At 70.8% G+C, this 57,239-nt stretch carries 49 protein-coding genes (2 of these 49 cut by a window edge); 18 read left to right on the top strand and 31 right to left on the bottom strand.

Going from position 1 to position 57,239, the window contains the following annotated elements; genetic code table 11:
- Window positions 1–565, top strand: partial view of a LysR family transcriptional regulator gene (locus AQI94_RS33695; protein ID WP_031055719.1) — the 3' portion only. The gene continues 335 nt to the left of window position 1, outside the view; 565 of the gene's 900 nt are visible here — the last part of the coding sequence; its start codon lies beyond the left edge, outside the window; it ends in the stop codon at window positions 563–565.
- A 9-nt stretch (window positions 566–574) separates the two neighbouring features.
- Here the strand turns inward: AQI94_RS33695 and AQI94_RS33700 are convergent, their stop codons facing one another.
- Window positions 575–1,183, bottom strand: coding sequence for an NAD(P)-dependent oxidoreductase (locus tag AQI94_RS33700; RefSeq protein WP_031055721.1), 609 nt, complete (start codon window positions 1,181–1,183; stop codon window positions 575–577).
- Window positions 1,184–1,293: 110 nt separating this feature from the next.
- On the bottom strand, window positions 1,294–2,184 hold the full coding sequence (locus AQI94_RS33705) for an alpha/beta fold hydrolase (protein ID WP_031055724.1): 891 nt from the start codon (window positions 2,182–2,184) through the stop codon (window positions 1,294–1,296).
- A gap of 281 nt (window positions 2,185–2,465) precedes the next feature.
- Between AQI94_RS33705 and AQI94_RS33710 the strand changes: the two genes are divergently transcribed.
- Together AQI94_RS33710 and AQI94_RS33715 are read left to right on the top strand one after the other, a co-directional pair.
- Complete coding sequence (locus AQI94_RS33710) at window positions 2,466–3,248, top strand: MEDS domain-containing protein (RefSeq protein WP_031055726.1); 783 nt, start codon at window positions 2,466–2,468, stop codon at window positions 3,246–3,248.
- Window positions 3,245–4,204 carry a sensor histidine kinase gene (locus tag AQI94_RS33715; RefSeq protein WP_031055728.1) on the top strand — a complete coding sequence of 320 codons (960 nt, stop codon included), beginning with the start codon at window positions 3,245–3,247 and terminating at the stop codon, window positions 4,202–4,204. The genes AQI94_RS33710 and AQI94_RS33715 overlap by 4 nt, the downstream gene beginning before the upstream one ends.
- A gap of 91 nt (window positions 4,205–4,295) precedes the next feature.
- Here AQI94_RS33715 and AQI94_RS33720 read toward each other — a convergent pair whose 3' ends face one another.
- On the bottom strand, window positions 4,296–6,902 hold the full coding sequence (locus tag AQI94_RS33720) for an ABC transporter substrate-binding protein (protein WP_158806385.1): 2,607 nt from the start codon (window positions 6,900–6,902) through the stop codon (window positions 4,296–4,298).
- Window positions 6,903–7,253: 351 nt separating this feature from the next.
- On the opposite strand from AQI94_RS33720, the gene AQI94_RS33725 reads away from it, so the two are divergent.
- The 3 genes from AQI94_RS33725 (at window position 7,254) to AQI94_RS33735 (ending at window position 9,267) form a co-directional block, all read left to right on the top strand.
- A complete protein-coding gene (locus tag AQI94_RS33725; RefSeq protein ID WP_031055731.1) occupies window positions 7,254–7,568 on the top strand; it encodes a DUF6980 family protein in 315 nt (104 codons plus the stop codon).
- Window positions 7,569–7,711: 143 nt separating this feature from the next.
- Window positions 7,712–8,617 (top strand): tetratricopeptide repeat protein, encoded by a 906-nt coding sequence (locus AQI94_RS33730; RefSeq protein ID WP_078902886.1) that lies wholly within the window; start codon window positions 7,712–7,714, stop codon window positions 8,615–8,617.
- 86 nt (window positions 8,618–8,703) lie between these two features.
- Window positions 8,704–9,267: a dihydrofolate reductase family protein gene (locus tag AQI94_RS33735; protein ID WP_031055736.1), complete on the top strand. Its 564-nt coding sequence runs from the start codon at window positions 8,704–8,706 to the stop codon at window positions 9,265–9,267.
- Between the two features lie 80 nt (window positions 9,268–9,347).
- On the opposite strand, the gene AQI94_RS33740 is transcribed toward AQI94_RS33735, so the two are convergent.
- The 6 genes from AQI94_RS33740 to AQI94_RS33765 all read right to left on the bottom strand — a co-directional run bounded on the left by AQI94_RS33740 (window position 9,348) and on the right by AQI94_RS33765 (window position 15,939).
- A complete protein-coding gene (locus AQI94_RS33740; protein WP_318658128.1) occupies window positions 9,348–10,502 on the bottom strand; it encodes an NAD(P)/FAD-dependent oxidoreductase in 1,155 nt (384 codons plus the stop codon).
- A 160-nt stretch (window positions 10,503–10,662) separates the two neighbouring features.
- Complete coding sequence (locus tag AQI94_RS33745) at window positions 10,663–11,166, bottom strand: lamin tail domain-containing protein (protein ID WP_062230074.1); 504 nt, start codon at window positions 11,164–11,166, stop codon at window positions 10,663–10,665.
- Between the two features lie 415 nt (window positions 11,167–11,581).
- The gene (secD, locus tag AQI94_RS33750) at window positions 11,582–13,813 is read right to left on the bottom strand and encodes a protein translocase subunit SecD (RefSeq protein ID WP_031055269.1); all 2,232 of its coding nucleotides are present in this window, start codon (window positions 13,811–13,813) and stop codon (window positions 11,582–11,584) included.
- 69 nt (window positions 13,814–13,882) lie between these two features.
- On the bottom strand, window positions 13,883–14,284 hold the full coding sequence (locus AQI94_RS33755; RefSeq protein ID WP_158806370.1) for a hypothetical protein: 402 nt from the start codon (window positions 14,282–14,284) through the stop codon (window positions 13,883–13,885).
- A gap of 39 nt (window positions 14,285–14,323) precedes the next feature.
- A complete protein-coding gene (locus AQI94_RS33760; protein WP_031055264.1) occupies window positions 14,324–14,989 on the bottom strand; it encodes a response regulator in 666 nt (221 codons plus the stop codon).
- A complete protein-coding gene (locus tag AQI94_RS33765) occupies window positions 14,986–15,939 on the bottom strand; it encodes a HAMP domain-containing sensor histidine kinase (protein WP_031055261.1) in 954 nt (317 codons plus the stop codon). The genes AQI94_RS33760 and AQI94_RS33765 overlap by 4 nt, the downstream gene beginning before the upstream one ends.
- 303 nt (window positions 15,940–16,242) lie before the next feature.
- On the opposite strand from AQI94_RS33765, the gene AQI94_RS33770 reads away from it, so the two are divergent.
- From AQI94_RS33770 to AQI94_RS33785, 4 genes are all read left to right on the top strand, one after another.
- Window positions 16,243–16,569: a TraR/DksA family transcriptional regulator gene (locus tag AQI94_RS33770; RefSeq protein ID WP_031055259.1), complete on the top strand. Its 327-nt coding sequence runs from the start codon at window positions 16,243–16,245 to the stop codon at window positions 16,567–16,569.
- Window positions 16,570–16,618: 49 nt separating this feature from the next.
- Window positions 16,619–16,978 (top strand): TraR/DksA family transcriptional regulator, encoded by a 360-nt coding sequence (locus AQI94_RS33775; protein ID WP_031055256.1) that lies wholly within the window; start codon window positions 16,619–16,621, stop codon window positions 16,976–16,978.
- A complete protein-coding gene (locus AQI94_RS33780) occupies window positions 16,975–17,763 on the top strand; it encodes a rod shape-determining protein (RefSeq protein WP_031055252.1) in 789 nt (262 codons plus the stop codon). Before AQI94_RS33775 ends, AQI94_RS33780 begins: the two co-directional genes overlap by 4 nt.
- Window positions 17,764–17,851: 88 nt before the next feature.
- Window positions 17,852–18,472 carry an Rv1733c family protein gene (locus tag AQI94_RS33785; RefSeq protein ID WP_031055250.1) on the top strand — a complete coding sequence of 207 codons (621 nt, stop codon included), beginning with the start codon at window positions 17,852–17,854 and terminating at the stop codon, window positions 18,470–18,472.
- A 47-nt stretch (window positions 18,473–18,519) separates the two neighbouring features.
- Here the strand turns inward: AQI94_RS33785 and AQI94_RS33790 are convergent, their stop codons facing one another.
- The 3 genes from AQI94_RS33790 to AQI94_RS33800 all read right to left on the bottom strand — a co-directional run bounded on the left by AQI94_RS33790 (window position 18,520) and on the right by AQI94_RS33800 (window position 23,787).
- Window positions 18,520–20,493 (bottom strand): WD40 repeat domain-containing protein, encoded by a 1,974-nt coding sequence (locus AQI94_RS33790; RefSeq protein WP_225890360.1) that lies wholly within the window; start codon window positions 20,491–20,493, stop codon window positions 18,520–18,522.
- Between the two features lie 93 nt (window positions 20,494–20,586).
- Entirely contained in the window at window positions 20,587–22,098 is a 1,512-nt protein-coding gene (locus AQI94_RS33795) for a bifunctional acyl-ACP--phospholipid O-acyltransferase/long-chain-fatty-acid--ACP ligase (RefSeq protein ID WP_158806368.1), read from the bottom strand.
- A 300-nt stretch (window positions 22,099–22,398) separates the two neighbouring features.
- Entirely contained in the window at window positions 22,399–23,787 is a 1,389-nt protein-coding gene (locus tag AQI94_RS33800) for a pyridoxal phosphate-dependent decarboxylase family protein (RefSeq protein WP_062230075.1), read from the bottom strand.
- 101 nt (window positions 23,788–23,888) lie between these two features.
- Between AQI94_RS33800 and AQI94_RS33805 the strand changes: the two genes are divergently transcribed.
- Together AQI94_RS33805 and AQI94_RS33810 are read left to right on the top strand one after the other, a co-directional pair.
- Window positions 23,889–24,368, top strand: coding sequence for an Lrp/AsnC family transcriptional regulator (locus AQI94_RS33805; RefSeq protein WP_031055237.1), 480 nt, complete (start codon window positions 23,889–23,891; stop codon window positions 24,366–24,368).
- Between the two features lie 27 nt (window positions 24,369–24,395).
- Entirely contained in the window at window positions 24,396–24,992 is a 597-nt protein-coding gene (locus AQI94_RS33810) for a hypothetical protein (protein WP_225890361.1), read from the top strand.
- 70 nt (window positions 24,993–25,062) lie between these two features.
- On the opposite strand, the gene AQI94_RS33815 is transcribed toward AQI94_RS33810, so the two are convergent.
- The 10 genes from AQI94_RS33815 to AQI94_RS33860 form a co-directional block, all read right to left on the bottom strand.
- A complete protein-coding gene (locus tag AQI94_RS33815; RefSeq protein WP_031055233.1) occupies window positions 25,063–25,719 on the bottom strand; it encodes a hypothetical protein in 657 nt (218 codons plus the stop codon).
- A 273-nt stretch (window positions 25,720–25,992) separates the two neighbouring features.
- The gene (locus AQI94_RS33820; protein ID WP_031055232.1) at window positions 25,993–26,196 is read right to left on the bottom strand and encodes a hypothetical protein; all 204 of its coding nucleotides are present in this window, start codon (window positions 26,194–26,196) and stop codon (window positions 25,993–25,995) included.
- A 717-nt stretch (window positions 26,197–26,913) separates the two neighbouring features.
- The gene (locus AQI94_RS33825) at window positions 26,914–28,092 is read right to left on the bottom strand and encodes a substrate-binding domain-containing protein (RefSeq protein WP_031055230.1); all 1,179 of its coding nucleotides are present in this window, start codon (window positions 28,090–28,092) and stop codon (window positions 26,914–26,916) included.
- Window positions 28,093–28,165: 73 nt separating this feature from the next.
- On the bottom strand, window positions 28,166–29,266 hold the full coding sequence (locus AQI94_RS33830; protein WP_031055228.1) for an ABC transporter permease: 1,101 nt from the start codon (window positions 29,264–29,266) through the stop codon (window positions 28,166–28,168).
- Window positions 29,263–30,813, bottom strand: a complete 1,551-nt coding sequence (locus tag AQI94_RS33835; protein ID WP_199814378.1) for a sugar ABC transporter ATP-binding protein — start codon at window positions 30,811–30,813, stop codon at window positions 29,263–29,265. Before AQI94_RS33835 ends, AQI94_RS33830 begins: the two co-directional genes overlap by 4 nt.
- Window positions 30,814–30,939: 126 nt before the next feature.
- Window positions 30,940–33,816, bottom strand: coding sequence for a SpoIIE family protein phosphatase (locus tag AQI94_RS33840; protein ID WP_208611875.1), 2,877 nt, complete (start codon window positions 33,814–33,816; stop codon window positions 30,940–30,942).
- Window positions 33,817–35,214: 1,398 nt separating this feature from the next.
- Window positions 35,215–36,603 (bottom strand): acyl-CoA reductase, encoded by a 1,389-nt coding sequence (locus AQI94_RS33845; protein ID WP_031055223.1) that lies wholly within the window; start codon window positions 36,601–36,603, stop codon window positions 35,215–35,217.
- The gene (locus tag AQI94_RS33850; protein ID WP_031055220.1) at window positions 36,603–37,943 is read right to left on the bottom strand and encodes a phenylacetate--CoA ligase family protein; all 1,341 of its coding nucleotides are present in this window, start codon (window positions 37,941–37,943) and stop codon (window positions 36,603–36,605) included. Before AQI94_RS33850 ends, AQI94_RS33845 begins: the two co-directional genes overlap by 1 nt.
- A 10-nt stretch (window positions 37,944–37,953) precedes the next feature.
- Window positions 37,954–38,679, bottom strand: coding sequence for an ABC transporter ATP-binding protein (locus tag AQI94_RS33855; RefSeq protein WP_031055218.1), 726 nt, complete (start codon window positions 38,677–38,679; stop codon window positions 37,954–37,956).
- Between the two features lie 11 nt (window positions 38,680–38,690).
- A complete protein-coding gene (locus tag AQI94_RS33860) occupies window positions 38,691–39,935 on the bottom strand; it encodes an ABC transporter substrate-binding protein (protein ID WP_031055215.1) in 1,245 nt (414 codons plus the stop codon).
- 129 nt (window positions 39,936–40,064) lie between these two features.
- Between AQI94_RS33860 and AQI94_RS33865 the strand changes: the two genes are divergently transcribed.
- On the top strand, window positions 40,065–42,755 hold the full coding sequence (locus tag AQI94_RS33865; protein ID WP_031055210.1) for an ABC transporter permease subunit: 2,691 nt from the start codon (window positions 40,065–40,067) through the stop codon (window positions 42,753–42,755).
- Between the two features lie 74 nt (window positions 42,756–42,829).
- On the opposite strand, the gene AQI94_RS33870 is transcribed toward AQI94_RS33865, so the two are convergent.
- Genes AQI94_RS33870 through fabG form a run of 5 tightly spaced genes read right to left on the bottom strand, consistent with a single transcriptional unit; the run spans window position 42,830 to window position 48,295 of the window.
- Window positions 42,830–43,624, bottom strand: coding sequence for an SDR family NAD(P)-dependent oxidoreductase (locus AQI94_RS33870; RefSeq protein WP_031055208.1), 795 nt, complete (start codon window positions 43,622–43,624; stop codon window positions 42,830–42,832).
- 15 nt (window positions 43,625–43,639) lie between these two features.
- Complete coding sequence (locus AQI94_RS33875) at window positions 43,640–44,848, bottom strand: acetyl-CoA acetyltransferase (protein WP_031055203.1); 1,209 nt, start codon at window positions 44,846–44,848, stop codon at window positions 43,640–43,642.
- Window positions 44,848–46,284, bottom strand: coding sequence for an OB-fold domain-containing protein (locus AQI94_RS33880; protein ID WP_031055200.1), 1,437 nt, complete (start codon window positions 46,282–46,284; stop codon window positions 44,848–44,850). The genes AQI94_RS33875 and AQI94_RS33880 overlap by 1 nt, the downstream gene beginning before the upstream one ends.
- 1 nt (window position 46,285) lies before the next feature.
- Entirely contained in the window at window positions 46,286–47,524 is a 1,239-nt protein-coding gene (locus tag AQI94_RS33885; protein WP_031055198.1) for an acetyl-CoA C-acetyltransferase, read from the bottom strand.
- Window positions 47,525–47,548: 24 nt separating this feature from the next.
- On the bottom strand, window positions 47,549–48,295 hold the full coding sequence (fabG, locus tag AQI94_RS33890) for a 3-oxoacyl-ACP reductase FabG (protein ID WP_031055195.1): 747 nt from the start codon (window positions 48,293–48,295) through the stop codon (window positions 47,549–47,551).
- A gap of 113 nt (window positions 48,296–48,408) precedes the next feature.
- Between fabG and AQI94_RS33895 the strand changes: the two genes are divergently transcribed.
- The 3 genes from AQI94_RS33895 to AQI94_RS33905 all read left to right on the top strand — a co-directional run bounded on the left by AQI94_RS33895 (window position 48,409) and on the right by AQI94_RS33905 (window position 51,213).
- Complete coding sequence (locus AQI94_RS33895) at window positions 48,409–49,635, top strand: acyl-CoA dehydrogenase family protein (protein ID WP_031055193.1); 1,227 nt, start codon at window positions 48,409–48,411, stop codon at window positions 49,633–49,635.
- Between the two features lie 133 nt (window positions 49,636–49,768).
- Window positions 49,769–50,023, top strand: a complete 255-nt coding sequence (locus AQI94_RS33900; protein ID WP_031055190.1) for a hypothetical protein — start codon at window positions 49,769–49,771, stop codon at window positions 50,021–50,023.
- A gap of 2 nt (window positions 50,024–50,025) precedes the next feature.
- On the top strand, window positions 50,026–51,213 hold the full coding sequence (locus AQI94_RS33905; protein ID WP_031055187.1) for an SPFH domain-containing protein: 1,188 nt from the start codon (window positions 50,026–50,028) through the stop codon (window positions 51,211–51,213).
- A 91-nt stretch (window positions 51,214–51,304) separates the two neighbouring features.
- On the opposite strand, the gene AQI94_RS33910 is transcribed toward AQI94_RS33905, so the two are convergent.
- Together AQI94_RS33910 and AQI94_RS33915 are read right to left on the bottom strand one after the other, a co-directional pair.
- Complete coding sequence (locus AQI94_RS33910) at window positions 51,305–51,895, bottom strand: DUF2889 domain-containing protein (RefSeq protein ID WP_031055176.1); 591 nt, start codon at window positions 51,893–51,895, stop codon at window positions 51,305–51,307.
- Window positions 51,892–52,743 carry an enoyl-CoA hydratase-related protein gene (locus tag AQI94_RS33915; protein ID WP_037944827.1) on the bottom strand — a complete coding sequence of 284 codons (852 nt, stop codon included), beginning with the start codon at window positions 52,741–52,743 and terminating at the stop codon, window positions 51,892–51,894. Before AQI94_RS33915 ends, AQI94_RS33910 begins: the two co-directional genes overlap by 4 nt.
- Window positions 52,744–52,920: 177 nt before the next feature.
- Here AQI94_RS33915 and AQI94_RS33920 point away from each other — a divergent pair, with 177 nt between their 5' ends.
- Window positions 52,921–53,724 (top strand): FadR/GntR family transcriptional regulator, encoded by an 804-nt coding sequence (locus tag AQI94_RS33920; RefSeq protein WP_031055171.1) that lies wholly within the window; start codon window positions 52,921–52,923, stop codon window positions 53,722–53,724.
- A gap of 109 nt (window positions 53,725–53,833) precedes the next feature.
- Window positions 53,834–55,015 carry an amidohydrolase family protein gene (locus AQI94_RS33925; protein WP_031055167.1) on the top strand — a complete coding sequence of 394 codons (1,182 nt, stop codon included), beginning with the start codon at window positions 53,834–53,836 and terminating at the stop codon, window positions 55,013–55,015.
- Window positions 55,016–55,073: 58 nt separating this feature from the next.
- On the opposite strand, the gene AQI94_RS33930 is transcribed toward AQI94_RS33925, so the two are convergent.
- Window positions 55,074–56,201: a serine hydrolase domain-containing protein gene (locus AQI94_RS33930; RefSeq protein ID WP_031055165.1), complete on the bottom strand. Its 1,128-nt coding sequence runs from the start codon at window positions 56,199–56,201 to the stop codon at window positions 55,074–55,076.
- Window positions 56,191–57,239 carry the 3' portion of a class I adenylate-forming enzyme family protein gene (locus AQI94_RS33935; protein ID WP_031055162.1) on the bottom strand. Its footprint extends 445 nt past the window's final position, so the window shows 1,049 of its 1,494 coding nt (coding positions 446–1,494); its start codon lies beyond the right edge, outside the window — the gene reads right to left on this strand; the stop codon is at window positions 56,191–56,193. Before AQI94_RS33935 ends, AQI94_RS33930 begins: the two co-directional genes overlap by 11 nt.

The raw sequence follows: 57,239 nt of genomic DNA on the forward strand, positions 1-57,239 counted from the left end.
GGTCGGGAGGATCCAGCAGCTGGCTCCCGGTGTGCAGCTGCGGGTGCTGGCGGAGAACACTGTCGACACCGACGATCTGCGCCATGGCCGCGTCGATCTGGAACTCGGCGGTGGCCGGCCCGGTCTGTCCGAGTTCCGGTCCGAGCCGCTAGGTGAAGATCGTCTCGTCGTGGCGATGCGCGCGGACCACCCTTGCGCCACTGGACTCGATCTGGCGTCCTACGCGGCACACCCGCATGTGGTGATCTCCCGGCGTGGTCGCCTCACCGCGCCGATCGACGACGTGCTGGCCGCCGAGGGGCTACGGCGCCGGGTGGTCGCGGCGGTGGCGACGGTGTCCGGCGCCCTGCAGATCGCCGCCCGAAGCGACGCGCTGGTCACCTGTACGGCCGACTTCGGCCGCCCGCTCTTCGAGGCGTTCGGGCTCCTCGCCCGGCCGCTGCCGATCGAGTTCCCGTCGGCGAAGATCAGCTGCAACTGGCACCAGCGATACGATTCCGACCCCGCCCACGCCTGGCTCCGCGAGCAGGTCCGGGCGTCGTTCGAAGAGATCACCGCCGGCTGACCACTGCGCCTACTCCGCCAGGGGCAGGGCCACGGCACCGGCAAAACCAGGCATCTCGGCTTCGTCGAGCATCGCCGCGGCGACGGTCTCCCGGCTGACCTTCGCGCCGAGGTCGAAAGGAGGCGCGGCCTCCAGACCGACCGTGCGCCGACGGGGGCTTTCCGGTCCGTCGGCGAGCATCCCGGCGTGGAAGACGGTGCCCCCGGCCGCGAGAACGGTGTTGTCGGCCTCGACCTTGTCGGCGAGCCGGTCGCCCAGCACCTTCACCAGCACCCTCGCGCCCTCCCCCGCCGCTTCGGCGGACGCACCCGTGCCGTAGGCGCCGAGCCAGATGACGCGCTGCGGGCCGGCGGCGAGGACGGCCCGGGCGCCGGTCAGGAGAATCCCTGCCCGGTCCGTGCCGAGTGCGGAAAGGACCACGGAATCCCGCTCGATGACGGCGGCGATACCGGCCGCGTCGTTCACGTCGCCCGGCACTTTGCGCAGGTTCGGAGCGTCGGGCACGGTGATCCGCTCCGGATCACGCGCGATGGCGGTCACCGTGTGACCACGTCGCAAGGCCTGGCGGGTGAGGGCGATTCCGGTCTGTCCGGAGGCGGCGAGGACGGTGAGGTTCATGCCGAGAACGCTAGGGAGCCCACGACTTTACATCAAGTGCAAGTAACTGACTTGGCAAGTTACCCTGACGCAACTCGGCACACTCCCCCTCCACCTGCCCTTCCCGAGGGTCACGTCCCCATGGTTCCGGGAGCCTGGCCCAGCACCCGCCCGAGGAAGCCGCGCAAGTAGCCCGCGACGACGTCCAGGTGACTCTCCAGCAGGAAGTGACCGCCGTCGATCAGGTGCACCTCGGCGTCCCTGGCGTCGCGGGCGAAGGCCTGCGCGCCGGCCGGGCCGAAGATTTCGTCGTTACGGCCCCACACAGCGAGCACCGGGACCTCACTGGTGCGCAGGAACTCGTGCAGCAGCGGGTAGAGCGGGCGGTTGTTCCCGTAGTCGCGGAACAGCGCCAGCTGGATCTCGTCGTTGCCCTCGCGGGAGACGAGGGCGAAGTCGTGCTGCCAGGTGTCCGGGCTGACCAGACTCGGGTCCGGCACGCCGTGCAGGTACTGCCAGCGGATGGCGTCGATGTCCAGCGCGGCCCGGACGGCGGGTTCGGTCTCGGGGCCGGGGTTCGCCTCGTAGGCCCAGACGTCGGTCCAGAACGACTCGACGAAACCATCCTCGTAGCCGTTGCCGTTCTGGGTGACGAGGGCGGAGATCCGTTCGGGGTGCTTGAGCGCGAGGCGCCATCCGATAGGGGCGCCGTAGTCCTGCACGTAGAGGGCGTAGCGGTCCAGGCCCAGCTGGTCGAGCAGTCCGGAGGTGAGGTCGGCGAGGGCGTCGAAGGTGTAGGTGAACTCCCCGACAAGGGGGGCGGCGGAGTGGCCGAAGCCGAGGTGGTCCGGCGCGATGACGTGGTAGTCGTCGGCGAGCAACGGGATGAGCTCGCGGAACATGAACGAACTCGTCGGATAACCGTGCAGCAGGACGATCGCGGGGGCGTCGGAGGGGCCGGCTTCGCGGTAGAAGATCTCGTGGCCGCCGACGGTGGCGGTCCGGTGATGCACCGAGCTCATTATAACCCCTTTGAAGGCTTGGTCCGGTTAGGTCGTCCTCGCCCATGCAAGCACGGACCGGGCTAACCTGTCAAAGGATTCAAGGCGGTTAGAAAAGATGCTCTCTGCGCACACTCACGCCTCGCGGACGGCTCCGCCATGGCGACGTGCCCACGAACGCACCTGCACCCTGTCGGCCCGCTCCATCGCCCCCGCCAACGCGTCCCGCGCTCAAGATGCCCGCTCAGACGCCGAGCGGGGTAAGTCAGTAGGGTGAAGCGCACCAGAGGGAGGGAGGATCGGTGAGAGCGGCGCGCACCCTGGCCACACTCGACGAGGCCGGAAACGGTGACCACGTCTGCCAGTTGATGGGCCCGGCGGACGATGTCATGGACCGCAGCCGGGCCTTTGTCGCGGACGGGGCCCTGTTCGGCGACAAGGTCATGATCGTCGGCCCGGCCGTGGAGACGGCCGGAGAGTTCGCCCAGACGGTACTGGACCCCGCCCGGCTGGGCGGATCCCTGATCGCCGCGGTGCGCCGCGAAGCGGAGAGTGCCGGACGGGAGGGGTACCGGTCGTTGCGCGTGCTGCACCACGTGAGCCGTGACGCGTGGCCCGAGGGACCTGAGGAGCTGCTGCGCAGCGAGCTGGACCTGGAGGAGTTCGCAGCCGACAGCGGCGCCCTCGTGGTCTGCGCCTACCGCGGCGCCGAGTGGGACGCTTCTACACTGGAAGAAGTCAGGTGTGTGCATCCCCATTACCTGGGCAGCCGTCCGGAATCACCCGCATTCCAGGTGTACCGGACGGGAAAGGAAGGCTGGACGGTGAACGGGGTCATCGACGCCGAAGGCGCCAGTGCTTTCGGTGCGGTCCTGTGCACGCTGCTCGCGCAGAGCGTCACCGTACGTCTGCTCTGCCACGGCCTGGAATTCTTCGACGCGGCCGCCATGGGAACCCTGGCCGACGCGTCCAGACACCTGCCCGATCGCAAGGTCGTCCTGGAAGGCACGAACGACACGCTCCGGCTGGCGTGGGAACTGTCCGGCTTCGCCGTTCCGTCCATCCCGGTGGTGATGGCGCCGTGACCCTGCCTTCGCACCCCGACACTCCCCCGTCGGCGCAGACCGGGTACCGGCACGAGCTGTACCCGTACACAGGCCGCGACGAGTTCCTGCAGGGCACCGTCGGCTTCATCCAGGAGGCCCTCGACGACGGTGAGGCCGTCGTGGTGGCCGTCCCCCAGGACAAGGCATCCCTGCTGCGCTCAGAGGTCCCCGAGGACGGCACGGTCCGGTTCGTCGACACCAGCGCCTTGGCACACCACCCGGGCCGGCTCATCGGAGCCTGGCAGGAATGGATCAGGGAACACGCCGCCGGAGGCCGGCCCGTACGCGGGATCGGCGAATCCCCGTGGGATCAAGTACAGAGTCAGGCACAGGCGGAACAGCTGCGCTATCACGAGTGGCTGCTGAACAAGGCCTTCGCCGACGGCCCCGCCTGGTGGCTGCTGTGCCCGTACGACACCACCGGTGACGGCGCCGCACTGCAGCAGCTCACCCGCTGCCACCCCCAGATCCGCACGGGCGGACGCAGCGCGCCGAGCACGGACTACGACCCGCAGGCACCGTTCGACTTCGTCCCGCTGAGCCACCCGTGCGACCCCTACGAGGAATTCATCTACACCAACGGAGACCTGCCCGCCCTCCGGGAGAAGATCTCGGCCTGCGCCGAGCAGCTCGGGCTGGCCGACCGACGACTGCGCGAACTGCACCTGGCCGCCACCGAGATCGCCACCAACAGCATCCGCCATGGCGGCGGGCACGGCACGCTGCGCACCTGGCACGAGGACCAGCGGATGGTGTGCGAGTTCCGCGACTCCGGTTTCATCGCGGATCCCTTGGCCGGACGCCACAGGCCGACCAGCACCCAGGTCGGCGGGCGGGGCCTGTGGCTCGTCCACCAACTCTGCGACCTCGTCGAAATCCGCTCCACCCCGGACACCGGCACCACCATCCGCCTCCACACCCAGCTCACCGGCTGACCAACCGCACACGCAGCGCGGAAGGCGTGTCTCGGGCGGTTGGTTGCCCGCCCGGGACACGCCAGTTGGACCTACCGGCACATGGAACGCCTCACCTCGTCCGGTTGCCGGGAGCGCAGTGCGCGTGGCTGTCCACGGTCGGGGCGTGCGGGGCCAGGCACAGGAAGATCGGGCGACTCGTGCGCTCCTGCCGGTCGAGGGGCAGGGTGAACGGGCGGTCCGGAGCGATGCCGTCCCGGACGACGACGTGGCCGCGGAGGGCCTGGAGCACGTTCGACGGCGAGGCCGAGCCCCCGGATTCCGCGTAGGCCCGCGTGATGGCGGCGGCGGCCGCGCGGAAGGAGTCCTGGCCGGTGGAGTAGTCGCTCCCGCCCTCGGGGCCGTTCAGGACGGGCTTGTCGGAGAAGGACACGTAATACAGGTTCACCGCGGGGTATTTGTACAGCTCCGCCCATTCGGGTACGGGCTTGAAGTCGATCAGCGTGTTCACGTCGGAGGCGACGACGGGGACCGGAGAGGACTTGGTCGTGCCGTCCCCGCCGCAGGCGTTCTGCACCTCCGCGAGCACCTTCGGAAGCTGGGAGCCGCGGGCGGCGTAGAAAGTGGTGCCGTGCTCCTTGTGCAGGGTGCAGATGCTGTCGGCGAGGTCCGGCAGCCCCAGAGCGGTGGCGCCGTCGCTGCCGGGCCGGGGAGCCGGGACCTGGGCGAACCACGGGTCCTCGACCCTGATGTGGGCTCCTCCGAGACGCCCGGCGAGGTCGTCGTGCAGTTCCTGGCTGTAGCGGTCCTCGCGGTCGTAGATGATCAGCGCTTTCCGGCTGTGCCGTTCGATCGCGCGCCGTGCCATGACCTCGGCCATACGTTCGTTGGTCGGCTGGGTGTGGAAGAAGTTGCGTGCCTCCTGGGCCATGAAGTCCCCGGTGACGGAGGCTCCGATGACGGGCATGCCGGGGCCGAGGTCGTTGATGGCGTCCACGGATTCCTGACGGCTCTGGGTGATGCCGATCACCGCGGACAGGGTGGCGTCCTTCGCCGCCAGCCGCCTGACCTGCCGTGCGACCTCCCGTCCCCGGCCGAAGGCGAAGCCGGTGTTGGCCACAAGGATCTTGAGCATCGGTTTGTCCTGGTTGACGAGAGCCTGCTCGTTCCAGGTCTTCTGTGCCGCTACGGCGCCCTGGAGCTGGAGCACACCGGCGGGGACGAGTTGCTCGGTGCGCGCCCGCGGATCTGCGGTCAGGGGGGCCAGGAACACCACCGTGCGGTGGTTTCCTTCGACCGCGGCGTTCTGGCTGCGGATCCGGTCCTGGAGGTCACGCAGCAGGGAGTCCTCGGTGCTCGTGAAGTAGCAGCCCTCGGTCTCGGTGTCGACGCCCACGATCTCCCTGCCCGCACGCCGGGTGCCGGGGCAGGGATCGTGGGCCGCCTGCGCGGTGTGGGGTCGGTCGTCGGTGACCGGCGTGGACCCGATCGCCCGCACCTGGTCGCGGCACGCGAACCCCACCGAGCACAGCAGGACCAGCGCCAGGGCCGGACCGACCCATCCCGCGTGCGCACGCAACGCGCTGACCTCGTGGGGTGTCACCTTGGCCTGGAGCTTGAGGTGCCGGGCCACGTCCGGCTGCTCGGGCCCGTCCGCGATCCGTACCGTGATGCGGCGGGGTGCCGGGGTGTTCGCCGGCCCGCTTCCCAGGTTCCGCAGGGCCGCCGCGGCCTGTTCCAGGTCGAGCGCCGGGACCGCGTCCGGGTCCGCGGGCTCGCCCCGTCGTCCCGCGAGAATCAGCAGCGGCGGACGCACGCCCTGGGCGACGAGTTCGCGGTGGACCTGGAGGAACTGCTCCACCGCGGTGGCCTGGGGGCCCGTGAGATCGGGCACCAGCAGGACGAAGGGCCAGACCCTGCGACGGCGCCAGGGCCGAAACCGGCTGGGGCCGACGGCCTCGGACAGATCCCGGAACAGCGCTTCCGCGAGCAGGTTCATCCGCAACAGCCGCTGCTGGTCCGCATCCGCGGTGCGCAGTCTGGTCGCGGCCTGCACGAAGTCCCGCGCGGCCAGGCCGGCGCTGGACATCCGACGGGCGTACCAGCGCATACGTCTGTTCAGCCGCCCTCGATGCCACACCCGCAGCGGCCACGACAGGACCACGGTCCAGATGCCCGCCACCCATCCGGGCCACGCGGCGTTGCCCAACGTCTGCCCCACGGCGCCGAGGACCGGGGTGCGCTGCTCCCAAGCCGTCCACAGAGCCTGGGCCATGACATGGTGCGGGTCCCGCGGGGCACCCGCGCCCGAATCCGCCGCGTCACTGCTCGGCATCCGTGCGTCGAGAACGTCGAGGCAGACCTGGAAGGCGGGTGTGCGCAGCCTTCCGGTGTGCCGCGGCATGGTGTTCTTCCAGTCCGTGACGAGGAGTTCGAGGAGTTCGACGTCAGGCCGGGAGTGGTCCGGGTGCGGACTCCCGGTCCGTTCCTCCGGCGGTGGTGGGGGGCCCACGACGGAGCGGGGCACGAGGTAGGGCCCGTCGTGGTTCTCCGTGAGCCGGCCGGCGTATCCCGAGACGAAGGCACTGGCGTGCCCCGGCCCGCCCTCGTCGTCCCACAGGAGGATCACCGGCAGTTCGCGGCCGTGGCTCGGCTGTCCGACCTGTGAGTCCAGGGCCTCCACGAAGTCAATCGCGTGCGCGAGAGATGGGATTGACATGGACCGTCCCCCTGTTTCCTGCGGTGGTGCTGCTCTTGGGAAGGGATGATCTCGCCGTGCAGGTTCCCCCGTGTCCCGTCATCGGATTCGGCCGAAACTGCTCGAAAGCGTCAGTCAGTGACCTGATCCGATCCGTACATGTGGAGGTGAGAGCTTCTGATCATCGCGATCGCCCCAGAGATCGACCGGGGTTCGCTCCGTCGTTGTCGTTGTGTGGCGGCCAGGCTTCTTCCCTCCGCGCCATGACACCGCGGTTGATCCAACTCGAGTCGATGTCGCGGTCTCAGGTGATGAGCGGCACAGACCGTGATCTACTTCCGGCATATCGCCGATGAACGAGAAACCGAGGTCATGACCAACCACTGCTGCGAGGCGATGAGCCGCCGCGTGAACGTGCCCTGTGACCAGCACGACGACCCCTTCGCCTGCCCGGACGCGCTGATCGACTTCAGTGCCAGGTTCCAGGAGTACGGACTGATCGTCCACGACGGCGGCACGTCGAGCATCACCGTCAGCTTCTGCCCCTGGTGCGGACGGCGTCTCCCCGAGTCACAGCGGGACCGGTGGTTCGACGAGCTGGAACGCCGTGGGATCGATCCGTGGGAGGACGAAGTCCCTGCCGAGTTCCAGGACGACCGCTGGCTCGCCGCCGTGCCTGGGGACTGACCGACCAACCGCCCGTCAAGCCACCGCCGAGACCCGCCCCCGGTGACTCCGGATATTGTCGGACCGTGTCGAATCGGTCGGTGGCAGCTGGAGTAGGTCTCACGCGGGTGATGGCGCATTGCGGGGGCAGCCCGGAGGCATCCGTGCACTATGTCGTGGGTGCCATCGCCTCGGCGCCCGAGGATCCTGAGCCCTATGCGGTTCTTGCCGAGTTGTGGAGGGCCAAGCCGGCGGAGCTGTCCGAACTCACCCGGGATGCCCACTCCTTGAGGACGGTACTGGCACAGTCCTACATCCGTTTCCTGCAGGACGACATGGACGGCGCCGCGCTCGCGATCGGGGCGGTCACGGGTGTGCAACCCGACATCGCGTGGGGCAGGGCCCCCTGGTTCGGTGACGCACGATTTCTCGGTACGGTCAGCGCCGACGCCTTGGCCGAGGCAGCGATGCGAACGATGGACTACGGGCACGACCTGGACACCGAGAGCATGCGGGAACGCTTCCGCCCCTGGTTCCATGCCATCGAGGTGGTCTCTGCCCGCCGGCCGTCGCCGGAGCCGTTGGCCAAGATGGCGATCCTGCTGCGCACATGCGGTCTCGTCGACGCGTCCTTTGCCCTCTGCGACCAGGCGGACTCCATCGAGCGGATCATGCTGACGGAAGTCGTGCGAGCAGGGACTTGGCGCAAGGTGGGTGACCCGGAACAGACCGTGGCGGCCTTCGAGCGCGCTCTCGACCTGGACCCGGCCAACTGGTCGCTCTATCTCGATCTAGCCGATGTCCGAGCCGAGCAGGGCGACTTCACCGGCGCCGTCCACCTTGTCGACCGTGCTTTGAAACTCGCCCCTGCTGAACTCACGCTTCGCGCGGCCGGGGCCGCCTACCGCGCACGGCTCACCGGATCGCCCGCCGCACTGAGCGAACTCATCGAACTGGCACAGCAGTTGCCGCACGACTCGTACCGAGACCTGCTCATCGATCACGCCTGTGCCGGCCCCGACCTGCCCGCCGAACTCGTCGCTGCGGCCCGCCGTATGCAGGACAGGTGAACCCGCCCCCGGTGTGGCGTGACCGATGAGAATTGCGGGCCGTGCTGGTCTGTATGCCGAATACCGACTCACGGGAGCCTGACGCCATGCGGAAACTGACCTTCGGCATGAACATGAGCCTGGACGGCTACATCGCCGCGCCCGGCGACGACCTCGGCTGGAGCGTGCCGAGCGACGAGCTGTTCCAGTGGTGGTCCGACCGGGTGGACGCGACCGGCCTGGCGCTGTACGGGCGCAAGCTGTGGGAGACGATGAGCTCCCACTGGCCGACCGCCGACAAACAGCCGGGGGCCACACCGGCGGCGATCGAGTTCGCCCGTCGCTGGCGGGACATGCCGAAGGTGGTGTTCTCCTCCACGACCGGCGCTGTCGACTGGAACACCCGTCTGGTCACCGGAGATGCCGTCACCGAGATCACCAGGCTCAAGGCCGACGACGACGGCCCGATGGACATCGGCGGCGCCACACTCGCCGCGGCGGCCATGCGGGCCGGGCTGGTCGACGAGTACGCGATCGTCACCCATCCGGTCCTGGTGGGCGGCGGCACGCCGTTCTTCACGGCCCTGGACAACTGGGTGAACCTGAGCCTGGTGGAGACCCGGGCGTTTCCCGACGGCGTACTCCTGACCAGGTACGTGACCAGGCGCTGAGTGCCCGATCCTGTTCTTCACCGCTGGTCGAGTGCCGAGCCAGGGGTTCCACGCCTTCGACTTGCCGCTCGCCCGGGCTGTCAGGAAGGGAACCGTTCCGGGCGGAAGTCCGCCAGCATCGCGTCTCTCCTCCCGCTGACGATCTCCGTGGCCAGCAGCCGGCCGATGACCGGGCCGAGGGTGATGCCGCTGTGGGAGACGGCCTCGTAGTAGCCCGGTACCGACGGCACCCCTCCCACCGAGGGGAATCCGTCGGCCGGGATCGGCCGGTGGGCTGTCCGTGTCTCCGCGATGCGCGAGCTGCCGAGCTCGGGAACGACGTTCCGCGCCGATTCGTGGAGCATGCGGGCGAGTTCCGATGGGTCCTCGCCTGTGTCGATGAGTGCGTCGATCTCGCGGCTGTGGAGGACCATCGAAGCGTCCCCGTCGGGGCGGATCTCGATGTGGGGCGCGTGCATCACCCGGCCGATCGGTACCCGGGCGCAGTCGATCCGGGTGACGAGACCGGGTTCCCGGCGCATCGGCAGCTGCCGTGCGACGAGCGCGGCGACGTTTGCGGCATGGGGGCCCGCCGCGTTCACGACGATGTCGACGTCGAGACGGGTCCCGTCGGACAGGGCGACGGTCTGGACGCTTCCGTCGGTGCGGGTGCTGATGTCACAGACCGCGGTGCCGGACCGCAGTTCGGCGCCGGCTTCAACGGCCCGGCCGACCAGGCTGCTTACCAGATGACGTCCGTGCACCCAGGCTTCGTCCGGGTAGCACACGACCGGCACCTCGCCGGGCATCGCGAGAGCAGGTTCGAGGCGGCGGGCCTCGGCTCCGGTGAACACCTCGACCCGGTACTCCCAACTGGCCAGCAGCTCGGCGGTTTCCAGCAGCTTCGTCTCGGCTGTGGGATCGTCCGCCCAGCGCAGATGGCCGCTGGGAAACCACCATGAGTCCGGCCCGATGGTCCCGGCAAGCTCACGATGGGCTGCCATGCCCGCGACGTTCAGGTCGAAGTAGGACTTGCGCACCGTCTTGTTGCTGGCATTGACCCACGCGAAGGACCAGTTGGTGACGCCTTCGCCCGGCTGGAGTGCGTCGATGAAGACCACTTCGGCGCCCTGCCGGGACAGGTTCCATCCCACACCGGCTCCGAGAACACCCACACCGATGACGGCAACGCGCTCAGGCCGTTTTCCGGACCCGATGCTCACGCACGCCCCTTCCCAGGTCACCGACGACCTCACGGCACGTCTTCTGGAACCGCATGTCCCAGTCTCCAGACGTCCACGAGCCAGGGGAAGCCTCGGCGCCCCCTGGCAGTGAAGGGCCCCGGCCGGTGCAACCGGCCGGGGCCCTGGCGTTCATCGCGCGGGCATCATCCGGTGTGGCGGATGCCCTGGCGGGTCAGTGGCGGATGTCGCCGTGCCGGTGCTCGCCGCCACCGTGGTGACCGCCGCCGTGGCCGCCGCCGCGGTGGTGGCGTCCGCCCCAGGACTCGTCGTCGATGAAGCGGTCGTGGTCGTTGCGCAGGGTGGCGGTGTCGGAGTAGTTGTCCCACACCTGGTCGTTGCGGTCCTGGTAGAGGTCGGAGTCGGTGTCGTGGCCGTAGCCGGTGTGGATACGGACCGTGGCGCGGCCCTCCAGGCGGTAGTGGTGGAAGGTGTAGGTGTCGCCGTGCTCGTTCCTCAGCGTCCAGCCGTCGAGGTTGACCGTGCGCCGTGTGGTGTTGGTGAGTTCCACCCACTCCTTGTTCAGCGAGCGCCGCGAGCGGTCCTCGCGGCCCGGCGCGTCGTACTGGACCGCGCTGATCTCCACCTTCGGACGCTGGGGCCGGGCGTGGTCGGCAGCCGACGCCGGCAGCGCCACCGCCCCGACGATCGCGGCGGCCGCGAGAGCGGCGGAGGACATCCGACGGGCGGTCACAGTGGAAGAAGACACAAAGCCCCCTGGCTGTACGGGCACCTGCCTGCTCCGGAGTTCCGGTGGTGTTCCGGACGGAACGAGCGGGTGCGGTGTGCGGGTGGCGGCCGGTCGGCCGCACACCCACACCATGGCCACAACTTTCAGATCGTGAACCCGGTATGAGCACTCCATTACCTTTCAGCCACATTGCTATGACCCTTGGGTGCATCGTCCATTTATGTGCCGAACTCACCAGGTTGACGCCCTACGGGATCACCGACCGGTGCGCGCCTTGCCCGCACCCGTCCGATCGCCAGGATGCGCCACCCCGGCCCCGTGCGATCCATCACCCGAAAGTGAGTAACAGCCACCGCGACCGAAAAGGCGCTCACGCGATGCGTCCGGCACGAACACCAGAGGGCTATGTACGACGCTTGTGCAGTTCGACGGCCAGAGGGGTGGCCGTGAACATCGAGGAGTACGTGCCCACCGCGCAGCCGATGAGGAGGGCGAGGGCGAAGTCGGTCAGGGTGTCGCCGCCGAGGACGGCCAGTGCGGTCAGGATGAACGCGGCGCCCATACCGGTGTTGACGGTGCGGGGCAGGGTCTGGAGGAGCGCCTGGTTGGCGATGCCGACGAAGGGCTTCCCCTTCGTGCGGCGGGTCAGTTCCCTGATCCGGTCGAAGACGACGACGGAGTCGTTGACGGAGTACCCGATGACGGTCAGCAGCGCGGCCAGGAAGACGCCGTCGACGGGCTTGCCCAGCCAGGCGAAGACGCCCACGAGGATCACGACGTCGTGTGCGAGGGCGGCGACCGCGGAGCTGCCCAGCAGCCAGCGGAAACGTGCCGCGAGATAGACGAGTTGGGCGCCGAGGGCGACGGCGAGGGCGATGAGGGCGCCGTGGCGCAGTTCCTTGCCGAGACTGGGCCCGATCGCTTCGTCGCGGATCTTCTGCGCTCCCTGCGCCACGTCGGTGACCGTGGCGGTGACGGTTGCCGCTTCGGTGTTGCTCAAGTTGTGGGTGCGCACGGTGAGTTGGTGTTCGCCGGAGGTCTGGACGACGGCCCGGGGGAAACCGGCGTCGGCGAGCGCGCCACGGGCCCGGTCGGCGTCGACAGGGGTGGTGGTGCTGTAGGCGATGAGACGGCCGCCGGTGAACTCGACGCCGAGGTCGAGGCCGCGCACCGCGATGCCGGAGGCGGCCAGGACCAGGGCGGCGGCCGAGGCGGCGAGCCATCGGCGCGGGTGGCGCATCAGGTTCGGGCGGGTGCGGTTGAGGCGCTCGCGCACGGCCCCGATGTGGGCGATGCCGGTCAGTCGGGGGCGGCGGCGCAGAGCGGGGCGGGCCACGGCATGGTCGGCGAGAGCCCGGGTGATGACCAGAGCGCTCAGCATGGAGGCGAGCACTCCGATGCCCAGCGTCACACCGAATCCGCGCACGGGTCCGGAGGCGAGGAAGAACAGCAGTCCGGCGGCGATCAATGTGGTGATGTTGGAGTCGGCCACGGCGCTGAAAGCCCCGCGGAACCCGGCGGCGAGGGCCGATCGCGCGGTGGGCCGGTCCCGGGAGGCGTACTCCTCCCTGGCTCGCTCGAAGACGAGCACGTTGGCGTCGACCGCCATCCCGATGGCCAGCACGAAACCGGCGAGACCGGGCAGGGTGAGGGTGGCGCCCAGGGCCGCGAGAGCCGCGTAGGAGACGAGGCCGTAGCAGAGCAGTGCCACGGCGGCGAGGACGCCCAGGACGCGGTAGACGGCGATGACGAACAGCGCGGTCACCGTGGTGCCGAGAGCGGCGGCCCAGGCGCTGGCCGAGATGGCTTCGGCGCCCAGGGTGGGGCCGACGGTGCGCTGCTCGACGGTCTCGACCGGTACCGGCAGCGCGCCGCCGTTGATGAGCAGGGCCAGTTCCTTGGCCTCGGTGTCGTCGAAGCTTCCGGTGATCCGGGTCGTGGCGCCGCCGATCCCGGACCCGCAGGCCACGGACGGGTCGACCTGGGGCGAGGAGATGATCTTGCCGTCGAGGACGATGGCGACCCGGCGGGCCGGATCACCGGGCGTGTGGCAGGCGGCCTCGCCGGTCAGGCGGGCCCAGCCGCTCCCGCCCGTCTTCTCGAAGTCGACGGTGACGTGCCATCCACCGCCGCCCTGCTGGTCGAAGCCGGCGGCCGCCTTGTCGACGTCCTTGCCGGTCAGCGCGGGTGCCGCCAGGCGCAGGTGGCGGCCGGACTCGTCGGGCAGCACCTGCTGGCGGGGCCGTTTGGGCAGCGGGTCGGGCAGGTCCTCGGCGTCGGCCGCCGTGCCCAGCACTTGGTGGAACGTGAGCTGGGCGGTACGGCCGAGCACGTCGGCCGCCTTGCGGGGGTCCTGCACACCGGGCAGTTCGACGACGATCCGGTCACTGCCGGACCGCGCGATGGTGGGCTCGGCGACACCGAGCGCGTCGATCCGGCCGCGCAGCACCTCCACCGTGCGGTCCGTCGTCTCACTGTCGGCATCGGTATCGGCGGTGGGGCGGGTCTCCAGCACGATCTGGGTGCCGCCCCGCAGATCGAGTCCGAGGTGGACGGGGACGGTGAGCGCGACGTACAGGGACAGGGCTACGGCAGCGAGGGCGACCAGCCCTCTGATGCGCGCGGGTCGGGTCACAAGGGGCCTCCGGCAGGCACACCGCGGCCGCCGCGGGAGTGCGGCCGGGAAAGGGAAGGGGACGGGGGTTCAGATGCCGGAGGTCGCGGGCGGGGCCCGTACCCCGTGATGGTGTGCCTGGTGCTGCGGCACAGGCGGTCCGTCCGCCGTGCATGGGGGCCGCGCGGGGCGGAAGCCGCCCTGCGCGCCGGGCGGGGCGCTCTGGACGGAGGCGAGCGGGGCATGCCGCTCGGCGGTCGCGTCGCCCTGGTTTCGTATCGCGGCGGAGGCGACGGCCGGGTCCGCGTCGTCCGCATGCGGCTCCCGGTGCTGCCCCGCGGCAGCGGACACCGGATCGCCCCCGGTGAGGGAGTGCCCGCCGCTCAGGGTGGAGGAACCGAGCAGGGTGACGACGACGGTGAGCAGGACGGCCCACATCGCAGCCGCAGCCGAGCCCCTCAGGCGCTCATGGGCATACCCGGACCTGGCCATCTCCCCTCCCTCCCCGCCGCCCCGTCGGTGACTGCCCGCTCAGGCCTCGATGAGGCCGGCGCGGATCGCGTACCGGGTGAGTTCCAGCCGGTCCCGCAGGCCGAGCTTGTGCAGGAGGTTCTCCCGGTGGCGGTGGACGGTCTTGATGCTGATGAAGAGCATCTCGGCGATCTCCTTGGAGGAGTGCCCCTCGGCCACGAGTTTGAGGACCTCTTCCTCGCGCGCGGTCAGCACCTGCTCGGGCGGCTCCTCGCCGTGGCGGACCCGGTCGAGGTAGTTGCGGATCAGCGCCGTGACCGCGCCCGGGTACAGGAACGGCTCGTCCCGCATGGCGGCCCTGCACGCCGCCACCAGGTCGCGGTCGGCCACGGACTTCAGCACGTATCCGCCGGCGCCGGCCTTCAACGCCTGGAAGAAGTACTGCTCGTTGTCGTGCATCGTCAGCATCAGCACCCGCACTCCCGGCTTCAGCGCGAGAAGCTCCCGGGTGGCCTGGAGGCCGGTCATCCGGGGCATGGCGATGTCCATCACCGCGAGGTCGATTTCGTGGGTACGGGCCAGCTCGACGGCCTCCGCGCCGTCCCCGGCCTCGGCGACGACCTCAAGGTCCGGCTCCCGGTCGAGGATGAGCCGCACTCCGCGCCGTACCAGCGCGTGGTCGTCGGCGAGAAGGATGCGGATCACGGAGGTGTGGGGCGTGGTCATGGCTGCTTCCTGGGGAGGGGCACGGTCAGCCGGAGCGTGGTTCCGGCCTGTGGCTGCGAGATGACGTCCAGAGTGGCCCCGATCAGCAGGGCCCGCTCGCGCATTCCGCGCATCCCGGCGCCTTCGGGGGCGGCGCCGGTGCCGCGGCCGTCGTCGGCCACGGACAGCACCACCGCCTCGTCGGTGTGGTGCAGGCTCACCTCGACCTGGCCCGCCTCGGCGTGACGGGCCGCGTTGGTGAGCGCTTCCTGGGCGACGCGGTACAGCACCAGCTCCGTCTGCTGCTCCAGCACGGGCAGGCCGGCCTCGAAGCGGCGCACCACACGCAGCCCTACATGGGTGGCGAACTCGCTGGTCAGCGAGGTCAGCGCGCTGACCAGGCCGAGGTCTTCAAGCACGCCGGGCCGCAGCCGTCGTACGAGACGCCGTACTTCGTCCAGGCTCCCCCGGGTGATCTCCTGCGCCTGCCGCAGTTCACCGCGCAGGGGCTCTTCCGCCTCGTCGGCGGCCCGCTCCAGGGCCAGCAGGATCGCGGTCATGCTCTGGCCCACCTCGTCGTGCAGTTCCTGGGCGATACGGCGGCGCTCGGCCTCCTGAGCGAACAGGGCGCGGGCACTGCTGGAGGCCCGTTCGTGTTCGAGGCGTTCGAGCATGGCGTTGAAGGTGCGGATCAGATCGGCGGTCTCGCCCCGGCCGCCTTCCGGCAGGCGTTGCCCGGGGCGCAGCAGATCGACGGTGGCCATCAGGCGCGTGAGCCGATCGAGCGGGGCCAGGCCGATCCGCAGCAGGGCCGCGTTGGCGACGAGCATGACCACCAGGCCGGCCACGAGGATGACCGCCTCGGTCAGCACCACCGGCACGGAGACGGTCACCGGCGCCCACAGCAGCAGCGCGGTGGCGCTTCCCAGCACGACCGCGTTGAGGGCGAAGATCCGCCAGAACAGGGACATCGGGGTGGCGCCTTTCCTCGTGAGACACGGCTCCGCCTCTACTGTCGGTCACCTCGCGTCCCGAGCATGAGCTGCGTCGACTGGTCCTGACCGGCCTGCTGTCCAGGTTGCCCGCCGGATGCCGCCCCGTCGATGGGCTCCAATGCCCATTTCTCCCGCCCGGCCTGCCCACGCGCCGGTGGGTGCCGAGCCGCGCCACAGATGGGTATCGCGCCCGATGGGTTTTACCCGGCGATGCGGCCACGGTGGAGGCACGACCCGACCTCCTGGGCCGCCGACCTCCTCGTGGAAAGCAGGACCGCCATGCCGCTCGACACGTCCCAGACCGAAGTCCCCCGTGAGCGGCTGACCGCGCACGAGGCCCTCCAGCGTCTGCAGCACGAGCGATCCTCCCGCCTGACCCAGCTGCGGGCCATCGGCGACGCCGGGCCCGACGCGGAGGAACAGGTGATGTCCGCGCAGAAGGACACCGTCCGGCGCGTTCTCGCGGAGGTCGAGGCCGCCGTCGCCCGTGTCCAGGACGGCACCTACGGCGTCTGCCTCACCTGCTCGAAGCCGATCCCGGTCGAGCGCCTGGAGATCCTGCCCTACACACCGTTCTGCGTGCCCTGCCAGCGCAGTGCCGGCTGACCGGCGTCCGTCCGCCCTTCCTCGTCCGTCCCGTCCAGGGGGTGACTCGGTGAACCACCAGACCATCGACGACCGCAACACCGCACTGACGATCGAGGACTTCGCCGCGCTGCGCGAGAACCTGCACGAGCAACGGCTCTTCCGCCGGGAACAGCTGCAGCAGCTCTCGGCCGAAGCCAACGCCGTACCCGAACGGCAGGGCGCCGCGCACATCGAGGTCCGCGTCAGACTCGCCGCTACCGCCCGCATGGTCCTGACCGACGTCGAAGCCGCGCTCGACCGCATGGACCAGGGGCGCTACGGGGCCTGTCACCTGTGCCGCGGGCCCATCGCCCGCGAGCGGCTCATGATCGTGCCGCAGGCCCGCTACTGCGCCCGCTGCCAGCAGGTCAGGGAGGCCTACCGGTGAACACGGCTGTGGACCTGCACCGCTCGTGGCCCTCCTGCCGCCAGTGCACTGGTATCGCGCTCGATCTGGGCAGCGCCCGCACCCGAGCGCGGGTCTCCCCGCGCCGCACGATCCTCGACGTGCCCACGGTGACCTCGGCGGGCCCCGGCGCCACGTATCCCGTCCAACGCGGGACGATCGTCGACGTCCCCGCGACGGCCCGGATGCTCGACCGGCTGCTCGGTCACCGGCTGCCCCGCTTCAGCCGCCCGCTGCTCATCCTGACCACGCCCGTCCTCGGCGGTGTCGCCTACCGGGCTCAAGCCCGCAGCGCGGTCGAGGTCCTGCGCCCGCGCACCGTACTCACGGTGCCCACCGCGCGTGCCGTGGCCGTCGCGGCCGAAGCCGACCTGACCCGCCCTCTCCTCGTCGTGGACCTCGGCGCCCATCTCACCGAGGTGACCCTCCTCGCCGACGGCGCGGTGACCGACGCCCGCTGCACCGCCCTGGGTACCGGCGACCTGGACGGCCTCACCCCACCCGCGCGGATCACCGACGCGGTCGTCGCCATGGTCACCGGCATGCTGGACCAGGACCACACCTCGCAGACGCTCGACGCCCTCCGGCGGGGCGCGCTCCTCGCGGGCGGTGGCGCGCTGCGGCCGGACATCACCTACGCCCTCACCGGCCGACTGCACGCGCCGGTCCGGCCCGTCCCGGCCCCGCACACCGCTGCGGTGCGAGGCGCGGCGAAACTCCTGCACACGGCTCGCCACCACCCTTCCACCTCGGCGCACCAGCACTGAACCACCGCCCCGGCCCCAGCCCGGTTGCACCGACCGATGAGCGTGCCGAGCACGGAGCTGTCACTCGCATTACGGAAGGAGAGACATCGTGACGCGCGGGACTCCCCCGGCTCACCCTCCCGAGGATCCACCCCGCGTCCTGCTGTGGCGCTGGCGGCGCAACCCGCTGCGCCGCCGCTCCGACCTCGCGCAGGCGTGGATCGGCCTCGGCCTGCTCCTGGCCGTACTGGCCGCCCTCCCCGCCGCCGTGTTGGGGGCCGGTCACACCGCCCACCGGCATCACACGGCAACCGCCCAGAAGCAGAAGGCCGATTGGCGTCACACGTCCGCCGTGCTGGTCCGTGACGCCCCTCGCCATCCGGAGCCGGGATCCCACGAGGCAAGGAAGACCCTGTACCCGGCCACCGTGCGCTTCACCGACCCACGAGGACAGACCCGCACGGCGAAGGCCGACGTCGAACCCGGCCTGACCGCCGGCAGCACCGTCCGCGTGTGGGTGAACGCCGAGGGCAGCATCACCGGTCCGCCCCTGACCACGGAACAGATCCGCGACCGGGTCATCGGCTCTGCCCTCCTCGCCGCCATGGCCGTACCTCTCCTGGGCGCCGCCGCGTACGGCTACGCCCACCGCAGGCTGGAACGGCACAACCTCGCGCGCTGGGACACGGCCTGGGCGGAGACCGCTCCTCGCTGGACCACCTCGCGCTGACGCGCACGCCGTCCACCGCTTTCCCCTACGGCGAGGGGACTGACGGTTCACTGCCGTGGGAGCGGCAGGCGGAGTACTCCTCGGTCGTGTCCGACGACCAGGTCGGGGCCTGCGATGGCCAGACAGGTGATCGCCACATCCATGGCGATGTGCCGCACGGTGCCGCTCTCCGGCTCCCATATCCGCAGGTTGCGCCCCCATCGGTTGCCGACGACCAGGACGGTGCGGCCGCCGTACGGCATGGCGGCGGTGATCGCAGGAATCCCCGCGGTGCCTGTCGAGGAGGGGAGGGCGTCACCGACGGGGCGACCCGTCGCGGGGTCCCACAGCATGACCACGCCACCGTCGTCTCCAGTGGCCAGCAGGATTCCGTCAGGAGTGGGCACGGCCGCCACGGCTGCCGCACGGTGATCGCCCTCGTCGAGCGCGCGTCCGCTCAACTGCACGGCTGCGCCTGGCTCCCAGGGGTCCTCGACGGCCGGATCCCACATGTGAACGCGGCCCGCGGTGTCCGCGGCCGCGATCAGCGTATGGCCGGCGGACACCGGGATCGCGGCGATCGACCGGATGGGACTCCCGTACGGATTGAGGCGCCCGACGGCCGCACCGGTGTCCGGATTCCACAGCCGGACCGCGCCTCGGGGGGTGGCGGTGACGAGCAGGGTCTCACCGTCGGGGACGGTCGCGGCACACATGCCGGTCACCCCGCCGGGCCAGTTGCCGGCCGGTTCGCGCACCGGCCGCCCGGTGACGGGGTCCCACACGGCGATCGTCCCGGTGTCGCCGCCGCTTGCCAGGAGGACGCGGCCGTCGGCGAGGGGCAGGGCCGTCATCGAGCGGATACCGTCCGGATGTCCTGGCAGCGGTCCATGGACGAGTCGGCCGTCGGCGGCGTCCCACAGACACACCGTGCCCCTGTCGCCGGCACCGGCCACGAGCGTCGGCCGACCGGGCCGGGCCACCACCGCCAGTGAGTTGACGCCCTCGGATGAGCCGGGAGGGGAGTCGGAGAACACCGCTATACGACCGTGGGGTGTGCCGTCGGCCGCAAGCAGAGCGGTCCCTTCCCTTCGGAACCGGGTCGCTGCTCCACTCGTTCCGTTCACCGACGCTGACTCTCCCGTGGCAGCCGGCCAGCCGGAGTCCGTCCACGCCTCCGCCAGCCGGCCCAGGGAGCGCGCACCGTCCGGATTGTCCACCAGACCGTCAGCGATCGTCCACGTCAGCTCGCACTCCCAGCAGCGGAAGTACCCGGTGAGCGACATCAGTTGGCGGCCCCAATCCTCACCGGCCTGTTCCGGGGCGCCCTTGATGGCGACGAGTCCGGCGACCAGGCACAGGACGGCCTGCCCCGGTGACTGGGAGGGCACGCCCGCCGCCGCGACCTCGCGTGCCACCCGCAGGAAGGGCGCCCACCCCTCTCCCGGCGTCTCCTGGCCCAGGGCCGCCGCGACCTCGCCCCAGTGATGCTCTGCCCGCCGGACCGGGGCGGGATCAGGCAGCTCCGGCGCCTCGACAGGCGGGCGGACCGGGTTCACGAAGAACTCGGGGATCTCGGTGTCGCTTTCGCACCCGGGGCACACCAGCAGGAGCTCGCTGTCCTGGCTGTCGGGAAGCCGCTGCAGCGCGGGGCCGATGTGGTGACCGGTGAAGGCTACGCAGGACAGTGCGAGGCGGGCGTACCTCCGCGCGGGTGTGCCGGCGACGAGGAGACTACGGGTGGCCGCCCGTTCGGCCAGGCGCAGTGCGGCGCCGAACCCCGCCGCGAGGTCGGCCGGGACGGGTGGCATGTAGTCCGCGGTCATGATGAAGCCCATGTCCACCCAGAAGTCCACGGTCTGTCCCGGAGGCAGGACCGCTGCCGCCTCGACCAGATGCGGCAGGGCCGCGTAGGTCCCGTCGGAGACGACTCCGTCGTCCATCAGGCCTTCGGTCAGCTGCGTCCAGGTCCGCCTCCATTCATCGCCGGCCCCGGTGGACGCCATCTGCTCCAGGAGTGCTCCCACCTCGTCGGCTGTCACACCCCCGAGATCACGCCAACGGGGGTCGTGCAGAGGCAGCTTCGGAATCATCGAGTGTGTCTCGCAATCGTGGTGAGCAATGGCGGGTGCAGCTCAGCTGGTCATCTGATCGACGACGGTCGCTACTGCGCGGGGCGCGATCCGCTCCAGGAGTGGCAGAACCGTGCCCCAGCCGTCGAGGGCCACGACCTGGGCGGCGAGCCTGAAGGCGTGCGACGGCTCGGACAGTTCAACGAGCGCGGCCAGCGCGCGGGCCCGTGTCGCGCGGTGGGCGAGCGAGCGGGCGAGGGCCTCGGCACGGCCGGGATCGCCCTGCCCGGCCAGCTCCCGAACGACCGCGACCAGCGCCTCGTCCCGGGCCCAGCGGTCGGTGATCGAGGGGACAAGGGCCTCGGCCCGGCCCGGATCGCCGCGTCGGGCCAGTTCCCGGACCACTTGGATCAGAGCCCTGGCCCGTGCCCGGTCGTCGGTGATCGCGCGCGCCATTTCCTCAGCCCCTTCCAAGTCTCCGTGGCGGGCCAACTCCCCCGCGATCTCCGCCTGTCGCCCCACCCGCAGATCGGCGTCGAGCCGGGCGGTGAGGACCGTGGCCCGCTCGGCTTGCCCATGACGGGCCAGCAGGAGGGTCACGGACCTGAGCAGAACGTCGTGCTCAGGGCTGCCGCCCGTCCCGAGCAGCGCCTCGACCCGGTCGGCCAGAGCCAGGGCCACGTCTCGGTCGGCGGTTTCGTCGACCGCGTCCAACACCCAGGCCAGGTCATAGGCGTCGAGCGGGGACCTGGATGAGAGCGGGGATCTGGATGAGAGCGGGAGGGCGTCGTTCTCGTCCAGGTCTCCTTCCAGGCCCATGTCCTGGCCGGCGGCGTCGCCGAGTGCCCACCCGCACAGCGTGGCGTCGGCTCCGACGGAGGGCCCGAGTTCGGTGCGCAGGAGAGCGTCGAGCCGGCTCAGGTCTCCTGCCGACACTTCGCGGGCCAACACCGCCGCCAGGGCCCGTGGCTCGGACCACCCTGCCGGGTTGCGTGATCGGGTCATGTCCTCCACGCGGTCGGCGAGCACCGCCGCCCTGTCATGATCGCCGGTGGTAACCGCCACCTCCACAAGGAGGGCGAGCACCTGTTCCGTCCCGTCGACGGCGTACGAAGTCACCTCGTCGTCGGCGCGAGCGGCGAACCTGAGCGCCTCATCGGCGTCACCGCTGTCCGCGACCGCCTTCGCCAGCGTGGCCCACGCTCTCCCCCAGTTGTGCGGGTAGCGAATCCTTTCCGCCAGGGCGACAGCTCTGTCACGATCGCCGGCGCGGGCCCAGGCCGGTACAAGGGCGACGAGTGCCTGGTCCTGCAGCTGCCGTAGCGGAATCGACTCGGCCAACGCCTGGGCGCCGTACAGGTCTCCCGCGTCGGCCGCCGTTTTCACCAGCTCCAGAAGCTCGCTGCTCTGCTGGAGCTCGTCACTGATCGTGAACACCAGCTCTGCCGCGCGGACGAGGTGTCCGGTGCGGGCGAGCGCCCTCGGCAGCCACCCGTCGGTGAGGCAGGTACCCGGGTTTCTGCCCACCGACAGCCGGAGAACGGCCAGCAGACAGGGCTCGAACCCCCTTGGCATGAGGTCCATTCCAACGTCGCCTGCCGGAGCCGGCCCTCGACGTCGCTCCTCTTCGCGCCTCGCGAAAAGCTCCTGCCCCCACTGGACCAACCCGTCCGGCATGCCTGTTGCTCCCTGCCCCTTCACTCGGCCGATCGAGATCTCCCGCCGCCGTCCGTCGCCCTCACGTGCCGAGTGTTCCGCCTTCGCGGTCTCCTGCCATCCGTGAAACTACGGAGATCGCCGCCTCAATCGGAAGGCGTCGGGGAAGAGGTGCGTCGTCGCCCGGACCGGCCGATGGCTCAGACGTTGCAGATCGAGCTAGCGGAGCGTGGAGAGTGCCTCGATGACGTCGTCGGCACGCGTTTCCGGGTTGACGAAGGCCATGCGCAGAACCGTTGTGCCGTTCCACTGGGTAGGCACGCACAGCATGGCACCCGTTTCGGCGGCCCGGGTGGACCATGCCGCGTAGTCCTGCGGGCCCCAGCCGGGGCGTTCGAAGAGGATGACGGACAGCTCGGGCTCGATCGTCAGGCGCAGATGGCCGCTGGCGCGTATGGCGTCGGTGACCAGTCGGCTGGTGGTCAGTGTCTGTTCCACGGCCCGCGCGTACCGCTCGGTTCCGTGGACGGCCAGGCTGAACCAGAAGGGCAGGCCGCGGGCACGGCGGCTGAGGTGGAAGGCCAGGTCCGCCGGATTGTGGACGTCGCGGTCGATGGCGTCGAGATAGTGCGCCGACTGACTGTGCGCGGCGCGTGCCGCTGCGGGATCCCGGTAGAGGAGCGCGCAGCAGTCGTAGGGCGCGAAGAGCCATTTGTGGGGATCGACGATGAAGCTGTCGGCGCGTTCGATGCCGGAGTAGCGGTGCCGCACACTCGGTGCCGCCAGGCCCGCCCCGCCATAGGCACCGTCGACGTGCAGCCACACCTGGTGGCGTTCGCACGAGTCGGCGATGTCGTCGAGGTCGTCGATCAGACCGGCATTGGTGGTCCCGGCGGTCGCCACCACGGCGAACACGCCGGTCGTGCAGTCCAGGACCGTGTCCACGGCGGCTCCGGTGAGGTGCCCCCGATGGTCCACGGGCGCGGTGACGACCTTGACGTCCATCGCCTGTGCCGCGGACCGGATCGAGGAGTGGGCGCTGTCGGCACAGACGATCTTCCAGCCGTCGGTGGGCCGGGGCCGGGACGCGGCGGCAGCGGCGCGTGCTGTGATGAGAGCCGAGAGGTTGCCCAGGGTGCCGCCGCTGACGAAGCATCCCGCTGCGGTGCCGGGCCATCCGAGCAGTTGGGTCAGCCAGGTCAACGCCTCGTTCTCGGCGTGGATGGCGCCGGCTCCGGCCTCCCAGGTGCCCGCGAAGATGTTCGCCGCGCCGGTGACCGCGTCGAAGGCGAGCGCGGCCCTGGTGGGGGCGGCGGGGATGTACGCGAGGTTCGTCGACCCGTTCTGGGCGCGGGTGGCGGGCGCCAGGACTTGGTCGAACAGTTTGAGGGCCGCGGCGCCGCCCATTCCCCAGGGAGTGATGGCGGTACCGGCCGCGAGGGCGAGGTCGGCGGCGGGGCGGGCCGCGGCCACGAGATCCGGGGCCCGCATGATGCGTCGCCGTGCGTAGTCGATGGCTGCCGCCACGATCTCCTCCTCATCACCCCACACCTGGAGGCCGTCGGGGGTCGTGTTCGCTGACGTGTTCTCGCATTGCGCTTTTTGCATGGCGTGAACCTAGAAAGGCGCAACGTAATGCGCAATATGCAGCAATATTTTTGAGCAGAATGCTCAATACAGCGTGACAGCCCTCTGCCATACTGAGCACCATGCGAAACGTCGACAGCATTGACGCCCGGATTCTCCTGGCGCTCGACGCGGACCCACGGGCCACGACTGTTGCTCTCGCCGACCGGCTCGGTCTGGCCCGCAACACCGTGCAGGCACGCCTGAAGCGACTTGAGGAAAGCGGGCAGCTGAGGGAGCCCAGTCGGCGCGTGGCACCCGAGGGTCTCGGCTATCCGCTGCTGGCCCTCATCACGATCTCGATCAGCCAGCGCGTGGGGCATCCCACCCAAGAGGCGATCCTGCGCATTCCGGAGGTGGTCGAGCTGCTCGTCACCACCGGCGACGGCGACCTGCTCGCCCGCGTTGTCGCCCGGGACACCGAGGACCTGCACCGCATCACGAACCTGCTGCTGGAAGCGCCCGGGGTCGTCCGGTCCAACACCACCATCGTCCTGTTGGAGGTGCAGCCGTTCAGCGTCCGGTCCCTGCTGGAGCGGCACGCGAAGCCTGACCTTGCCTAGGGAAGGGCCGCTCCTATGCTGAGGGCCGTGCAGGTCCTGGGTATCAGCAGTGAGGACGAGATGGTCGCCTGCTTCTTGAGCGGCGAGCTGTCCAGTCGGAGGTTCGGCCGGAACCTCCGGTCCGGGCTGGCGGCAGCCGGGCACAGCGAGCAGTTGCTGACGCGTCCGGACATCGCCGACATCGGCGCGAACCGCGCACGTCGCGCTCTTCTCGCTGCGACGCGCGGGTACGGCGAGGACCGCGACCTGTTCGAGAACTTTCCCCCTCACGTCGCGTGGACAAGGGCGCTTGTGTCCCCCGGCGAGGCGGCCGGCGTGCGGTACGTCGACTACTCGTACTGGATCGAACTGTCGAGTGGCAGTCGTCGGCCGGTCGACGCCGCAGCGCGCATCAAGGCAGGGCTCCGAGCATTCGACGTGCCGAACGAACCGTTCATCGACGCATCCCACGCGCTCGCCAGAGGCGAGAAATTCCCTCCGCTCATCCTCGTCGGAGAGAGGCAGGAGGACCTGGTCTGTCTTGAGGGCCATCTACGCCTGACCGCCTACGCCCTCGCCGGCTTCCCGACCGACATCGAGTGTCTGATTGGCACGGCGCCGACCATGGGGCGCTGGGCACAGTGATCCAGTTCGCAACCAGTTCTTGAGTTACACGCCAGTTGGCCGCCGGGGCCTTCCTCTACCAGCCGCCTCTTCACTCCAGGTGAAGGGCCGTCAGGGCCGTGGTCCAGTCGGTGACGATGGCCTGCTGCGCGGCGGTGAGCGTCACCTGGCCCTTGCAGACCGCGGTGTGCAGCTTCGTCTCCACCGGGTCCTTCTTGTTGTTCACCCCGGCACCCTTCTTGTGGCCGGGGTCGGCCGGCTCCACCCACAGGTTCCTCGGATCGTTCGGGTCGCCGCCGAGCTGCAGGCTGATCAGGTGGTCGTACTCCGCATCGCCCATGCGGCCGGTGTATCCGTAGGAGACGGCGTTGAGCCTCTTCTCCTTGCCCGTCACATACGCGGAGGGACGTACGCCGGAGGTGTAACCGCCCTTGCGGCATATCGTCGACTTCAGGTTCGCCTGCGTCACCGCCGGGGAGATCGCGCCCGGCGTGCAGGCGGGGTCCTCGAGAGGCTCGCCGTGCTCCAAGCGGTAGTGACACGAACCGGCGGCCGGCTGCTGCTCGACCGTGTAGTGCTTCTGTGGGCCCGCCCCCACCGCGATCGCCCGGCCTGATCCGGCAGCCGCCCCGGGCGCAGGGCTCTGGGTCCCGGACGGTGTCGGTGTGCCGAGCTGGACGGACGAACAGCCCGTCATCAGGAGGCAGACGAGCAGGACGGGCGGTATGGCTCCGCGGACACGAGGCATGACGCTCCTTCACAGGCAGGCGACGACTGAGCAGATGCTCCCCCACCCCCACTTGGTCTGACCCGCCGGGGTACGACTTGCGTGCTCATGTCGATCTCGCGGCGATGCGCCGCTGAGGGCAGTACGGATCCCTCGCCGAAGGGCCCATGTGCGGAGGAGTTCGCGCGGCTGTGGGCTGCAGCGTGGCGGGCTCTGGTCCGCGCCGATGACCACTGCCCTGTCCCGACCGCCCCGGTCCGAAATCAAGGGCACCGGTGCGGAGGGGGCCGAGGTTCAGGTGTAGACGTTGTGGCCGTACTCCTCGCGGCTCAGGTGGAAGTCCTCCGGCCGGTCGCGGCGAAGCGCTTCGTACCGCACCTCGAAGATGTCGATTGCTTCTTGGAGCGTGCAGCCGGATGCTTCCCTGATCGCCTTGAGCGCGAGGACGATCCGGTGGTCCAGGATGTGGCGGTCCACACTGTCGGGCAGGTCTGCCATGGGGTGACCGTACCGACAGCCGTTCGGTCACGCCGGTCAATATCACCCCGCACCAGGGAAGACCGCCTGTCAGCAAGGACATCGTGCCGTACCCGTGTCGTGGGTGACTCGCTCGGGTGCGGCTTCCCGCGTTTCCTGAAACAGTGCGCGAACCTCCCGTGAACCGCATCCAGTTCACGCGCCCGCACGTGTACGTCCGTAGGGGCGCCCATCACCACACCAGCGACGAGCCTGGCCGGCAGTCACGGCAGACAGCATTGCGGTACCAGGAGTAATCATGTTCCACCGCCTGCCGCTGATGCCGGTGTTGTTCGTGGGTGTGCTGCTGGCCGGGGGGGGCTGGCCGCCTGTGATTCGGACGCCGCCGACGTCAGCTTGACCAGGCCCTGTCCGACCACGGTGTGCGCCTGCCCGAAGGGGCCGAGGGCATCTCTTACGGTGCCCTCAAGGCTTTGGACGGATACCCGTTCAATCTGCAGTTCTCCATGCCGTGCGACGGTGTTCCGGCGTTCGTCCAGGAAAACCGGCTCGCCTCCGCCGGGAAGAAGACCCCGACGAAGTACTGACGGAGGTCATGGACGCGGGGTTCACGCCGGATGCCGGGGCGGCCTACCTTCGGGCCGAAGGAACGAAGCTGCCCAAGGTCGTCGGGGCGGTCTTCGAACGGTCGGGGAAGTGCCGGATGTTTGTGGGTGCCTGAGCCCAGCTGACTGGGGGTCAGTGCCCCACGATGCCCCAGATCTTTCGGTACGCCGCCCGGTATCCCGATGGGTCCCAGCTCGTGGCGCCGTGGCTGTTGGCGGCTGTGGTGATGTGGACGGGGGCCACGTACCCGCTGGCGGGTCGGCCGGAGAAGGCACGGTTGAACTCGTCGACGATCTGCCAGCCCTGCAGGTTCAGCGGCTCGGGGACGGTGGCGGCCTGGTACTGCTTGCTGTTGATGCGCTGGAAGGCCGAGGGGTCGCCGTCACCGGCGCCGATGTTGAACGGGGGGCCTGAACCCGGCTTGCCTGCCGCGCGGAAGGCGGGGGCGGCGTCGGCGAAGTAGAGGTCGTTGATGGCGGCGGAGTGGGTCCACCGTCCCTGGAAGCGGGAGAGCAGGGAGGAGATCTCCCGGGGAGTGCGGTTGCTGGCGTCCGGGATCGGGATGTTCTCGTAGGCCAGCAGCTTCACACCCGCGCAGGTCGCTAGCTCCTTCTTGATCAGCTCGGACTTGCTCCGGGCGAAGAGGATCGAGGCGTCGGTGATGATCACGACTCCGGCGTGACCGTTGGAGTGCGCGATGATCCAGCGCGCGCTGATGGCGGAGACGTCGTCGACCCGGGTGGTGACGTTGGTGAAGAGGCGCGGCTTCTTGCTGGGGCCCGGGGTGGCGACCGCGTGCCAGCCGATGAGCGGGATGCCGGCCGCGTTGGCCCGCGAAACCTGCTGTGAGGTCGAGTTGGGGTCGAAGCCTCCGATGACGATGCCCGCGGGCTTGAGTGTCACGGCCTCGCTCATCGCCGCCTGGATACCGGCGGGCGTGCCCCCGCCATCGATCACCCGGACGTTCCAGCCGATGACCGCAGCGGCGTTCCGTACACCTTGCGCGGCGCCCGCGACTCCGGGGTTGGTCATGGTCTGGGCCACGTAGACGATGGTCTTGCCGGGCACCGCGGTGGGGCCACTGGTCGGTCCGTCCCAGGGGATGTCGGTCTTCTCCGCCTGCTTGACGGCGGCCTGGGCCCTGGCGTGGGCTTCGGGGCACCCGTTCGGGCCGGTGGTGATGGCGTCCGCCGTGTCACTCGTCGAACCGCGTTCGCAGCCGGCGAGGAGGGTTGCTGCCGCGACCAGCAGGGCTGTGGCGGCGTGTCGGGTGGTGAGGACGCCTGCGTCGGCCTTGCCGTTGCGGTGCACGGGAACTCCTCGCGGGGGAATGAACGGGAGGATGCGGGCGGGACGTCGGAGGCGGTGCCGCCCGTGGCACGGGTCATGGAGGGACGTCCGCCGGGCCCCCTTCCTGTGGCGGGGAGGTCGGCGGTGCGGCGGGCGCGTCGCGGGAGGCGACGGTGCTCAGCTGGCGGCGGGCGCTGTAGCCGGCCAGGCCGACGGCGAGGAGCAGGGTGCCGCCGTAGAACAGCGGGATCGTCCAGAAGTCGGCGCCCATCTGGCCGATGCCGGTGAGACCGACGGCGAGGACCGCGACGGCGACGACGGTGCCCAGCGCGTTGGGGCGGCCGGGTTTGATCGCGGTGGAGCCGAGGAGGGCGCCGACGAAGGCGGGCAGCAGGTAGTCGAGGCCGACACTCGGATTGCCGATCTGCTGCTGGGCCGCGAGCAGGACGCCCGCGAAGCCGACGATCAGTCCCGATGCGGTGAAGGCGTAGACGGAGTATGTGCGCGTCCGGATGCCGACGAGGTCGGCGGCGCGCGGGTTGGAGCCGATGACGTACAGGTACCGGCCGAGCGGCAGCCGCTCCAGCACGAGCCAGAGGACGGCGGCGAGGGCGACCACGTAGAAGGCGGGGAGCGGCAGGCCGAGGAGTGTGGAGTCGTAGATGTCGGTGAAGGCCGCTGGGAGTCCTTGCGGGCCGGGGACGATACGGCCGCCGTCGGTGATCCAGCCGGTCACGGCGTACAGCATGCTGCCGGTTCCCAGCGTGGCGATGAAGGAGTCGATGCGGCCGAACTCGACGATGACACCGTTGAGGAGGCCCACGACGGCCCCGCCGATCACGACCACGAGGCAGGCGAGCGGCCAGGGCCACTCGCCGTTGACGATGAGGTACATCACCATGACGTGGGCCAGGCCGAGGCCGTAGCCGATGGAGAGATCGAACGCACCGGTCACGATGGGGATCATGGCGGCGAGCGCCAGGACGGCCGGGATCGACTGGTTGGACAGGATCGAGTCGGCGGTGTCCTGCGTGGGGAAGGTGCGCGGCAGGGTGAGGGAGAAGATCAGGACCAGCAGGGCGGTGAGGGCCACCAGGCCGTACGCGCCGATGAGGTGCCCGCCGTGGGCACGCGAGCGGCTCGGCGGGCCGCTGCCGTGCGGTCCCGATCGGGGCGAGGAGCGGGAGGGGGTCATGCGTTCGTCGTGGTTCCGGGCGGCATGGCCGAAGCAGCCCTGGTGAGCCCGGCGACCGTGAGGGCCGGACCGCTCAGCTCGGCCGTCACGGACCCGCGGACGAAGACGAGAGCGCGTCGGCACACTCCCGCCACCTCCTCGAAGTCGGTGGAGATGAGCAGTACCGCGAGGCCCGCGGCCAGCGCGTCGTCGAGCAGGCGGTGGATCGCAACCTTGGCGCCGACGTCCACGCCGGCCGTCGGCTCCTCAAGGATCAGCACACGCAGGCCCGCTCGGAGCCAGCGGCCGATCATGACCTTCTGCTGGTTTCCGCCGGACAGGGTGGCCATGGGTGCCTCGCTGTCGCGGGGGCGTACCGAGAGCCGTTCGATCAGGGCGGCGGCCTCGGCGCGTTCGTGGCGCGGGCTGATCCAGCTCAGTGCTCGCAGGCCTCGCACGCGGGGGTTGGCCAGGAGGTTCTCCCGTACGGTCAGTTCGGCGGCGCACCCCTCCCGCTGTCTGTCGCCGGTCGCGAAGCCCACACCGTGGCCCACGGCGTCGGCGACCGTGCGGGGGCGGTACGGCCGCCCGTCGAGGAGCACCCGGCCGCCGAGGAGGGGCAGGCAGCCGGCGACGGCTCGGCCCAGTTCCCTGGGCCCGGCACCGGTGAGGCCGACCAGACCCAGGATTTCGCCGCGTTCCAGCGCGAGGCTGACCGGTTCGACGCCGGCGGTCCGTACGTCGTCGAGGGTCAGGACGGACTGTCCGTCGCCGGGCCCGGGGAGGGGGCGGTGGTGGGATGGTTCCTCGCCGACGATGTCGTGCACCAGACGGGCGGGGCTGTGGTCCGTCAGCGCGCCGTGGCTGACCAGGCGACCGTCGCGCAGGACGGCGAAGGTGTCGGCGATGTCGTACACCTCGTCCAGGCGGTGGCTGACGTAGAGGATGCCGTGGCCCCGGTCGCGCAGGGCGCGCAGTACGTGGAAGAGCCGGCTGGAGTCCGCGGCGGGGAGGCGGGCGGTCGGCTCGTCGAGGACGATGAGCCTCGCCCGTGTCGCCAGGGCTCGGGCGATGGCGACCAGCGAACGCTCGGCGGGGGCGAGTCGGGCCACCGGCACCTCGGGGTCGAGGTGTGCTGCGACGGTCCGCAGGACGTCGGTGCAGCGCTCCCGGGTCCGCCGCCAGGAGATCAGGCCGCCGCGGCGCGCGTACCCGGTGCCGAGGGCGACGTTCTCGGCGACCGTCATCCACTCGACGAGACCGAGGTCCTGGTGGATGAAGGACATGCCGCGGGTGGCGGCGGGGCTCCCCAGTGGGTGCCCGGCCACGGTGATCTGTCCGGCGTCGGCGTGATGGACGCCTGCGAGCACCTTGATGAGCGTGGACTTTCCGGCGCCGTTGGGACCGAGGAGCGCCATCACGCTGCCGGCGTGCACATCGAGGTCGACGGCCGCCAGCGCGACGGTCCCGCCGAACCGTTTGCCGAGCCCGCGGACGCGGACCAAGGGTTCCGCCCCGAGGGGTGCCATCGCCTGCTCGGCGGTGCCGGGAGCGTCGTGCACGGACATCTCCGGTGGGTCGGTCTGGCGAGTTCTTCCCGACGTTCACGCACGATAATAGCCGGGCAAATATTGCAATTTAAGGCATTTGGCGCTTGCAGTGACCCCAATGGGCCAGCGGCCGCGGACGGGCCCTCACGCGCTGTCGAGGGCGCATTCGGCCCAGATGACCTTGCCCTCCGGGGTGTAGCGCGTGCCCCAGCTCTGTGCCAGCTGCGCGACGAGGAAGAGGCCGCGGCCGCCCTCGTCGGTGCTGGCCGCCCGGCGCAGGTGCGGGGCGGTGTTGCTGGTGTCGGAGACCTCGCAGATCAGCGTGCGGTCGTGGAGCAGTCGTACCCGGATCGGCCCGGCTCCATGGCGGACGGCGTTGGTGACCAACTCGCTGAGCAGCAGTTCCACGGCGAACGCGGCCTCGTCGAGTTCCCAGTCGCTCAGCTGCCGAAGGGCCGAGGCACGGATTTCGCTGACGAGGGCCGGATCGGCGGGCAGGTCCCAGGCGGCGATCCGCCGGGGGTCCAGAGCGTGGGCGCGGGCGACCAGCAGCGCGATGTCGTCGCAGGGATGGGCGGGCGCCACGGTGTCCAGGACCGCCTGACACGTCTCCTCCGGCGTGCGCTCCTGGTGGGCCAGGACCCCGCGCAGCTGGTCGAGGACGACATCGACGTCGCGGTTCCGGTCCTCGATGAGCCCGTCGGTGTACAGGACGAGCTGGCTGCCCTCGGGGAGGTCGAACTCGGCTGTTTCGAAGGGCAGCCCCCCGAGGCCGAGAGGAGGCCCCTCGGGAAGGTCGGGGAAGGACACGGTGCCGTCCGGGGTGACCAGCGCGGGCGGCGGGTGGGCCGCGCGGGCCATGGTGCAGCGTTGCGAGGTCGGGTCGTATATCGCGTACAGGCAGGTCGCCCCGATGATCCCGGCGCCGCCCGCCTGGGGATGTTCCCGGTCCAGGCGCACCACGACGTTGTCGAGGTGGGTGAGGACTTCGTCAGGGGGGAAGTCGAGTTCGGCGAAGCTGCGCGCGGCCGTACGCAGACTGCCCATGGTCGCGGCGGAGAGCATGCCGTGACCGACGACGTCACCGACGAAGAGACCGATCCGGGTGCCTGAGAGGGGGATGACGTCGTACCAGTCTCCGCCCACGTCGGATTCGGCCGGGAGATAGCGATGGGCCACCTCGACGGCGTCCTGGTCGGGCAGGCCGTGCGGAAGCAGCTCGCGCTGCAGGGTCAGGACCATGCTGCGTTCGCGCGTGAAGCGGCGGGCGTTGTCGATGCACAGGGCGGCGCGTGCGGCGAGCTCCTGGGCCAGCGACCGGTCGTCGTCGTCGAAGGGTGCGGGATCACGGGCGCGGTAGAAGCTGGCGATTCCCTGGACGACTCCGCGGGCCAGAAGGGGTACGGCGATGAGGGAGTGGACGTGGCTGAGCAGTTGTTCCGTGAGCTCCGGGTCCTGGGCGAGCCAGCCCGCGGCGGCCTCCAGACTTGGTTCCAGCACTGCCTGCCCGCTGGTCAGACAACGCGCCTGGGGCGTGGCCGGGCCGAAGTCGACCCGCTTGCCCACGGGGGTGAAGGACCTCTCCTCGTAGATGCCATGGACGACCGTACGCCGCAGGTCGCTGCGTGGGTCGGCGGCTTCCTCGCCGCGCAGTACGGCTTCGGGCAGGTCGATGGTCACGAAGTCGGCCAGTCGCGGCACGGCCGTCTCGGCGAGTTCCCGGGCGGTGACGCGGACGTCCAGGGTGGTGCCGATGCGGGTGCTGGCCTCGGACAGCAATTCCAGGCGGCGTCGGGCGGCGAGGGCGTACTTCCCCACAAGCGGCTCTCCCACCAGCACCAGTCCCCTCGCCGGAACCGGGTGTCCGGAGTGATGGTCCGTCTCGCTCTCGGGGACTTCCGCCCTCACGCCCTTGCCCGTGGCGGCCATGGGGCCGGGTGCGGCGTCGGGCAGCCGGCCGGCCGACGGGGCGACGGAGAGGTATTCGGCCGCCAAGGCCCCGGGATCCTGCCCGTCCGGCGGGGCGGCAGAGATGAGGGCGGGCCTGCCGGAAAGGCCCGCCAGTACGTCGACCTGCTGCGGGATGGCGAGGGCTTCACGCGGTGGGAGACCGGGGAGAACGGCTTCGATGGCGACGCCCTCGACCCCGGAGGCGCCCGTCACCGGACGGGCCACGAGCGTGACCCGCCGACCGCCCGGCAGAGGCACCTCGACAGCGGCACGCTGACCGCGGGAGATCAGCTCGGCTGCCCTCTCCATGACGACCGCCCGGTCACGAGGGTGCAGCTCAAGAGCGAGGTCCTCCACCCCGACTCCGTGCCCTGCGCCGGCCTTGCCGACGGCGTCCCGGTACGCCCGCAGCAGAGCACGTTCGCGAGCGGAGCTCTGCCCCAGCAGTCGGCGCTCGATGGCGTCGGCCGCCCTGCGAATCACGGTGGACAGCGCCGGATCCTCGGCGCTGCGCGGATAGCCGAAGCACAGGACGCCCTCGATCCGTCCGCTGAGCGGGTCGCGGAGGGGAAGCGCGCGGCAGGCGCTCGCCTGGGAGCGTTCGGCGAAGTGCTCGGCACCGTGGACCCGGATGAGTTGCCGCTCCACCAGGGCGAGACCGATGCCGTTGGTACCGGCCACCTGCTCGGAGAAGACGAATCCCGGGGCGCGCTGGACCGCCGGGAGGTTCCTGGCCAGGGACGCGGTTCCGAATCGGCGCATCAGGACCGTGCCGTTCGCGTCGGCGAGGGAGATGTTCATCTCGCTGCCCGCGAACCTGGACTGGAGCCGGGCGAGGACGGGAGCGGCCGCGCGGACGATCGGGCCGTCCGGATCGAAGTCGTCACGGAAGGGCAGGTCCGACCGGTCCGGCGAGAGGCCCAGGGAGCGGCTGCGGTGCCATGAATCCAAGATCGACGCTCGCACGCCCCACTCGACCGGCTCCCCTTGCAGGAAGCGCTCACGCAAGCGGGCGGGCGCCGTGCCGCCTGTCGCACGCCCCGTCGGTGTCCGCTCCCCCTCGGGCCGCATCACTTCGCCTCGCTCACGCTGCCGAAACTCTGCTTTTCGGAACTTGTCCGACATTGATGAGGATACGGTTATCACAGCTGGCGAGTCACGACTTGAGAAATTCCTGACGCAGGGTGATCGGGCGATGCCTGTATCCACAGACGAGGGCGGTCCCCGCAGCGCCGCGACCGTCGGCGTGTGACCTGGGTGAGCAGGCGGCACATGCTCTCCGCTTCGGGCGCCCCGCTGGAGCAAGGCCCGCAGCAAGGCCGTGTCCTCATCACCGAGAGCGGACACGATGCTCCTGTCATGGTTCGACCACCGCCGTCCAGCCGCTCAGCGCCTCGTGGGCGCGGACAGGGGCGCGAACTCGGCGATCTCGGTCATGGCACAGCCTCCGCCGTCGCCCAGGAACGCCAGCACCCGCCACTCCTCGGGCGGGCCGCCCCAGACCTTCCGTGCCTGCCCGAGCCGTAGGACGACGCCGCGAAGTCAGCCGAGCCGGTGACGCACCGATTGCGCCCTGGTGATGCCGCTCCATGGTCCGGCCGGCATCTTCGGCTCCTCCTGCGAGTGCTGCGCCCGGCTGGCGGCCGAGGAGGCCAACGTGGCGGCCGGAAGGTGCCGGGCCGCAACCGCTGGCACCCCAACATCCCGCCAGCCGTCACCGCGCGGCCCGGCTCGGAGTTCCGTGTCACTGCCGGGACTGGACCGACGACCAGATCGGGAACAGGGACGTCCGCGACGTCGGCCTCACCTACGCGCACATGCTCAGCGGGCTGGGGCTGGGGCCGGGGCTGCACCAGCATCTTCGCCCGCGACAGCGAGGCGGTTTTTTCGCCGACCAGCTCCCCGGCTCCTGCAAGGCCATCTGGGACATCCACGGCCAGCAGACCACTCACACCACATCCACGGCGTCTGCTACACCGGGATCACCCTTCCCGACCGGTTCGGCACCGAGTCCTCGGCCGAACTGCTGGCCCGCCGGAACGCCCGTGGGCAGGTCTCCATCGACACCGACCGCACCGGGTGCCGACCCTCGCACGCCCGCCTCTCGCCGACAACGCCCTGGCCGGCACGGCGAGCGGTGACGTCGGCAGGCGGATCGCCGCGGGGGCGCCCGTACCTGCACCCGCTGCTCCCGCGTCTTCTGCCACCGGCTACCGGCCATCGGCCCCGGACCGAGGTCGCCCGTGCGTGGGCCGACTGACGGACACGCCACTGGCGGCGGCCGGATCGCCAGAGGGAGCGCTGAGGGCGTCCTCGCCTTCGCGTCGACGCCCGACAGTGCCGGTCGGTCCTCCCGTCAGTTGGAGCTCGTCCCGCACGCAAGCGGACCGGTGTCGGTGACCGGCTCCCAGAGGGCCGGTCACGCAGGGCGGGCGCAGCAGGGCGCCGGGTTCGCCGCCCTCGAAGCCATTACTCGTCGTTCACCCACCGCATCAGCCGTTGCAGCGGGTAGAAGCCGTCGTGCGAGAGACCCGGTGGCATGCCGCCCGCCCTGCCCAGGGAGACCACGCGTTGTACGCCGGCGCAGGCGAGGGCGTCGCGCAGTTCCGCCTTGCGGGTGTCGGGGTACACGCCGACCGTCTGGGTGGCGACGCCGGCGTGGGCGACCGCCTCGGACAGCGCGCCGACCGGGACGACGTCGACGATCTTCCCGTCGGGGTGGAAGTCCACGGGTTCCGGTGAGCGGATGACCAGGCCCTGGCCGTCGTAGCCGCCCCACACCCGGTACTCGGGGTCCATGGACCGCAGGACGTCGATCTCCTCGCGCAGTTCCGCGGCGACCCGCGGGCCACCGGCCGAGCTGAACTCCCGTGCCACGCCGAGGCGTTCGCACAGCAGGGCGGCATAGCGGTCGGCGTCGTCCCAGGAGCCCTCGACGAACTGGAAGCGGCTGGCGACGCAGGCCTGCTGGTTGAAGAAGGTGGCGTCGGCGGCGCCCGCGTCGGCCGCCCGGGCCAGGCTCTCCTCGGACGCGAAGGCCTCGCGGCCGATCATCGAGATGGAGGTCTTGGGGTCGAAGGAGACCAGCTCGAAGCCCGGGCCGACGTACTTCAGCGCGCTGCGGATGGTGGCCTCGCCGCCCCAGGCGACGAGCTTGTCGAAGAACTGCGGGCGGAACAGCGCGCTCTCCACCGCCTCGTCGCCGCCGCGCCAGTACACCGCGGAGAACGACCGCACCACCGGGTGCCCGGGGGCGACCGCGGCCATGGTGCGCAGGATGGCGGTCGCGGTGAACAGGTCGTTGGAGGGCAGTTTCAGGAGGTTGACGCCCTTGGTGAGTGCGCCGCGCACGACGGACATCGCCGCGACGCCGGGTGCGTTGCCCGCGATGATGTGTACGAGGCGGGGCGGGAACGCGCGGATGGCCGCGGTCCGGTCGTCGGGCAGAGACACCTCGCGCCAGCCGTCGAGGACGTCCGCACCGCCGAGTTCGTGGTCGATCTGGGCGTACAGGACGGGGCGTTGGAAGCCGCGCCACAGCACGGCGTAGGCGCGCTCCAGCACCTCGGCGGGCAGCGGGCTGACCGGGGCCATCCGCTCCAGGGCTTCGGCGAGCAGGCCGCCGCGGTCGGCCTTGAGGGCCTCGCCGGTCTCCACGAGCAGGTCGACGATCTCCGCCACGGGCACGTGGAAGGCGGGGCCGGGTTCGGTGCGGGGCCAGACGAGGGCGTCGAGGTCGAGGGCCGGTGCGGTGAAGCGGCCGAGATCGACGGGGGTGCTCCGGTCGACCTCGCCCCGGATCATGTGGACTACGGTCACGGGGGCCGGCGCGGTGGCGTCGAGTGTCGTACCGCTCATCAGTGGATCATCCCCCGCACATAGGAGTCGAGTGTCGCGGCGCAGGTGATCTTGTCGTCGCCGCCGAGGTCGCCGTAGCGCCGGATGTCCGGCAGGACCGCCGGTCCCGGGCGGCCGCAGGCGCACGGCGAGAAGTCCACGAAGACCCGGTCGCCGCTGATGAGCCCGCCCCAGCGGCCTTCCAGGGAGACGTCGAGGAACGCGAACCGGCCCTCCACCACACCGTGTTCGAGGTTGAGCAGCTTTTCGCCGGGCTCGTCGAGCACCAGGGGGATCACCCAGGGCGGCACGTGGTAGTTGCCCTGCTCGCAGGCGAGGCAGGACCCCTGGAGTTCGGTCATGCCGTAGCTGCGTACGCGGCGTACGCCGTCGTAGAAGGCGGCGAGCTGTTGCTGGTAGTCGTCGGGGAGGGCGCGGCCCTTGTTGCCGCCGCCGCTGAGCACCAGCGTGTCCGGGTGCAGGCTGCCGTCGGCCACGCCGCGGGCGCGCAGGGCCTCGATCAGCGTGAACTGCTGGTTGTTCATGCCGGCGATGAGCAGCGGTTCGTCGCGGTGCGCGGCGATGTCGTCGACGATCTCGGCCATGGCCGCGCCCAGTTCCCGCTCGCGGGACCCGGAGACGGTCTCGTAGGAGCTGATCTCCTGCGGGGTCGCGGCGCCCTCGGCGATGCGGCGGCGCAGCAGCGCGCCGCTCATCAGCTCGGACACCCGCATCGGGTCCTCGGTGAGCAGCCGGGTCTCGCCGGGTTGGGCGAAGACGTCGGCGTGCCAGCGGAAGCCGTCGATGGAGCGCATCGGGCCGCTCGCCGGTGCGAGCAGATAGCCGCGGCGGGTGGGTTTCGCGGGCAGGGGGTCGGGCCAGCAGGTGAGGTGTTCCAGGATGTCGTGCAGGAAACTCAGGTCACTGGCGGCGCAGTTGAGGAAGGAGACCTTCCCGGAGGTGCCGCTGGTGATGTACGGGCGGTGGCCGGCGGCGGTGATGCGGTCGGTCCACTCGTCGATGTCGCGGACGCCGTCCATGTCGACGTCGCCGGGTTCGACGGCGGACACGGTGGTGTACCAGCGCAGGAGCCGGTCCCAGCGGCCGGCGGTGATGAGGGAGACGGGGTAGGACTTGTAGCTGGTGTGCGAGAAGAGCAGCGGTACGAGGTCGTCGAGGCCGGTGACCTCCTCGACGCCGGTCTCCGCCGCGCGGGTGCGCAGCAGCGGAACCCGCTCGCGGTGGGCGGTGAAGGTCTCCCGGGCGGCCTCCAGTTGCAACTCCTTCAGTTCGTCGGCGGGTTGGTCGAATGTGTCGCCGGAAAGGACGAGGGATCGGATCTGCTCGCGTGCGCCTGGCACAGCGTTCACCTCAATCAGTTGCGTAGGTTGTCTTGTCCGCTGTGGTGCGCGCGAGGTACGACGACTCGATCGCGTCGAGGTTGCCGCGCAGTTCCTCCGGGGTGCCGGTCATGGTGACGCGGCCGCGGTGCAGGACGTACACGCGGTCGGCGATGTCCAGCACCTTGCGCACGTGCTGTTCGACCAGCAGCGCGCCGAGGCCGCGGTCGGCCGCCTCGCGTACCGCGCGCAGCAGGCGGTCGACCACCAGCGGGGCGAGGCCGAGGGAGAGTTCGTCCGCGAGGAGCAGCTTGGGCGCGCGGCACAGGGCGCGGGCCAGCGACAGCATCTGCTGCTCGCCGCCCGACAGCATGCCCGCGCCGGTGGTGAGGCGCTTTTCGAGCTCGGGGAAGAGTTCCAGCGCCTGCCGGGACCTGACCCGGCCGACCCGCAGGTTGTCCGCGGTGTCGAGCCGGGTGAAGACGTCCCGCTCACCGACGTACGCCAGGCCCTGGCGGGCCCGGCGGTGCAGCGGTGCGCGGCCGGGTTCGCCCAGCCAGCGCACCTCGCCGCCCATCGGGGCGAGGCTGCCGGAGAGCGCCCGGAGGGTGGTGGTCTTGCCCGCCCCGTTGGGGCCGAGCAGGGCGACGACCTCGCCGGGCCGGACCTCCAGGTCGAGGTCGCGTACGACGGGCCGGCTGCCGTATCCGGCGGACAGGGAGCGGGCTTCGATCAGGGGTGTGTCGGTGTCCGGCACGGGCCTGCTCCTCAGCTGGACGGCAGTGCCGTCAGGACCTTGCGGACGTCGACGAAGGTCGATCCGGGCTTGGCCCACTCGATCTTCCCGTCGCGGATGGTCAGTTCGGTGGCGGTGGTGTTGTGGATGCGGTCGAGGCCCTTGATCGGCAGGGCCGTGGACGCCTTCCAGCTCAGCGGCGGGGTCAGTCCGCCGGTGCTGATGCCCGGGCTGGTGTCGAGCTCCTGCACGAGGGTCTTCGCCGTGATCGTCGGGAGCTTCTTGGCGGCCTCGGTGAAGACCTTGAAGGCCACCCAGGTCGTCTCGTTGGCGCCGTTGCTGGTGTCGATGTCCTTGTCGCCCTTGGCGGCGGCGAGGAAGTCCTTCCAGGCGGCGTCGGAGGTCGGCGGGAAGTAGCCGGTGATCGCGGCACCCTCCAGCGGGCCGCCGGCTCCGCCGGTGCTCTCGGCGAGCTGCGGGGTCAGGTTGCCGACGACGCTGCCGAGCTTCGTCTTGGCGCCCGACTGCACGTACGACTTCACGAACAGGCCCGAGGCGGTGCCCATGATCACGCTCACGCAGTCGCTCCCCTTGGTCGCGGCGGCGACCTGCGGGGCGAGGTCGGTGGCGGTGAGCGGCACCTTGATGTCCTTGGGCGCCGGCGCTCCGGCGGAGACCGCGCCGACGGTGAGGAACTGCGAGACGACCGCGGCGGCGGCGACGTCGTAGCGCACGCCGGAGATCTTCTTGCAGCCGTTCTGCACCAGTTGCCGGCCGTGGGCCGCGAAGACCACCGGGGTGCCGCCGTTGACGGGGAACGACAGCGGGTTGGAGAACTCGGCCGCCGAGACCCCGGTGCCGCCGATGTACGGGATGCCGGCCTTCTGGAGGACGGGCATGTAGCGATCGCCGGCGAGGCTGTAGGAGCCCACCACCGCGACCACCTTCTCGGCGACCGCCTGCTGGGCGCACTTCTCGGCCTCGTCGGGGTTGCCCTTCTCGTTGCAGGTGAGCACCTTCAGCGGGGCTCCCTTGATCCCGCCGTTGGCATTGATCCACTTCTCGTAGGCCTGGGCGGTGAGCCGGACTCCGGGCTGGGCGCTGCCCTGGGTGTCCTCCGGTGCCCAGACCATCACCTTGACCGGTGTGCCCTTCAGTGCGGAGGTCTCCTCTTTCGAACTGCCGGCCGCCTCTCCCCCGCAGCCGGCGGCGAGCAGGACCCCGGTCACCGCGAGGGCGCTCGCTGCGGTGGTTCTGCGTCGGCGTGAGTGGTTCATGGTTCCTCCGCTGTGCTCGTCGTCGAGATGCCGAACAGCATGGGGTGCGTTTTGTGGTTAGTGAAGTACTCTCGGCACAATTATTTAAATGAATGTGCTGTCTCGCACCTGCCCTCGGGAGGTTCCTCGATGGACGACGTCCTGCGTTTCGCGCTGCTCGGCCTCGGGCTCGGTGCCCTCTACGCGCTCACCGCGCACGGCATCGTGCTGGTCTACCGGGGCTCCGGCGTCCTGAACTTCGCGCACGGCGCGATCGGCATGGCCGGGGCCTATGTCCAGTGGGAGCTCGCCGGCCAGCACGGCGTGCCGTACTGGCCCGCCACCGCCTGCGGCGTGCTCACCTCAGCGGTGCTGGGCGTGCTCACCCACCTGCTGGTGCTCCGCCCGCTGCGCAGGGCGTCCTCGCTGGCCCGCCTGGTCGGCACCCTGGCGGTCTTCATCGTGCTCACCGCGATCGCCGTCAAGCGCTACGGCGACAGCCTCGAACTGGTGCCCGGCAAGCTGCCCACCAAGCTGCTGACGATCGCCGGGGCGACGGTCTCCGAGGACCGCATGTGGCTGATCGGCATCGCGGTCGCCGTGACCGTGCTCCTCCACCTCCTCTACAAGCGCACCCTGTTCGGCCTGGGCACGAGCGCGGTCGCGGAGAACGAGGCCGCGGCCGCCTCGCTCGGCTGGTCCCCCGACCTGATCGCCACCGGCAACTGGGCCCTGGGATCGGCACTCGCCGGACTGACCGGCATCCTGATCGTGCCGGTCATCGGCCTCTCGGTGACCGGGCTGACCACCCTCCTGCTCAGCGCCCTGGCCGCCGCCCTGGTCGGCAGGTTCTCCTCGTTCCCCATCACGCTGGCGGGCGGCCTGGTCATCGGCGTCGTGCAGTCCGAACTGACCCGCTTCGGCTCCGACGTCACCGGACTCGCCGCCTCGGTCCCCTTCCTGTTCATCGCCCTCGTACTGGTCGCACGCGGCCGGGCCCTGCCGCTGCGCGGCACCTTCCTTGACCGGCTGCCCGGTCTCGGCACCGGGAAGGTCCGGCCCCTGCCGCTGGCGCTCGCCGTCGTGGCCGGGCTGTCGCTGGTGAGCCTGGCGACACCGCTCTGGGCCGACGCGATCACCACGACCCTGGTGCTGTCACTGATCATCCTGTCGATCGTCGTGGTCACCGGATACGCGGGACAGGTCTCCCTCGCGGCCTACGCCCTGGCCGGGACCGGCGCCTTCCTCGCCGGACACGCGGCGGCAGACTGGGGATGGCCCTTCGAACTCGCTCTGCTGGCAGGGGTGTTGGGCACCGTGCCGATCGGCTTGCTGTTCGCGCTCCCCGCGGTCCGCACCCGTGGCGTCAACCTCGCGATCATCACGCTCGGCCTCGGCACCACCCTGGAGGCGATGGTCTTCCAGAACACCGACCTGTCGACGACCCCCGGCAGCGACGGCATCGCGGTGGGCAAGCAGACACTCTTCGGCATCAGCATCTCCGGCGTCGACCATCCACAGCGGTACGCCGCCGTGGTGCTCGTGCTGTTCGTCGCCGCCACGCTCGTCGTCGCCAACGTGCGGCGCAGCCGTACCGGCCGCCGGCTGATCGCCGTACGGGCGAACGAGCGGGCCGCCGCCGCCCTCGGCATCGACGTCCGCGCCGCCAAGCTCTACGCCTTCGGCCTCTCCTCGGCCATCGCCGCGCTCGCCGGAGTGCTCACCGGCTTCCGCTCGACGTCGGTCGTCCTGTCCGACTTCGCGAGCTTCGGCTCCATCACCGCGCTCGGTCTCGCGGTCATCGGCGGGGTCGGCTTCCTCGTCGGTCCGCTGTTCGGCGCGACCTTCGCCGCGGGCACGGTGGGCGCCCGGTTCGGGGACCTCGTGCTGCCCGGGCTCAGCGCGTGGATGCCGCTGATCGGCGGCATCATCCTGGTGCTGACCCTGGTGGGCAACCAGGACGGCATCGGGAAGGGGCTCGGCACACAGGCGGCGAGGATCCGGCTCCAACGGCCCACGAAGCGGCCTGCGACCGTCCCACAGCGACAGTCACAGCCGACCGTGCCCCGCGCCGCCCCACTCCCACTCCAGGTACGGGACCTCACCGTCCGCTACGGCGGTGTCGTCGCCGTCGACGGGCTCTCACTGGACGTCGCACCGGGCCAGGTCGTGGGGCTCATCGGTCCCAACGGCGCCGGCAAGACCTCCGCCATCGACGCGGTCACCGGCTTCACCCGGGCCACATCGGGCAGCGTGCGGCTCGGGGACCGGGACGCGACCCGGCTGCCGGTCCACCGGCGGGCCGCCGCCGGGCTGAGCCGGTCCTTCCAGTCCCTGGAGCTGTTCGAGGACATGACCGTCCTGGACAACCTGTACGCGGCCTGCGACCGACCTGGCCGGTGGGCCTGCCTCACCGACCTGGTCCGTCCCGGCAGCCGCCCGCTTCCTGCCCATGTGCTGGTCGCGGTACGGGAGTTCGGCCTCCAGGACAGTCTGGACCGGCCGGTGGACGACCTGTCGTACGGAGAGCGCCGGCTGCTGGCCATCGCCCGCGCCGTCGCGGCCTCGCCGTCCGTGCTGCTCCTCGACGAACCGGCGGCCGGTCTGTCGGACGACGAGACCCAGGAACTGGCGCACCTGGTACGGCGGCTCGCCGAGGACTGGGGCATGGGGGTGCTGCTCGTCGAGCACGACGTCGACATGGTGATGAGCGTCTGCGACCAGGTCGTGGTCCTCGACTTCGGACGGCGGATCTGCGCCGGTACGCCGGAGGAGGTCCGGCGCGATCCTGCGGTCCGGGCGGCCTACCTGGGCGACCTGGAGCCGGAGACGCCGGCCTGAGCGTCCCGTCCGCGGTACGCCGAGAGCCGGAGGCGCTGAGATCAGCGCCTCCGGCGGCAACGACAGGAACTGTGTCAGGCGTCGCGCAGGTCCGCGACGTACGGCTGGTGGGACAGCAGTCCGCCGTCCACGCGCAGGGTGTGCCCGGTGATGAAGGCCGACTCGTCGCAGGCGAGGAAGACGACCGCCGACGCGACGTCCTCCGGGCGTCCCAGGCGCGGGGTGAGGTGATGGCGCAGCATCGCCTCCCGGATCGCTCCGTGCGCCGAACCGGAGCTGGCCGGTGTGACGATGAACCCGGGGGCGATGGCGTTGCAGCGCACGCCCTGCTTGCCGTACTGGGTGGCGACGTATTGCGTGAGGTTGACGAGGGCGGCCTTCGAGGCGCCGTACGCCGGGTTGCGCAGGTCGCCCGAAAGCCCGGCCCCTGACGAGGTGTTGACGATGGAGCCGCCGCCGCGCGCGATCATGTGCGGGACGGCGGCCTGGATGGCGACCATGGTCCCGCGCAGGTTGATGCGCATCGTGTCGTCCCAGACCGCAGGGTCGGCCTCCACGACGGCGAGGTCCTGGCGGGCGGCCAGGTGGGTGGCGGCCGCGTTGTTGTGCAGGACGTCGAGACCGCCGTACGTCTCGACCGCGGCGGCCACCATGGCCCGTACGCTCTCGATGTCGCCGAGGTCGACCGGGACCGCCGTCGCGGAGCCGCCGGCGGCGCGGATCTCCTCCGTCACCGCCTTGGCACCGTCGAGGTTCAGGTCGGCGACCACCGTGTGCGCGCCCTCGGCCGCCAAGCGGCGGGCGGTGGCCGCCCCGATGCCGGACGCGGCCCCGGTGACGACGGCGATCTTGTCCTGGAGTCGCGTCATCGCGAACCGCCTCTCCTACTCGGTGAGTTGACTGCCGACGACCGACACGAACGAGACGCACTCGCCGGGTCCGCCGCCGAGGTTGTGGGTGAGGGCGAGCGAGCGTCCTTCGGCCACGGACTTCACCGTCCGCTCTGCCGGTGCCTCGCCGCGCAGTTGGAGCCAGGCTTCGAACATCATGCGCAGTCCTGAGGCGCCGATGGGGTGGCCGAAGGCCTTCAGTCCGCCGTCCGGGTTGACCGGCAGCGAGCCGTCCAGGTCGAACGCCCCGCTGGTGACGTCCTTCCAGCCCTGTCCGCGCTCGGCGAAGCCCAGGTCCTCCATCAGCACCAACTCCGTGGGCGTGAAGCAGTCGTGGACCTCGGCGAGGGCGAGTTCGGCGCGCGGGTCGGTGATGCCGGCCTGCCGGTAGGCCTCCTGTGCGGAGGCGACGACCTCGGGGAAGGTGGTGAAGTCGTACTCGGGGTCGAGGAGTCCGTCGGCGGGACCGGCGGCGAAGGACAGCGCTTTCACGAAGATCGGCCGGTCGGTGTACTTGTAGGCGTCCTCGGCGCGCACCACGATCGCCGCCGCCGAACCGTCCGAGACGCCCGAGCAGTCGAACACGCCGAGCATGCCCGCGACGATCGGGGCCGACCGGATGCGCTCCAGCGGCACCTCCTTGCGGAACTGCGCGCGCGGGTTGCGGGCCCCGTTGACGTGGTTCTTCCATGCGATGCGGGTGATGACGTCCTTCATCTCCTCCTCCGCCAGGCCGTACTTGGCGGCGTAGGCGGGGGCCAGGAGGGAGAAGTTCGCGGGGGCGGTGATCTCCCCGCGGCTGTCGTCGCCCGCGCCCGGGATGGCCGTACCGGACAGCCCGGACATGCCGGAGTCCTTGAGCTTCTCCACGCCGACGGCCATCGCCACGTCGTACGCCCCCGAGGCGACGGCGTAGCAGGCGTTGCGCAGGGCCTCGGAGCCGGTCGCGCACATGTTCTCGACGCGGGTGACCGGCTTGTTGGGCAGGTGGAGCGCCCGGCTCAGGGTCAGCCCGGACACGCCGGAGGCCTGGGTGCCGAACCAGTACGCGTCGATGTCGTCGAGGGTGATGCCGGCCGAGGTGACGGCCTCGCCGACGGCGTCGATCAGCAGGTCGTCCGCCGAGCGGGTCCAGTGCTCGCCGAAGGGCGTGCAGCCCATGCCGACGATCGCGACCCGGTCCCGTATTCCGTGCGAGCCCATCAGTGTGTCCCCTCGGTCTCGCCCGTGCGCACCGGCCGGGCCTTCCAGAAGTAGTTGTGGACGCCGGACGCGGTGACCGTGCGGCGGAACGTCATCTCGACCCGGGCGCCGATGGCGGCGTCGGCCTCGGTGGCGTCGGTCAGCTGGCAGCGGAACCGGCCGCCGCCGTCGTAGTCGACGACCACGACGAGCATCGGCGGGCTGGGCGTTGCCGCCAGGCGGTCGACGGTGAACGTGGCGACCGTGCCGCGCACGTGCGCCATCGGCTCGTCGGTCATGGCGTCGATGCTCCGGCAGGAGGTGCACACCCGGTCCGGCGGCAGATGCCGGGTGGCGCATTTCTCGCAACGGGAGGCGACGAAGCCGTACTTCCAGCCGGTGCGGCGGTGTGCGGGCGGCGCGTAGGGCGGCTCGGGGTCCGGCCGGCGGGGCGGTTCACGGTCGAGGAGGCCGCGCCAGGACAGATAGGTGGCGTACGGCATCGGGGCGCTGCCCGCGGCGATCTGGGCGGCGACCGGGCGGGCCGCGCGATGGGCCGGGAGCGCGTCGGTGGCGCGCAGGAGGAGGACTCCGGCGCCGTCGCCGAGCACGACGAGGGCGATGGTCTCGCCGGGCCGGGCCCGGTCGAGGACGTCGGCGAGGAGCAGTCCGGGCTGCGCGGTGCCGGCGTTGCCGATCGCCCCGGTGAGGTCCGGGGTCACCGCCTCGGGACGGACACCGGCGGTGCGCCGGACCGTCGCGCACGCGCGCGTGTGCAGGCCCGCGACCACGAAGTGGTCGATCGAGCCGACGTCGAGCGCCGCGTGGTCGAGGGCCGCGGTGAGCGCCTTGTCCGCGAGGGACACGTAGATCTCCTCGGCGAAGCGCTCCTCCCAGACCCGGGAGACGGGCGCGCCCGGCAGCCGCCAGCGGTCGAGGAGCTCGTCGCTGACCGTGTCGTGGGCGAGCACCTCCGCGATGACGGGGGCGCCGTTGCGGTGTCCGCCGAAGACGAACGCCGCCGCGCCGTCGCCGCCCGCGACCTCGTCGGCGCCGCCGGGGAGGCCGGTGCGCAGGTCCGACAGGATCGTCAAGGTCGGTACCGGGGAGCGGGCGGCCGTGACCAGGGCGCCGAGGCCGGAGCGCACGGAGCCGGCCATGTCGGCGGCGAGCACGTGCCGGTCGAGGCCGAGTGCGGCGTGGACGGCGGTGGCGTTGGTCTTGTCGAGGTAGGCGGGTGCGGCGGTGGCGAGGAAGAGCTGGCTGACGCGGGCGCGCAGGCCGTCGTGGGCCAGGGCGCCGCGGGCCGCCTCGACGGCCATGGACGTGGTGTCCTCGTCGTAGCCCGCGACCGCGCGGGTTCCCTTGCCTCCCCTGCCGCCCAGGGCGGCTGCGACATCCGTCCTCGCGAGACGGTGGTACGGCACGTAGGCGCCGTATGCGATCAGTCCGGCCATGTCAGCGTCCTCCATGAGCGTGGGTTGCGTCGGTCGGCCGTTCGAAGACCGCGGCCAGGCCCTGGCCACCGCCGAGGCACATGGTCTCCAGGCCGTAGCGGGCCTGGCGGCGGTCGAGTTCGCGCAGCAGGGTGGCGAGGATGCGGCCGCCGGTGGCGCCGACGGGGTGGCCCAGCGAGATGCCGGAGCCGTTGACGTTGAACCGTTCGAAGTCGGTCTCGGTCAGGCCCCATTCACGGGTGCAGGCCAGTACCTGGGCGGCGAAGGCCTCGTTGAGTTCGATCAGGTCGATGTCGGCGAGCTTGAGTCCGGCCCGCTCCAGGGCCCGGGCGGTGGCGGGTACCGGTCCGATGCCCATCGTCTCGGGTGGTACGCCGACGACGGCCCAGGAGACCAGGCGGCCCAGCGGGCGCAGTCCGAGTTCGGCGGCGCGCTCGGGGTGGGTCACGACGCACAGTGCGGCGCCGTCGTTCTGGCCGCTGGCGTTGCCCGCGGTGACGGTGGCCTCCGGGTCCTGGCGGCCGAGCACGGGACGCAGTGTCGCGAGCTTCTCCAACGAGGAGTCGTGGCGCGGGTGTTCGTCGGTGTCGACGACCGTGACACCCTTCCGGGACCGCACGGCGACGGGCACGATCTCGTCCGCGAACCTGCCCTCCCGCTGGGCCGCGACGGCCTTCTCGTGGGAGCGCAGGGCGAGTTGGTCCTGTTCCTCGCGAGGGATGGCGTACTCGCGCCGAAGGTTCTCGGCGGTCTCCAACATGCCCCCGGGGACGGGGTGGTTGACCCCTCCGGACGTGACGCGCCCGCGCGCCAGCCGGTCGTGCAGGGAGGTGCCGGCCCCGCGTACGCCCCAGCGCACACCGGTCGTGTAGAACTCGGCCTGGCTCATGGACTCGACGCCCCCGGCCAGCACGAGGTCGCTCGCGCCGGTCTGCACCTGCATGGCCGCGGTGATGATCGCCTGCAGTCCGGAGCCGCAGCGGCGGTCGATCTGGAGTCCTGGGACCTCGACGGGCAGTCCGGCGTCCAGGGCGGCCACGCGGCCGATGGCGGGGGCCTCGCCGTTGGGGTAGCACTGGCCCAGCAGGACGTCGTCCACGGCCGCGGGCGGTATGCCGGTGCGTTCCAGTACGGCGCGCACGACGGTAGCGGCCAGTTCGGCCGCGGTGACGTCCCGGAAAACGCCCCCGTAGCCCCCGACCGGAGTCCGTATCGGTTCGCAGATCACCGCGTCACGCATCGGTCATGCCTTTCATCAGCGGGTTCACATGTACCGGCCGCCGGTGACCTCGACCACGGCTCCGGTGACGTAGCTCGCGAGATCGGAGGCGAGGAACAGGACGGCCTGGGCGACCTCGGCGGGCTCTCCGGCACGTCCCATGGGGATCTCCGCGAGCTTCGCGTCCCAGGCGGCCCTGGGCATCGCCTCGGTCATGGCGGTGCGGATCAGGCCGGGCTGGACGGCGTTGACGCGGATCCCGGCCCGGGCGAGCTCCTTGGCGGAGGCCTTGGTGAGGCCGACGAGTCCCGCCTTGGCCGCGCTGTAGTTGGTCTGGCCGAAGTTGCCGACCTTGCCGGCGATGGAGGAGATGTTGACGATGCTGCCGCCCCGGCCGTGGGCGCGCATCGCCTCGGCGGCGTACCGGGTGCCGTTCCAGGCGCCGGTCAGATGCACGTCGACCACGGCGCGGAAGTCGGCGAGAGCCATCTTGCGCAGGGTCGCGTCCCGGGTGATCCCGGCGTTGTTGACCATGACGCCGACCGGTCCGAAGCTGTCGGTGCAGTGGGCGACGAGGGCGGCGACCTCGTCCTCGTCGGTGACGTCGCAGCGCAGCGAGGTGGCCGCCACGCCCTTCTTGGCGAGGCGTTCGGCGGCTTCCGCCGCCGCGTCCTCGTTGATGTCACCGAGGACGACGGACGCCCCCTCGGCGCCGAGTACTCCCGCGATCTCGAAGCCGATGCCCTGTGCGCCGCCGGTGATCACCGCGTTGCGGCCGTCCAGCAGTCCCATGTCAGCCCGCCCTGGCTCGACGCTATTCCTCTTAAATAGATAACCTATTATGCTGAAACAATCAATACAGCGCCGGAGCTGTGCGCACGGGACCGGACGAGGAGAGTACGCAGGTGGACATCAGCTATCCCCCCGAGACCGAAGCGTTCCGCACCGAGGTCAGGGCCTTCCTCGCCGGGACACTGCCGCCGGACTGGAAGGGCATCGGCGCCCTCGACGAGGAGGCGGCCTGGGCCTTCGCCCGAAACTGGCGCCGGCTGCTGGCCGAGCACCGCTACCTTTCACTGACCTGGCCCCAGCAGTACGGCGGCCGGGGCCTGACCAAGCTCCACCAGGTGGTGCTGACGGAGGAACTGGCCCTGGCCGGTGTGCCGTTCGGGCTGCCGCAGGACACCTTCGGCGTGAAGATGCTGGCGAACACGCTGCTGCGCTGGGGCACGGACGAGCAGAAGGCCCACTTCCTCCCCCGCATCCTCAGCGGCGCGGACACCTGGTGCCAGGGGTACTCGGAGCCGGACGCGGGCTCCGACCTGGCCTCCCTGCGGACGCGCGCGGTGCGTGACGGCGAGGAGTGGGTGATCGACGGCCAGAAGGTATGGACCTCCGGCGCCCATCACAGCGACTGGATCTTCGTCCTGGCCCGCACGAACCCGGACGCCCCCAGACACCGCGGCATCTCCTTCCTGCTCGTCCCGCTCGACCAGCCCGGCGTCGAGGTGCGGCCGTTCCGCATGATGAGCGGGCAGCTCCATTTCAACGAGGTCTTCTTCAACGGCGCCCGCACCCGCGCCGACCTTGTCGTGGGGGGCGTCGACAACGGCTGGACCGTCGCCCAGAGCCTGCTCGGCGTGGAGCGCGGGGAGGAGGCGGCGACCAACCCGATCCTCTTCAAGGCGGAGGTGGAACGCCTGGTCGAGCTGGCGCGGCTGTACGGCAAGGACCAGGACCCGGTGATCCGGCAGCGCATCGCCTGGTGCTGGTCCAAGGTCGAGATCATGCGCTATCTCGGCTACCGGATCCTCACCGGCTGGCTCAAGGGCACCGAGCCCGGCCCCGAGTCATCGATCGCCAAGCTGTACTGGAGCGAGTACCACACCAAGGTCACCGATCTCGCGATGGACATCATGGGCCTGCACGGCCAGGTGCCGGTCGGCCGCCCGCCCCTGCGTACCTACCGCACCGACGATCCCGGCGCGGCGAACTCCTCTGCGTCCTGGTCGACGACGTACCTCATCGCCCGCTCCGGCACCATCTATGCCGGAACCTCCCAGGTTCAGCGGAACATCCTCGCGGAGAAGGTGCTGGGGCTGCCGCGCGAGCCGAGGGCGGCGGCGGGCTAGAGCCCGGCCGGCGGACCGCTTCGGAGCCGGGGCAAGCGGAGCGTGGCGGGCCGGATCGTCATGCCCGTTGGGCCCCCGGCCGCAGTGGGTCTATCGTCGGGATCCTGGGGCCAGACGATGGAGGACGGCCGTGATGCCGCAGGACGAGGCCGTGATCGGTTGCACGGGAAAACTGCTCATCGGGACGCGCGGTGCCGCGGGCCCCGGCGAGATCCTCGTGCGGGTCAGAGGCGGCTCGGAGACCTTCCTCGCCTGGTCCGAGGATCCCCTGCCCACCGGAGCGACCGTGCTCGTGATCGAGTCGCGTGGATGCCGAGCGGTCGGCGTCATGGCGTGGGCGGATCCATTGGACGCGCTCGGCGATCCGCCGGCGCCGGCTGAGGAGTAACGATGTTCGGATACCGCGTTCCCGCTCCCGACGAGGCGATGCTGATCTCGGGGGGACGGCGGGGACTGGGGGGCGCGCCGTTCCGAGTGGTGACGGGGCACGGAAAGTTCGTGCTGCCGATCTTTCGCAAGACCCGCTTCCTCACCCTGTCGATGTGCGAGTCCGAGGTCACCGAGACCTGCGTGACCCGGCAGGGCATCGCACTGCACGTCCGTGCGGTCATCGCTTTCAAGGTCGGCAACGACCACGAGAGCATCATCAACGCGGGCCAGCGCTTCCTCTCCGACCAGGACCAGATGTCGGTGCTGACCGGCCGGATCTTCGCCGGTCACCTGCGGGCCATCATCGGCTCGATGACGGTCGAGGAGATCGTCACCGAGCGGCAGAAGCTCGCCGCGGAGGTCCTGGACACCTCGAAGACCGAGATGGCGAAGATCGGCCTGATCGTGGACTCGCTGCAGATCCAGTCCATCGACGACGGCGACACCGGCTACATCGACGCGATGTCCGCGCCGCACAAGGCGGCCATCCAGCGGCAGGCGCAGATCGCCCAGGCGCAGGCCACCCAGGCCTCGGTCGAGGCGGAGCAGGTGGCGGCCCGCAACCAGGCCGAGTACGCCCGGCAGACCGCCATCGTCAAGGCGGAGTACTCGGCCGAGGTGGACCGTGCCCAGGCGCGGGCCGCGCAGGCCGGGCCGCTCGCGCTGGCGCACGCCCAGCAGGAGGTTCTGGACGCCCAGACGGAACTTGCCCTGCGGCAGGCGAAACTGCGCCAGCAGCAGCTGGTGGCCGAGATCGTGAAGCCCGCCGAGGCCGAGGCCGAGCGGATCAGGGTGCTCGCCGCCGCCGAGGCCCAGCGGATGAAGATCCAGGCGGAGGCGGCGGCCTCCTACGACCGGGTCGCGCTCGACCGGATGATCATCGACCAGCTCCCGCAGATCGTGAAGGAGGCGGCCGGCGGCCTCGCCGGCGCCAACGTCAACGTCCTCAACGGCGCCGACGGGCTCGGTGAGATCGCCGCCGGTCTGGTGTCGCAGGGCCTGACGATCCTCGACTCGGTCCGGCAGAACCTGAGCGGCCAGGACTCCTCCGACGACCGCCGCTCCTCGGAGAGCAGCGGCAACGGTCTGCTCCAGCTGCACTCCCGCAAGGACGACAAGTCGGACGACGGCCCGGTCAACGTCGAATGAGGGTTCTCCCGTAAGGACGGATGTACGTGGCCCTTCGCCCGGTGCGGCGCGAGGGCTCAGGTCGGAAGCGGGCCGGAACCACCCGACGGATTCAGCCGCCGGACGTCTCCGGTCCGCGCTGCCCGAAGGTGCTGAGCGGCGGCACCGGACGCGGGCCGGTCCCCGGGACCCAGCCCGCGTCCAGCTTGCGCAGGCCCACGCCGTCCGGCGCCCAGATGTGGCAGCTGTTCAGCACACCGGCCGTGGAACGCGGGTCGTGGGCCTGCTCACCGGCGTACCGCAGGCCCGCGTTCGCCGAGATGGCCGCCTGCACCACCGCGGGGCCCAGGGCGCGGGCCAGCTCGTGCAGGTGCGAGCAGCCCGACACCCCGCGGAACCGTTGCTGGACGGCCCGGTTGTATCCGGCGGCGACGCTGAGCCCGACCAGTCCGTCGAACACCGGGGTGATCAACGGGCACTCGGCGTGCGGGAAGGTCCGCATGTCCGCCTCGGCGTGCACGACGACCATGTCGGCCAGACGGACGCGCACGGCGAGGCCCATCCGGTGGACGACGTCGGCGGGCGGTTCCGCCCAGGGGCGCACGTCGCTCAGTTCCGCCTCGACCGAGATCTCGTCGCCGCCTTCCGCGTACGCGGTGACGGTGATCGTGCGGCGGTGCAGCGGGAGTTCGGAGCGGGTCATGACGACGCCTCCTGCGCGAGCGCCGGGGCCGGGGTGGGGGCCGTGGCCGGGGTCTCGCCCAGTCCCGCGAACTCCGGCGGCCGGCGCTCGATGAAGCTGCGCACGCCCTCACGGTAGTCCGGGGCGCGTTTCGCCGTGGCCAGGAGGGCGGCGGCGTGGTCGCGGCTCTCGGTGAAGGTCCTCGCCTGGTCGTCGGCGAGCTGGCGCTTGATGAGGGACATCGCGTACGGGCTGGCCGAGCGGGCCAGTTCGCCCGCGTAGGCGAGGGCCGTCGGGAGCAGGTCCTGCGGTTCGACCAGCCGGTTGACCAGCCCCATGGCCAGGGCCTCCGTCCCGGTGATCCGGCGCGAGGACAGCAGCAGGTCGGCGGCGTTGCCGTAGCCGATCAGCCGGGGCAGGATCCAGGACACGCCGTCCTCGGCCACCAGCCCGCGCGCGCTGAAGGCGGCGGCGAACTTGGCGTGCGGCACGGCGAACCGGATGTCGCACATCAGGGCCTGGTTGAACCCGATGCCGGCGCAGGCGCCGTTGACGGCCGCCACCACGGGCTTCGGGAACGACATGGGCCGGGTGCGCGGGGGCAGCCGGTCGGTCGGCCAGGGGCGGGCGCCCGACGAGGCGGCGTCCAGGACGCTCATGTCCATGCCCGGGCAGAAGCTGCGCCCGGCGCCGGTGAGCACCACGGCCCGCACCCGTGGATCGTGCTCCGCCCGGTCGAACAGTTCGTTGTAGAGCAGCTCCATCTCCAGCGTCCAGGCGTTGTGCCGCTCGGGCCGGTTCAGGGTCAGCAGCATGACCCCGTCGTCGGTGAGATCGGTGAGGATCTCCGGGGCCGGGTTCTCGGTCATCGGGTCACTCCCGCGGTATCCGTCGGCTGGACCGGCTTTATAGATAGATGAATCATCTATATACCCAAGGACCGCGAGAACGCCAGATCAGGTCGCGCAAGGAGAAGATCACCGAGGGCTTGACCTGGTACCCTCGATGCACTAAGACGATTCATTTAGCTATACGAGGAGCCCACCGTGGCCGAGGCAGCCCGCACCGCAGAATCGGCGACCTTGCCGGTCCCCGCCCGCAGTCGCGTCGGACGTCAGGTGCGGGTGCCGAAGACCGCCGAGCTGGTCGCCGCGCATCTGCGTCGCCAGATCGTCCGGGGCGAGCTGAAGCCCGACGACGCACTGCCCCCGGAGTCGGGCCTGATGGAGCAGTTCGGCATCTCGCGGCCCACACTGCGCGAGGCGTTCCGGGTGCTGGAGTCGGAGTCCCTGATCACGGTGCGCCGCGGAGCCCACGGCGGCGCCCGGGTGAGCGCCCCGGACTCGGACGTCGCCGCCCGCTTCGCCGGACTGATCCTCGAGTACCGCGGCGCCACCCTGGGCGACATCTACCGCGCCGCGGCCCTCATCGAGCCGCCCTGCGCCCGCCAGCTCGCCACCAAGCACACGGCCGAGGACATCAAGCGGCTGCGTGACGCCGTGGCGGCCGAGAAGGCCGTCCTCGACGACCCGCTCGCCCTGGTCGACGCGCAGGACGCCTTCCACGCCCTGCTGGTCGAGCTCACGGGCAACCAGACCCTGATCCTGCTGTGCGGCATGCTACGCAACATCATCGACCGGGCGAACGCCTCGTACACGGCGGGCGCGGCCGATGCGGAGGCGCAGAAGACGCAGGCCCTGAAGGGACACCGGGCGCATGTGCGGATGGTCGGCCTGATCGAGTCCGGCAAGGCGGACGAGGCCGAGAAGCTGTGGCAGCGGCACATCTCCAGCGCGGACGACGTGGTGAACGCCGCTGGGCCCAAGACGGTGCTCGAACTCCTCGACTGACCCGCCCCACCTCACGGCGAGTCCGCCTCCGTTCCCCCTTGCGCTCTCTAATCAGTTAGATAATTATAGAAGGCGTACTGAATAGTTCCTGGGGCCCGGAGGCGACGCCATGGCCGAACAGCGCAAGCCCATCTTCGACTGCGACCAGCACATGTACGAGGAGCGGGACTCCTTCACCCGCTACCTTCCGAAGGAGTTCCTCGGTGCGGCCGTCGCCCCGGTGACCCTGCCGGACGGGCGGGAGGTGATCCTCGCCGGGGACCGCATCGTCGTATGCCTGGAACCGGAGTTCGGGCAGGTCTACCGTCCCGGCTCGCTCAAGGAGATGCTCAAGGCGATGGCCTCGGGCAACCCCGAGGAGACGTACCAGTTCGAGCCGATGCACGAGTCGTACCAGAACCGCGAGGCCCGGCTGCGCGTCATGGACGAGCAGGGGCTGGACCAGACGATCATCTACCCGGGCGGCTGGGCACTGGTCGCCGAGGAATACGTGCAGGGCGTGGAGCCGCTCTACGCCAACTACCACTCCTTCAACCGGTACATGAACGAGGTCTGGGGCTTCAACCACCAGAACCGCATCTACGCCCCCGCACTGCTGTCGCTGCGGGATCTGCCCAGCGCGGTCAAGGAGCTGGAGTACGTCCTCGACCAGGGCGCCCGCTTCATCCTGCTGCCCACCGGCCCCGTGTACGGCCGCTCGCCGGGCGACCCGTACTTCGACCCGTTCTGGAAACTGGTCAACGAGGCCAAGGCGAGCGTCTGTTACCACATCAGCGAGTTCTACTACAACTCGCAGGTGGCGCCCTCCTGGGGCTACGACCCGAACCCCATCCACTTCCGGATGTCGGCCTGGCAGTGGCAGAACACCTACGGCCAGCGCCCCATCGAGGAGACGCTGTCCGCGCTGATCTTCGACAACCTCTTCGGCCGCTTCCCCGACATCAACGTCCTGGTGTCCGAGTTCGGCTCCGAGTGGGTGCCGCACTTCGTGCGCCACATGGACAAGAGCCGCGGCATGGGCCGCAACGGCCCCTGGATCGGCGGGCAGTTGGACGAGCGCCCCAGCCAGGTCTTCCGCAAGCACGTCCGCGTGGTGCCCTATCCGGAGGACGACATCGTGAACGTCGTCAAGCGCCTCGGCTACCACGAGTCCCTTGTCATGGGCTCCGACTTCCCGCACGCGGAGGGCCTGGCCGCCCCCGGCGACTTCCGCAAGCTCATCGCCGAACTCGACGAGTCCGCCCAGGACGACATCATGTACAACAACGCCCAGCAGCTGATCAGCCGCTGAGCGGCACGCGCCAAGGGGAGAGCCCGGTACCGGGATTCGGTACCGGGCTCAGCTCTGCCTAGTCCGTGAGATCCGCCGCGAGATTCGCGATGTTCGCGAGCAGGGCCGAGCCGCGCCGGGAGTGGTCGTAGCCGGCAAGCGGGTAGCCGTTGCTCAGGCAGGCGAAGGACAGACCGCTCTGCGGGTCCATGAAGCCGAGTTGGTAGGCGGCTCCGGCGCTGCCGAAGAGGGCCGGCGAACCGGTGGACGGCAGGTTGCTGCCCGCGTCCGGGCCGGCCACGGTGACGAACAGGCCCATGCTGGTACGGCGGCCGGAGCCGCCCCCGTAGATCTGCTCCCCGTGCGGGTGGTCCGTCAGCCGGATCCGGGTGCCCTCCGCCACGGCCTCCGGTTTCCACAGCCCCGAGTGTTCCAGCGCCTGGAAGTACAGGGCGACGTCGGCGGCCGTGGCGACCAGGGCGTGGCTGGGCTCCCCGGCCGCCAGCACCCGCGGGTCGGACAGGTACCAGGGGCCCCAGGGGTCGGGTTCCTGCGCGTCGCTCGTGCGGTCGGTGGCGGTCATCGGGGCGACGGTGCCGGGCTGCCGGTCCACCGGGACGCCGAGTTCGAGCGAGGACAAGCCGAGCGGTACGGCGATCCGCTCGCGCAGGTAGTCGGGGAAGGCCAGGCCCGTACGCCGCTCCACGATCTCGGCGATCAGCCAGGCCGCCGAGGTGAGGTGGAACTGGAAGCGGCTGCCGGGCGGGTGGTCGAGCCGCCAGCGGCCGAAGGCGGCGAGGCGCTGCTCGCGGTCGAGCGTCTTCGGGTACCCGAGCGGTGCGAAGGGGAAGCCGGCGGTGTGGGTGAGCACCTGCTCGACCGTCACGGTCTCCTTCCCGTTCGGCGCGAACTCCGGGATGATCGCGGCCACTTGCTCGGCCGGGTCCAGCAGGCCCTCGCCCAGCAGCTTCCAGACCGCGCCCGCGACGATCGACCGCCCGACGGACTGCAGGACGTATCGCGTGGAGGGTTCGGCGTCCCCCCAGGTCTCGAAGGCGACCAGCTTCCCGCCCCGTGCCACGGCGACCTGCGCGGACGGCAGCGGTCCGTGCTCGACCTCCAGGCGGATGCGGCGCAGGAGCACGTCCAGCCGGTGCGGGTCGACGCCGACGGCTTCCGGGGCGACGACCGAGTGGTCAAGCGTCACGTGGTTCTCCTCCGAGCGGGGTGAATTCCCATTCGAGCGCGGTGGGTTCCCGCAGGCTTCGGCGTACGACCTTGCCGTTCGCGTTGCGCGGCAGGTCGTCCACGAACCACCAGCGGACGGGGACCTTGAACCCGGACAGCCGGGCGCGGGTGTGGCTCCTGAGTGCCGCCGGTTGTGGCGGGGTGTCGGGATCGGCGGGGACGACGAAGGCGACGACGGTCTGGCCGAGCCGCTCGTCCGGAACGCCGGTGACGGCGACGTCCGCCACCCCGGGGTGCGCGGACAGGACCGTCTCCACCTCCAGCGGGTGGACGTTCTCGCCACCACGGATGATCATGTCGGTGTGCCGGCCGAGCAGGTAGAGGTACCCGTCCTCCGCCACGCGGCCCAGGTCGCCGCTGCGCAGCCAGCCTTCGGCGTCGAGCTTGAAGAGGTGGTCGGCGCGGGCGTGGATCTCTCCGACGCCGTCCGGGCCGGGGGCGTGGACCCTGATCTCGACCCCGGGTGCGGGCCGCCCCACCGACCGCAGCAGCTCGGTGCGTCCGGCCACCGCCTCCCGGTGGTCCTCGGGGGTGAGCACGCTGATCGGCGAACCCTCGGTCTGTCCGAACATGTTGAGCATGCGCACGCCGGGCATCGCCTCGTACGTCCTGCGCAAGGTGCCGGGGCGGACGGGCGCGCCACCGTACTGGAGGGTCCGCAGTGTCTCGTGGCGGGCCTGTCCGGCCGCCAGCAGGGTCTCCAGCATCGCGGGGACCATGCTGGTGTGCGTGGTGCCGAGCTCGCGGAGCAGGGCCCAGCCCTCGACGGTGAAGCGGGGCAGGCCGGTGATCAGGGCGCCGGCGGCGAGGGCGACGGCGATGTTGCCGAGGCCCGCGATGTGGTGGAAGGGCGCGCTGCCGCCGTAGAAGCTGTCGGGGCCGAGCGCGCACAGCCGCCCGTTCACGCGGGCCCGGGCTGCCAGGCGCCGTTGGCTCATGGGGACGGCCTTGGGCAGGCCCGTCGTCCCGGAGGTGTGCAAGACGGCGGCGAGGTCGT

The organism is Streptomyces pseudovenezuelae (assembly GCF_001513955.1).
In the GTDB taxonomy this organism is placed as follows: domain Bacteria; phylum Actinomycetota; class Actinomycetes; order Streptomycetales; family Streptomycetaceae; genus Streptomyces; species Streptomyces pseudovenezuelae.

Excerpts from the sequence above, each read along its gene's own strand:
- AQI94_RS33725 (WP_031055731.1), top strand. The coding sequence starts at position 7,254 with ATGACCAACCACTGCTGCGAGGCGATGAGCCGCCGCGTGAACGTGCCC.
- AQI94_RS33755 (WP_158806370.1), bottom strand. The coding sequence starts at position 14,284 with ATGGCCAGGTCCGGGTATGCCCATGAGCGCCTGAGGGGCTCGGCTGCG.
- AQI94_RS33835 (WP_199814378.1), bottom strand. The coding sequence starts at position 30,813 with ATGTCCGTGCACGACGCTCCCGGCACCGCCGAGCAGGCGATGGCACCC.
- AQI94_RS33845 (WP_031055223.1), bottom strand. The coding sequence starts at position 36,603 with ATGAGCGGTACGACACTCGACGCCACCGCGCCGGCCCCCGTGACCGTA.
- AQI94_RS33915 (WP_037944827.1), bottom strand. The coding sequence starts at position 52,743 with ATGACCGAGAACCCGGCCCCGGAGATCCTCACCGATCTCACCGACGAC.
- AQI94_RS33880 (WP_031055200.1), bottom strand. The coding sequence starts at position 46,284 with ATGGCCGGACTGATCGCATACGGCGCCTACGTGCCGTACCACCGTCTC.
- AQI94_RS33815 (WP_031055233.1), bottom strand. The coding sequence starts at position 25,719 with ATGCCTCGTGTCCGCGGAGCCATACCGCCCGTCCTGCTCGTCTGCCTC.
- AQI94_RS33925 (WP_031055167.1), top strand. The coding sequence starts at position 53,834 with ATGGCCGAACAGCGCAAGCCCATCTTCGACTGCGACCAGCACATGTAC.
- AQI94_RS33885 (WP_031055198.1), bottom strand. The coding sequence starts at position 47,524 with ATGCGTGACGCGGTGATCTGCGAACCGATACGGACTCCGGTCGGGGGC.
- AQI94_RS33800 (WP_062230075.1), bottom strand. The coding sequence starts at position 23,787 with ATGCAAAAAGCGCAATGCGAGAACACGTCAGCGAACACGACCCCCGAC.
- AQI94_RS33770 (WP_031055259.1), top strand. The coding sequence starts at position 16,243 with ATGCCGCTCGACACGTCCCAGACCGAAGTCCCCCGTGAGCGGCTGACC.
- AQI94_RS33910 (WP_031055176.1), bottom strand. The coding sequence starts at position 51,895 with ATGACCCGCTCCGAACTCCCGCTGCACCGCCGCACGATCACCGTCACC.
- fabG (WP_031055195.1), bottom strand. The coding sequence starts at position 48,295 with ATGGGACTGCTGGACGGCCGCAACGCGGTGATCACCGGCGGCGCACAG.
- AQI94_RS33900 (WP_031055190.1), top strand. The coding sequence starts at position 49,769 with ATGCCGCAGGACGAGGCCGTGATCGGTTGCACGGGAAAACTGCTCATC.
- AQI94_RS33830 (WP_031055228.1), bottom strand. The coding sequence starts at position 29,266 with ATGACCCCCTCCCGCTCCTCGCCCCGATCGGGACCGCACGGCAGCGGC.
- AQI94_RS33840 (WP_208611875.1), bottom strand. The coding sequence starts at position 33,816 with ATGCGGCCCGAGGGGGAGCGGACACCGACGGGGCGTGCGACAGGCGGC.
- AQI94_RS33860 (WP_031055215.1), bottom strand. The coding sequence starts at position 39,935 with ATGAACCACTCACGCCGACGCAGAACCACCGCAGCGAGCGCCCTCGCG.
- AQI94_RS33870 (WP_031055208.1), bottom strand. The coding sequence starts at position 43,624 with ATGACGCGACTCCAGGACAAGATCGCCGTCGTCACCGGGGCCGCGTCC.
- AQI94_RS33760 (WP_031055264.1), bottom strand. The coding sequence starts at position 14,989 with ATGACCACGCCCCACACCTCCGTGATCCGCATCCTTCTCGCCGACGAC.
- AQI94_RS33720 (WP_158806385.1), bottom strand. The coding sequence starts at position 6,902 with ATGTCAATCCCATCTCTCGCGCACGCGATTGACTTCGTGGAGGCCCTG.
- AQI94_RS33875 (WP_031055203.1), bottom strand. The coding sequence starts at position 44,848 with ATGGGCTCGCACGGAATACGGGACCGGGTCGCGATCGTCGGCATGGGC.
- AQI94_RS33820 (WP_031055232.1), bottom strand. The coding sequence starts at position 26,196 with ATGGCAGACCTGCCCGACAGTGTGGACCGCCACATCCTGGACCACCGG.
- AQI94_RS33700 (WP_031055721.1), bottom strand. The coding sequence starts at position 1,183 with ATGAACCTCACCGTCCTCGCCGCCTCCGGACAGACCGGAATCGCCCTC.
- AQI94_RS33805 (WP_031055237.1), top strand. The coding sequence starts at position 23,889 with ATGCGAAACGTCGACAGCATTGACGCCCGGATTCTCCTGGCGCTCGAC.
- AQI94_RS33865 (WP_031055210.1), top strand. The coding sequence starts at position 40,065 with ATGGACGACGTCCTGCGTTTCGCGCTGCTCGGCCTCGGGCTCGGTGCC.
- AQI94_RS33765 (WP_031055261.1), bottom strand. The coding sequence starts at position 15,939 with ATGTCCCTGTTCTGGCGGATCTTCGCCCTCAACGCGGTCGTGCTGGGA.
- AQI94_RS33705 (WP_031055724.1), bottom strand. The coding sequence starts at position 2,184 with ATGAGCTCGGTGCATCACCGGACCGCCACCGTCGGCGGCCACGAGATC.
- AQI94_RS33745 (WP_062230074.1), bottom strand. The coding sequence starts at position 11,166 with ATGTCCTCCGCCGCTCTCGCGGCCGCCGCGATCGTCGGGGCGGTGGCG.
- AQI94_RS33735 (WP_031055736.1), top strand. The coding sequence starts at position 8,704 with ATGCGGAAACTGACCTTCGGCATGAACATGAGCCTGGACGGCTACATC.
- AQI94_RS33905 (WP_031055187.1), top strand. The coding sequence starts at position 50,026 with ATGTTCGGATACCGCGTTCCCGCTCCCGACGAGGCGATGCTGATCTCG.
- AQI94_RS33795 (WP_158806368.1), bottom strand. The coding sequence starts at position 22,098 with ATGCCAAGGGGGTTCGAGCCCTGTCTGCTGGCCGTTCTCCGGCTGTCG.